Genomic DNA, 54,524 nt, shown 5'->3' with positions numbered 1-54,524 from the left:
GGCGGCTGGCGAGCGCATATGGCTCGCGCACGGTCGGCCATGCGGCGACGTGGACGCTCTCGCCGAGGTTGTGCATCGCCGCGCGGGCCAGCGGCATCCAGTGCTCCCAGCAGATGAGCGAGCCGACGCGGCCCCACTCCGCCTGGTGCGTGCCGAGCGTGGAGCCATCGCCGCGCATCCACACGAGCCGCTCGCCATGGGTGGGCACCAGCTTGCGATGGTCCAGCACGGGCAGGCCCGTCCGGAAGGTCATCTGGTTGTTGTAGAGGCTTTGCCGCACCCGCTCATGCGCACCGATGGAGATCACCGCGCCGCTTTCATCGCACAACTCCTGAAGCGGCAGCAGCCGCTCGTCATTCGCCACCACCGCCTGTTCCAGCAGGATGCGGTGCAGCGCCTTGCTGCCGGGATGGTCCCACAGCGCGGCGCCGGGCGCCTCGTCCAGCCAGAGCGGGTAGCCGCCGAGGAAGGTCTCTCCGAATGCGACAAGCTGCGCCCCGCCCTCGATGGCCTCGCGCGCGAGTTTCACCGCCTTCGCAATCCCATGATCGATGGCGAGCGGGATCGGCGCGGCCTGGCAGATGGCGACATTTAGCTTGGTCATGGCGTCCGGCTTAGGCGGCGCAGCAGGCGCGCACTAGTCCTTCTCGCGCGGCTTGGGCTCGAACAGGCGGACCATGGGATAGCCGAATACGAGAGCGAGAGCGCCGCCGAACAGCAGCACTTGCGCCACCGCGCCCGCTCCGGCCGGTATGGCATTGCTGAGTGCGGGGATCATGACCAGCAGAGCTGCCGCCATCGGCGCAGCAATCCGGCGAGCGCGCTGGGAAAGCCGGGGCGCGGCGTGGATCAGCACATAAGCAATCACCGAAGCGACCGCGCCTATCAGCACCCCGAGCACGAGCAGGGTGAGAAGCGTGCTCACCCTTCGGCGAATCCGGAATTAACGACCAGCCGCTCGCCATCCCATTCGGGCACGGCGGCGTCGATCAGAGGGACCATGAATTTCTTGCCGTCGGGCTTTTCGATCTCGACCACGTCGGACGCGCCGAAATTCTGCACGTCGACGACCTTGCCAACCGGCTCGCCCGCATCGGTGACGACGGCGAGGCCCAGCAGGTCGGCGTGGTAATATTCGCCCTCTTCCAGCGGCGGCAGCGCCTCGCGCGGGACGGTCAGGGTTGTGCCGCGCAGGGCCTCGGCCTCGTTGCGGCCGCTGCATTCGGCGAAGCGGGCGACGGCCCCGCCCTTGTTGTCGCTGCGGATCTCGGTGAGGGTCAGCGCGCCGTCATTGAAGCTCTTGTGAGCCTTCAGCGCGTCCAGCCCCTCGCCCAGCAGCTTAAGGCGCACCTCGCCCGCCACCCCGTGCGCGCCGGTGATGGCGGCCAGGGTGAGGGGCTTGGTACGTCCTGTCATGGGTCAAGCGAGAGGGCTCAGCCCTCTGCCTTGTCCTCGGAAGCTTCTTCCTTGGCTTCGTCTGCGGTTTCCGCAGCTTCGGCAGCAGCGCCTTCTTCGGCAGCAGCTTCTTCGGCCGGAGCTTCCTCAGCGGGAGCTTCTTCCTTGGGAGCTTCGCTTGCGGCCTTGGCTTCTTCGTCGGCAGCCTTCTTGGCTTCTTCGGCTTCAGCTTCCTTGGCGGCCTTTTCCTCAGCGCGCTCCTTGGCGGCTTCGCCCGGCTCACCCTTCTTGGGGTTGTTGCGAGCGGCGCGTTCCATGATGCCGGCGGCGTCGAGGAAGCGCAGCACGCGGTCGGACGGCTTCGCGCCGACGCCCAGCCAGTACTTGGCGCGGTCTTCGTTCAGGGTGACGCGCTTGTCGTCATCCTTGGCGAGCAGCGGGTTGTAGGTCCCGATCTGCTCCAGATACTTGCCGTCACGCGAAGCGCGGCTGTCTGCCACGACGATGCGATAATACGGACGCTTCTTCGCGCCACCACGGGCGAGACGGATTGCAACTGCCATAATACTTTACCTTTCGAATCGAACTATCTGAAATTACTTCTTTTTGAGAAAATCTTGCATCTCGGGCGGCAGCTGGCCACCCGGCAAACCGGCATCGGGGCCACCGGGCAGGCCGGGCATGCCTGCACCCATGCCACCACCGCCGCCGAACAGGGCGCCAAGGCCCTTCAGCCCGCCCATCTTCTTGATCTGCTTCATCGCGCGGCCCATTTCCTGGTGCATCTTCAGCAGCTTGTTCACTTCCTGAACGGATGTGCCGCTGCCTGCCGCGACGCGCTTCTTGCGCTTGGCATTCATCAGGGCGGGATTGGCGCGTTCCTTCGCGGTCATGGAGCCGATCACGGCGTCCATGTGCACCAGCACCTTGTCGTCCATATTGCTGGCGGCCATCGCGGCCTTCGCCTTCTTCATGCCCGGCAGCATTCCGGCGAGCATGCCCAGCCCGCCCATGTTCTGCATCTGCTTCAGCTGCATGCGCAGGTCGTTCATGTCGAACTTGCCCTGCATCATCCGCTTGGCAAGGCGGTCCGCGTCTTCCTTCTCGACGACGGCGGCGGCCTTTTCCACCAGGCTGACGACATCGCCCATGCCCAGGATCCGGTCGGCCACGCGGCCGGGGTGGAAGGCCTCGATGGCGTCCAGCTTCTCGCCCGTGCCGGCAAACTTGATCGGCTTGCCAGTGACCGCGCGCATGGAGAGCGCCGCACCGCCGCGCGCATCGCCGTCCATCCGGGTCAGCACCACGCCCGTCAGCGGAACCTCGTCGCTGAAGCTCTTGGCGACATTGACCGCGTCCTGGCCGGTCAGGCTGTCCACCACCAGCAGCACTTCGGTGGGGACGGAGACGCCGGCCACGGCCTTCATCTCGGCCATCAGCGCTTCGTCGACATGCAGGCGGCCGGCGGTGTCCAGCAGCAGCACGTCGGAATTCTGCAGGCGCGCGCTTTCCATGGCGCGGCGGGCGATATCGACCGGCTGCTGGCCCGCGACGATCGGCAGAGTGGCCACATCGACCTGCTCGCCCAGCACCTTGAGCTGTTCCTGCGCCGCCGGACGGTTGACGTCCAGCGAGGCCATCAGGGCCTTCTTGCCGTGCTTCTCGCGGATCAGGCGGCCAAGCTTGGCGGTCGTGGTGGTCTTACCGGAGCCCTGCAGGCCGACCATCATTATGACGACGGGCGGCTTGGCATCCAGCAGCAGCGGCGCGGCCTGCGCGCCATCTTCGCCCTCACCGCCCAGCATGGCGACCAGCTCGTCATTGACGATCTTGACGACCTGCTGGCCCGGCGTGACGGACTTCAGCACCTGCGAGCCGACAGCCTTTTCGGTGACCTTGTCGATGAAGGACCGCGCAACGGGCAGCGCCACGTCCGCTTCCAGCAGCGCGACGCGCACTTCGCGCATCGCGTCGCGCACGTCCTGTTCGTTCAGGCTACCACGCCCACGCAGGCGGTCGAAGACCCCGGTAAGGCGATCGGATAGCGTATCGAACATAGGCCCGTGTCACTCCAGTGCGGCGGACGATCCGCCATGAAATCTGGTCGCTTCCCGAACCGAAAAAGTGGTGCGCACTTTTTCTGGAAAACTCCCTGAAACGCGAAAAACGCCGGCGGACGAAACCTCGTCGGCCAGCGTGCGGACTTCCTGATGCGGAAAGCCGACTTTGTCTTGGTTCGATGGTGGAGCCTAGCGGGATCGAACCGCTGACCTCAACACTGCCAGTGTTGCGCTCTCCCAGCTGAGCTAAGGCCCCACGCCATCGATGTCTCGGCACCGCCGAAGCGGCACCACCCTTGCGGGAGGTGGCCCTTTATGTGCCACCGCCCGCCAAGGCAAGTATTTTTGTTTCATGAAGCCGCCTCCGCGGCTTCGTCCTCCCGGCTGTTCCCTTCGCTACGCTACGGGGCCGGTCCGGGCGGGCGGTCGCCCTTGCGGTCGATTGCATCGACCGAAGCCGGATCAGCCGAAATGGACAGCGCGAATCCGGTTCGCCATCAGCGAGCCGCAAGGCCGACTGGCCGCCCGCAGGTGCCCCGCAGTCCGGCAACGCCGGGCGGAGGGAACAGCACCGAGGATGAACCCGCGAAGGCGGGTTCTCAAGACAAATCAATTATCGTCGCTGTCGTCGTCGCCCTTGCCCTTGGACACGCCAAGGTCGTCGTCACCGGTGTCGAGATCCACATCGGCGTCGGGCGAGTTTTCCTCGTCGTCGTCGATATCTTCCAGATCGTCATCGGCCAGGTCGCTATCGGCCTCGCCGTCCTTCTTCTTCTTCTCTTCTTCGAAGGGGATCGGCTGCTTCGTCTTCAGCACCGGTTCCGGCGTCCATTCGTTGCCGCATTCGATGCAGGTGACCGGGTCTTCATTGCCCAGGTCGTAGAAACGCTCGCCGCACTTGGGGCAGGTGCGCTTGGAGCCCCATTCCGCCTTGACCATTGTAAAGTCCTTCATGCTGGCGCGCTTTGCCGCGCGCCTGTAAAAATTCGAGTTCTGTGATGGGAGCGGCCAGCAATCAAATCAAGGGCCACTACGTCAGCGGCGCGCGCCTTGCCACACGGCCATAGCGCTGTCAAAGCGCGCCCGACCTGAAGGAGCATACCGTTGTCCGCCGATCCTGCCAGCAAACCGCAACCGCGCCGCTTCCGGCCTGCCGGGCCGCTGACCGGGCGCGTGCGGGTGCCGGGCGACAAATCCATCAGCCATCGCAGCCTGATGTTCGGCGCGCTGGCCGTGGGCGAAACCCGCGTGACCGGCCTGCTGGAAGGCGAGGACGTGCTGGCCACCGCGGCCGCGCTGCGGGCAATGGGCGCGAGCATCGAGCGCCGCGATGATGGCGCCTGGCACATCAATGGCGTGGGCGTTGGCGGCCTGCTGCAGCCCGATGGCGCGCTGGCCATGGGCAATTCCGGCACCTCCACCCGCCTGCTGATGGGCCTTGTCGCGAGTCACGGGATTTGCGCCGTATTCACCGGCGATGCCAGCCTCTCCGGCCGCCCGATGGGCCGCGTGATAGAGCCGCTTTCGCAGATGGGCGCCGCTTTCGAGGCGAGTCCGGGCGGCACCCTGCCCCTGATGCTGCGCGGTGCGCATCCCGCCGTGCCGATCGAATATCGTCTGCCGGTCGCCAGCGCGCAGGTGAAGAGCGCCGTGCTTCTCGCGGGCCTCAACACCGCAGGCATCACCGGTGTGATCGAGCCCGTCCCGACCCGCGACCATACCGAGCGCATGCTGCGCGGCTTCGGCGCGAAGCTGGACGTGGAAGAGCGGGATGGCGCTGAGGGGATGGAGCGCGTCATCTCCATCCATGGCGAGGCGGACCTGCAGCCGCAGGACATCACCGTGCCGGGCGATCCCTCCTCCGCTGCGTTCTTCGCGGTCGCGGCCAGCGTGGTGCCCGGCAGCGACCTCATCATCGAGAATGTCGGCCTGAATCCAACCCGCGCAGGCCTGTTTGAAGTGCTGCGCCAGATGGGCGGGAGTGTGGAAGAGCTGGACCGGCGCGAAGTCGGCGGGGAGCCGGTGGCGGACCTGCGGGTGCGCCATGCCGCGCTGACCGGCGTGGAGGTCGATCCGGCAATCGCCCCTGCCATGATCGACGAATTTCCTGTCCTGTTCGTGGCCGCCGCGCTGGCACAGGGCACCACCGTCACGCGCGGGCTGGAAGAGCTGCGGGTCAAGGAATCGGATCGCCTCACCGCCATGGCCGACGCGCTGCGGCTGGCCGGTGCGCAGGTCGAGGAACGCGACGATGGCCTGGTGATCGAAGGGACCGGCGGGGATCCGCTACCCGGCACCAGCACCGCCGCCGGGCGCGAGGCCGAGATCACCACACATCTCGATCACCGCATCGCTATGAGCATGGCGGTGGCCGGCCTCGCCAGCCGCAAGGGCGTGCTGGTGGACGACACCCGTCCCATCGCGACGAGCTTCCCCAATTTCTCGGACCTAATGGCGCAGGCGGCGGGTGGATGATTGGGCAAGTTGCGTCATCCCAGCGCACGCTGGGATCTGCCCATGGTCTGGACCAGGCTGACAGAGATCCCAGCTTTCGCTGGGATGACGGTTTGGTCTAAGGCCCCGCCATGCCCCTCGATATCTTCTCGCTTATCGGCTTCGTCGGCACGGCGTGCATCATCGGTGCCTATGCCTACCTGACCATCAAGGACGAGCCGAACCCCTACATCCTGCACGCAACCAACCTGACCGGCGCGGCGCTTCTGACCATATCGCTGCTGGTCCACACCAACTGGCCCAGCCTGGTGCTGGAAGGCTTCTGGGCGGCTATCGCGATTTTCGGGCTGGTAAAGGCCATGCGGGCGAGGAGCGCAGCCAAATGATCATTGCCGTCGATGGACCCACCGCATCCGGCAAGGGTACGATTGCGCAGGCACTCGCCGCGCATTTCGGCCTGCCGCATCTCGATACCGGCCTGCTTTACCGCGCCGTGGGTCGGCAGGTGTTCCTGGATGGCGGCGATCCCGACAATGGCGGCGACGCGCTGGCAGCGACCAGCTTTCCCGACAGCCTGTTGCTGGACGATGCCTTGCGCAGCGAGGAAACGGGCGGGCTAGCCAGCCGTGTCTCCGTCCACTCCAGCGTGCGCCAGGCCCTGTTCGAACGGCAGCGCGCCTTTGCGACGCAGCCGGGCGGCGCGGTGCTGGACGGGCGCGATATCGGCACGGTGATCGCGCCCGATGCGGACGTAAAGCTGTTCGTCACCGCCAGCGTGCAGGCACGCGGGGAGCGGCGCTGGAAGGAAATGACAGGCCGCGGGCTGGACGTGGCTCAGGCCGATATCGAGGCGGATATCGCCCGCCGGGACGCGCGCGACATGAACCGCGAGGATGCGCCGCTGAAACCCGCCTCCGATGCGCTGATCCTGGACACCACGCAGCTGGGCAAGGACGCAGCCATCGCGATGGCAATCGAAGTGGTGGAAGAACGACGCGCGACCGGCGGCTGACCCCTTACGGGTGGGCCGCCTCGATCCGGCTCTGCAATTCCTTGCGCATGCCCAAAAGGAAGGCGAGTTCTGCCATCACGAACAGCGGGCCAACCAGCAGGCTCTTCATATCGTCGAGGAATGCTGGCTTACGGCCTTCATAACCGTGGCCGACGAACTGGATGATCCAGCCCACCACGAACAGGGCTATGCCGCTGCCCAGCCACACCGATGTCGGGGCGGCGGCGAGTGGGATGGCGATGGCCACGCACAGCGACAGGAAGACGAACATCGCGATGCCGAGGCGGAAGTCTACCGTCAGGTACCAGACCGCCGCAGCGGCAGCCAGGAAGACGGCGGGACACAAGGTGAAGCCGCCCAGCTCGAAAGTCGGGCGGGCCAGCAGGACCACCACTGCCAGCACGATCAGCGGAATGCCGATGAAGTGCGTCACGATATTGCGCCGGTCGCGGTGATAGGCGGCGTATTTTGTAAGAAGCGATTCCAGCTGTGTCATGCAGCTTGCCTACACCAGAAACCCGCGCGCATGGAACCCGGCATGTCTCGCACACGCACGCGCCCCGCCTTCGCGCCCGCCACGGTTTTCCGTACCAGTACACTGTCACACCTGTGACACTTGGCGCTCGGCATGGCGCAAACGCCTTGCCTTGCGCGCCCGTTTCGCCTAGGCGCGCGGCCGTTCAACCAATCGTACGGATTGATAGAACCCGCGCGGTGGCATCCGGCCCCTGCGTGGAACGCGGCCCTCTTGCCCCGTTCGCCCTGCAATCGTGCAGGAGACGGTTTAAGACCCCGGAAAAACCGGTGGCCGGTAGCAAAACGATCGAAGGACTTACCCTTATGGCCGATAGTGCCAACCCGACGCGCGACGATTTCGAAGCGCTTCTCAACGAACAGCTCGGCGGTGCCGAGGACGGCGGCTTCGAAGGCCGCGTGGTGCACGGAACCGTCACCGCAATCGAAAACGGCATGGCCGTTATCGATGTTGGCCTGAAGAGTGAAGGCCGCATCAATCTCAAGGAATTCATGCGTAACGACGACGAGCACGGCCTCGAAGTCGGCTCCGAGGTCGAAGTCTTCGTCGACCGCGTCGAGAACGCAGACGGCGAAGCCATGCTCAGCCGCGACCGCGCCCGCCGCGAAGCCGCCTGGGACAAGCTGGAAAGCGAGTTCGGCGAAGGCAAGCGCGTCGAAGGCCGCATCTTCGGCCGCGTGAAGGGTGGCTTCACGGTCGACCTCGACGGCGCCGTGGCCTTCCTGCCCGGCAGCCAGGTGGACATCCGCCCCGTGCGCGACGTCACCCCGTTGATGGACATGCCGCAGCCGTTCCAGATCCTGAAGATGGACCGCAAGCGCGGCAACATCGTCGTTTCCCGCCGTGCCGTGCTGGAAGAGACCCGCGCCGAGCAGCGCAGCGAACTGATCGACAAGCTGGCCGAAGGCCAGGTGATCGACGGTGTGGTCAAGAACATCACCGATTACGGCGCCTTCGTGGACCTGGGCGGCATCGACGGCCTGCTCCACGTCACGGACATGAGCTACAAGCGCGTCAACCACCCCAGCGAGATGATCGAAATCGGCCAGACCGTGACCGTGCAGATCGTGCGCATCAATGCCGAAACGCAGCGCATCAGCCTGGGCATGAAGCAGCTGGAAAGCGATCCGTGGGAAGGCGTTGGCGCCAAGTACCCGATCAGCGCCAAGGTCACCGGTACCGTCACGAACATCACCGAATACGGTGCCTTCGTGGAGCTGGAGCCGGGCATCGAAGGCCTGGTCCACGTGTCCGAAATGAGCTGGACCAAGAAGAACGTCCACCCCGGCAAGATCGTCTCCACCAGCCAGGAAGTTGAAGTCCTGGTTCTGGAGGTGGACGCCGAGAAGCGCCGCATCTCGCTCGGCCTCAAGCAGGCCCAGAGCAACCCGTGGGACGACTTCGCAGAGAAGTATCCGGTGGGCGCCAAGGTCGAAGGCGAAGTCAAGAACGCCACCGAATTCGGCCTGTTCATCGGCCTTCCGGGCGACGTCGACGGCATGGTTCACATGTCCGACATCGCATGGGGCATCTCGGGTGAAGACGCCCTGGCCCTGCACCGCAAGGGCGAAGAAGTCGAAGCCATCGTTCTCGACGTCGATGTCGAGAAGGAGCGCATCAGCCTCGGCATGAAGCAGCTCGAAAAGGGTGCGCCGAGTGCAGAAGGTGCCGCTGGCGCCGGTTCGCTGCGCCGCGGCGAAGTGGTTACGGTCAACGTGCTGGAAGTTCGCGACGGCGGCCTGGAAGTCCAGGTTGGCGAAGATGGTGCGACCGGCTTCATCAAGCGCAGCGACCTCGGCCGCGACCGCGACGAACAGCGTCCCGACCGTTTCCAGGTCGGCCAGAAGCTGGACGCCATGGTCACCGGTTTCGACCGTTCCAAGAAGCCCAACTTCTCCGTCAAGGCGCACCAGATCGCCGAAGAGAAGCAGGCCGTCGCACAGTTCGGTTCGTCCGACTCCGGCGCGTCGTTGGGCGACATCCTGGGCGAAGCGCTCAAGAAGTCCGACGACTAAGCAGGGTGCGGGGCCCTGCGCAGGCAGGGACCTCACGCCGCAAAAACGATCTCGAGTGAGACCCCGGCCTTCGCCGGGGATCACTTGAAGCGAAAGGCCCGCCCGCTCACCCGAGCAGGCGGGCCTTTCCTATGGCGCAGTGCTGGCTTACGCTGCGAGCCATGCTGCAAATCCACCAGTTCCCTTGCCTGTCCGACAATTACGGCTTCCTCGTCCATGACGACGCCAGCGGCGAGACCGCAGCAATCGACACGCCAGATGGTGCTGAGTACCTGCGACAGGCAGAGGCGAAGGGCTGGCGCATCACGCAGATCTGGAACACCCACTGGCATCCTGACCATGCCGGCGGTAACAAGGCTATCGTGGAGGCTACAGGCGCGAGGACCATTGCCCCGCAGGAAGTCGACCGCATCGCCCCCATCGACCGCGTCGTGGCAGATGGGGATAGCGTCAGCCTGGGTCAGCACATTGCGGATGTGATCGACGTCTCCGGCCATACGAACGGGCATGTGGCCTTCCACCTGCCCGGCGACGGCATCGCCTTTGTCGGCGATTCGCTTTTCGCGCTGGGCTGCGGCCGCATGTTCGAGGGCACCCCGCCGCAATTCTGGGCGAGCCTCCAGCGGCTGAAATCACTCCCGCCGGAGACCACGCTCTATTGCGCGCATGAGTACACGCAGGCCAACGCCGCCTTCGCGCTCCACGCAGACCCGGATAACGCGGCGCTTGCCGAATATGCTCAGGACATCGCCAATAGGCGCGAGCGGAACGAACCCACCGTGCCCTTTACGCTGGAACGCGAGCTGGCGACCAACCCGTTCCTGCGAGCGGACGCTGCGGAGATGCGTGAGAAATGGGGCGGCGAGCAGCCGCACGAGACCTTTGCTGCGCTCAGGGCCGCAAAGGACGCGTTTTAGCCTGCGCGCGGCGGCGGGCTGCTGGCGTTGATAATCATCTCGAAATAGAGCCCGTCCGGCTCCCATTCGAAAGTCCCGGCCTTGGGCTGGCCCATCGTCATGCGGCGGATCAGGTCGCTGCCCGTGCCCAGCTGCGATGGCTCACGGCAATCGGCCATGCCGGTTTCCTTCCAGCGCATGCGAACGCCGCCCGGCACAGGATCGAAATAGAGCACAAGGCTACCGCCCTCGTGCGACAGCGCGCCGTGCTTCAGCGCGTTCGAGTGCAGCTCGCCCAGCACCAGCGCCATGGTCCGGACATCGTTCTCGGTTAGGGAAAGGGGCGGTATAGCGCCGATCATCACGGGTCCGCTGCCGTCCCCATCGCCCAGCACTGCAGAGACGATATCTTCCAGCAGCCGGGCAGACTTGCCTTCCGTGCCGACCAGCGCGTTGATGGCTAACCCTAGGTGCGTAATCCGCTCGATCAGCCGCTTTGCCCCGTCTTCAAGCGCGGGATCGCCGCGCAGGGTCAGGCGCGTGAGGGCGGTGATGACCGCGATCTGGTTGCGGGCCTTATGCGCCAGCTCGCCCGCGACGATGCGGTCCTGCCTGGCGGAGATGTCGGCTTCGCGGCGAGTCTCGCTGTCACGCTCCGCAAGGTGCCTGTCGGTCACATCGCGCGAGGATATCAGGATACGGCTGACTTCGCCGTCATTGCGCACAGGCGACACAGACACGTCCCACCAGCGGTCATTGCCCTTGGCCGTGGGGCAGAAGGCTTCGAAGCGATCCTTGTCGCCCTTGCTGGCGCGTTCGATGGCGAGGGACAGGCGCTTTGCACTCGACGCCGGCCACAGGCTGGTCAGCGCCGTACCTGCAACACCCGAAAAGTCGTCGATCTCCATGGCCGCGCGGCCATTGGCGTTCATGTATTCGAGATAGCCATCCAGATTGACCAGCTTCACGCAGTCGGTGCTCTGGTCCAGCATTGCCCACAGCATTCCATCCGCATTTGCGGACAAGGTTCTGCTGAGTTCGGGTTCCCTGGTTACGGCCATCGAAGCCCCCTCCTCGGGAGCTGCGGCGCTGACTACAGGAAATTCAATGATTTAGCAAAAGCACGCCAGACTGCGGGCTGGAGCAAGGCCGATCAGAGCTGGGCGATCGTGGAATCGACCATTGCGCGGTCCGATTCGGCACCCATTTCCTCGGCGATCAGCTTGCGCGAGGCAGCAGTGGCCGCATCGGCGGCGCGCGCCTTCAGGTCCTGGATGGCATCGCGCTCCGCAGCGGCGATCTTGTCTTCCGCCATCTGCTTGCGCCGCGCGATGGTCGCCTTCGTGTCGGCTTCCGCCTTGGCCACGATGGCGTCCGCTTCCACGCGGGCGTTATCCAGCATCGCTTCGGCGTCTTTTTCCGCGTTGGCGATCTTGCTGGCGTATTCGTCGCGCAGGGCTTCGGCCTCGGCGCGGAGCGTCTTGGCTTCTTCCAGCTGGTCCCGAATGGCCGCGATCTTGTTGTCCAGGCCGCCCGCGATGGTCTTGTGAACCTTCGCGCCGAAGAACGCGATCAGCAGCAGCACCACCATGCTGAGCGAAACCCACTGGTAAGGCGCAAGGCCCAGCAGTTCGGGTTCGACATGCTTGCCGGCACCGACATCCACGGTGGTCGTGGCCGTCGTTTCCGCCGCATCGGTGGCGAACACTTCGGGCAGGTCGCTCTGCTCAGCCATGGTGCATTGCTTCCTTCACGGCCTTGCCGGCCTTGGCCTTGGCCACCTTGATACCGGCCAGGCGCTCGACGATGTCCTGCGCGGCCTCGGCGGCGACGGCTTCGATTTCGGACGCAGCGGCGGTGCGGGATTCGGAGATCCGTGCTTCCGCCTCGTCCAGCTTCTTGTCGATACGCTTCTGCGCAGCGGCCAGCTTCTTCTCGGTCGAGGCGTTGGCACCTGCCTTCGCCTCGGCCACGATGTCCTGCGCGCGGGCGCGGTTGGCATTCTCACGCTTGCGCCAGGCTTCCTCCTGCTCGTCCGCACCGTCGCGGGCAGCCTGCGCTGCTGCGAGGTCCGACGCGATCTGGCCGTCGCGCTGGGCAACGGTGTCCATGACCTTGGGAACCATCCCGCGGCCGATGACGAAGAAAACCAGGCCGAAGATGACCAGCAGCCAGAAAACCTGGCTGGAGTATGTCTCGGCGATCTGGGCTATCTGGGGCATTGTCTATGTCCCGTTTTCAAGCGGAAAAAAGGGTGGACCGGGCATTTGCGCCCGGCCCCAATTCGATCAGACGAACAGAATGATCATTGCAACGACGAACGCCAGCAGGCCGAGAAGCTCGGCAGCGGCGAAGCCGATGAACAGGCGGCCCTGCTGGCCGTCTGCAGCACCCGGGTTGCGCAGGGCGCTTTCCAGGAACGAACCGAAGACGTTACCCACGCCCAGTGCGGCCATGCCGGCACCGATTGCGGCCAGACCGGCACCGATCATCTTTGCAGCTTCGAGATCCATGACTAAACTCCTTGAAAATACGTGTGATTAAGTGACTTAGTGAAGGTTTTCAGCGTCGTTGATGTACAGCGAGCTGAGCAATGCGAAGACGTAGGCCTGGATGCCGGCAACCAGGATTTCCAGCGCGCAGATGGCAATCATCAGCAGGAAGCTGGGAAGGCCCACCAGCAGGCCGAAACCGGCGCCGGCATTCCAGCCGTCGATCACGAAGCTGGACAGCACTTCCAGCAGCACGTGGCCGGCCATCATTGCAACGAACAGTCGCAGCGCCAGGCTGAACGGGCGGAACAGGAAGGACACCAGCTCGATCGGGAAGATCACCAGCACCATCGGCAGCGGCGTGCCGCTGGGAATGAACAGGCTGAAGAACTTGATGCCGTGCTTGAAGAAGCCGACGACCAGGACGATCGCGAAGGACAGGATGGCCAGCACACCGGTGACGGTGAAGTGGCTGGTAAAGGTGAACGGGTGCACGCCGACGACGCCCAGCGGCATGAGGCCAAGCAGGTTGGCGAAGAGGATGAACATGAACAGGCTGAAGATATAAGGCACATATTTGCGCCCGGCCTTGCCGATGTTGGCTTCCAGCATGTCGTCGATGAAGCCGGTGAAGGTTTCCACCATCATCTGCCAGCGGCCCGGCACCAGCTGGCGCTTCATGCCGCCAAGCATGAATACCCACAGCACGACCAGCGTGATCGTCATCCACAACGCGCTGTTGGTGAATGCAATGTTGAAACCCGCCAGTTCCCAGCCCTGCGAACCGAAAAGCGGTTCGATGGTGAACTGGTACATCGGATCGACCTTAGCCGTCTCGCCTGCCACTTGTCTCTCGCGCCCCTTGGCTCGCTTACACGTATCGCCCGATCAGGGGCGCGTGCCTGAAATCCGTATGATGTTCCTGAAGGCGACGACGATCCCTAGGCCGAGCATCACCAACAGACCCCAGGGCGACGTACCGGCGAACTGGTCGATGACCCAGCCGATGAGCGCGCCCCCGAGAGGCCCCCCGAGCAAATGGCCAAGCACCTGGTTGCCGAGCTTTTCATTGGCATCGGCGCCCTTAACACTTGGCCGGTTGCGCTCCTCTTCACGCTCGCGTGCGGACTTGAGCCGCTCCTCGAGCGCGTCGATCCGCGCATCCTCGACGATGGGGTCCCGGGCGGGTTTTTCTTTACTCATGCCGAACCCCTTAGAGAGATAATGCGGCACGGGCAAAGAGCTGCCCGCCAAAGGCGCGGTCCCCTTAGGCGGGGGCTATGGGGGAGTCAACCGATGTGGTGGCGTTTTGCAACCATTGTGCAGCGCGAAATGGTGCCTGCACGTCGCCGCATTACGGGCAGCGCGAATCGCGCATTGGAGGCGCGGACGTGCGGGTCTGCCAGCTGCCATCGGGCGCCTGGTACTTCTCGCCCGGCACGGTGCGGGAAATCAGCAGGCAGCCGGAGGTGAACGCGTATTCCTCCAGCGTGGCATTCGCAGCCTTAGCCTTCTCGGCATAAACCGCGCGGCGCTTGATATTGATGTCATCCACCATGGCGCGCAGCGCGGCATTGCCGCTGCCCACGACGCCGAGGTAGCCATCCATCTTCTCGCCCACCTGGCCGCTCTGGCGGGCCTGCTCGTAAGCGGCATCGCGCTGCGCGAATGCGGGAGAGACCGCGCCGCCCACGGCCATGGCGATGGCTGCACCGGCCAGTGCGGCTTGCGAAAATTTGGACATCGTCTTCATCATCATGCTCCTGCCGGGTCAGAAAATGCCCGGCTGCTCTTCAATCGTGTTGCCGGCATCCTGTGCCAGGCGATAAATCACTTCCTGGGTGATGTTGACGTTCAGCTCGATCACGATCGGCTCGTCCGGTGCGTTTACCGTCACGCAACCGGCGGCCGACGCGCCAAGGGCCAGCGCCATCGCCACCCTGACCGTACTTCCGCGGGTTCGCCCGCCTGTGCTGCCTTGCCGCCTCATGGCTGGCATGTGCGCGCAAATGGCAGCTCCGGTCAATGTTGCATCCTTCATTCCACATCCTCGCTTTCGGGCCGCTGAATGACGGCTTCATCGGGTATATCCATGGGATCGGGTTCGGGCGGGGCTTCCTGCCCGGAAATGCTGGCCCGGATCACGCGGCCATCGGCATCCACCAGCCCCAGGTCGCGTGGGTCGCGAATGGCCGAGGGATCGTAGAGCGAGCGCACGGAGCTGAGCAATTGCTGGAACGGCGCGCGGATATTGACGTCGAAGCGCAGCGGCAACTTGGCGAACTGGCGGGTGATAAGGTTGTTCTCCGCGCCCTCCCCTTGCGAGACGCCGTCAAAGCGTACGCGGGTGACCAGTTCACCGGCCAGCGCGCCGTCCAGCGCAATCCGCATCCGCTTGAAATCGAGTGAGCGCAGCGCCTGGAAGGCGAACTCCGCCATCATCGGCATGTCCTCGTAGAGCAGGTCGCCCTGGTAGGAGACATTGCCCCCGGGTGGGCGAGAGACGAGCATGCCGCCTTCGATCCGCCCGTTGCCCTGAGGATCGAAGACCAGCGGGATCGTACCGTCGAAGGTACCCGTGGCGCTGAAATTGTTGAGCTCCATCCGGGCGACGAACATGCTTGCTTCCATGCCCTCCACATCTAGCTGGTAAGTGCGGAATTCCTCCACGCCCAGGTTCAAGGTGACAGGCCGCATGCTCAAGAAGCCGCCGAGGAACGGCCAGCGCGCGCTGGTCACGGCCAGCCGCTCGCCATCAGTCATCTGGAAGCGAATTTCGCCGTCATAGACCTCGATACCCGGATTGATTGTTCCAACCTCGATCAGCTGGTCCGGCGCGGTGGTGAGCCCCAGCAGGTCCGTGAAGACGATCGTGCCGCGTGCCTTCTCGACAGGCCCGAACGCCGCAGCCAGGTCGAGCGCATCCGTTGTGAACTGTCCGGTGCTGCGCACGCCGGCATCGTCCCAGTCTATACGGCCCTGCCCCGTCACCGTCCCATCGACCAGTGCGACCACGCCGAGAGCGAGCGGGGTCAGGTCGGTGGGCTGGAACCCGCCCGATGCCACCTGGTCGATCTGGGGCACGGACACGGCCCGCGTCCCGCTGACGAAGGTGATGCCGGGCACATCCAGATCCGCGCTGCCGATACTGGTGGAGAGGTCATGCCGGATGGCGGTCCGCGCCACCAGCCGGTCGCCCAGCGGGTGCCGCAGGTCCGCATTCGCGGTCACAAGATTGTCGAACAGGGTCAGCGCCGCACCGCGCGCGAACAGCGGGTTGAAACGATCAGGCTCGGCCCGGTCCTCCACCCGCAGTTCCGCATCGGTGATTTCCAGCCGCCCGCCGCTATACCTCCACGCCCCCGACGCATCGCGCATGTCGAGTGGCACGGCGTCGAGCAGGATGTCCGTCCCTTCGAATGTCCCCGCCAGCGGCCCACCGAGCTGCGCGGTCAGGCCCGCAAGCTGGAAACGCGTGGCATTGCCTGCAGGGCCAAGCGCCACGTCCAAATTGCGCGCCGACAGCGTGCCGGGCCAGGCCATGCCGACGGGCCCGCTAGCCACGCGGACGGGCGTGGAGCCAAGCCGTCCGGACAGGTCCAGCGAGGGCGCGCCTGCCGCCAGCCTCAAGCCACCGGGGCCATAGCGCAGGATCGGCTGCCCGCGTGCCGGGCACAGGGTGAGCGCGCGGCCATCCAGCGAAAGGTCGGCCAGTGCCAGCCTGTCGAACCGCACATCGGTGCAGCCCTGCCACATGGCCAGCTGGCCATTCGTCCAGGTCCCCGCCAGTGGCAATTGCAGCCCCTGCGCCGCGCCGCCGGGAATGTCCCCGCTGGCCAGCGCATCGCCGCTGAAACGAAAGCCGCCCGGAATGCTGTTGATCGATAGCGATGGCAGCGCGAGGCTGCTGTTTCCGGCAGTATATCGCGCCATCGACAGCCGCGCATCGAAGCCGCCCGATCCGCGCCGCTCTATCCGTCCATCGATCCGCGGCAGGTCGCGCCCGCCGGTGACGAAACGACCGGACAGGCGCATGGGACCGTTTCCGCCCGCAGCATATTGCAGGTCCGAAAGCTGGAGCAGCCGCCCAGTACGCCCGCTGACATCGGCGCGCGGCACGATGACCGAGGTAACGGAGCCGGTACGCCGCAGCGTCACCTTACCCGACAGGGCGCTGCCCGGCAGCTCCGCTTCGACTGCGGCACCGAACTTGCGCAGCAGGTCGCTGGCCAGCGTGCCCTCGGCAGCAGCGGCGGCGGAGGCCAGCGATCCGGTGAGGCCGGTGCCCGGTTGCAGGCCCGTACCCTCGAACCCGGCCTCCGCGCGCAGGCTGGAGAAGCCGTCCAGCGCGCGGATCGTGCCGTCCAGCGACAGCGCTGCCAGATTGGCCTGCGATGTACGCACATCGCTGCCGACAAGGTCGTAACGTGCGTTGAATTCCGCATCGCGGTAACTGACGCGCCCCTCGCCGCGCAGGCTGGCCATGCGCGCATCGCCGATGGCGCCGCGCCCGGCGGCAAGCTCGTACGTCGCGTCGACACCCTTCAGGCCGGCATCGACCAGCGCGTCCAGCGTGACAGCCACGTCCGCCAGCTCCACGCCCGCATCGGCGCAGCGCGCATCTGCTATCCTCAGCGGCCCCTGGAACAGCGGTCGCTGTGCCTCGATGGCGAAGTCGCCATACAGGGTCGCCCCGTCCAGCGTGCAGCCTCCGAAAGCGGCATCGCGCGACGCAACAGCCAGCACGCCCTCGAAGCCGCCGCTGAGATTGCCCGCGCCGGAAAGCTTCACGCCGAAATCGCCGAAATCTGTCTGCATCAGCACGCGGCCGTCGCGGATGGTCATGTCGAGATCGGGCAGCTCCGGCTCGCCGCCGTCGCCTGCCAGCAGGATCGGGTCCAGCGCGCCGAAGCTCAGCTCGCCATCGCGGAACGTCCCGTAAAGCCGTGCGCCCTCCAGCTTCACGCGCCGGACCGTGGGCAGGCCAAGCTTCGGGATGATGGAGACGATGATGCGCTTCACCGTCAGGTCCGGGCTTGCCGGATCGCCCAGGACGACATTCTCGATCACCTGCTTGCGCGGGCTGATGCGGGTGATGTCGTAGCGCGCTTCGACGCCGTGCCCTTCGAAATAGTCCTCGATCGCACTGCGGGCGAGCTCCTGCCGCTGCAGCCATGCGGCCGCCACCGCCAGCCCCACAATCAGCAGCACGGGCATCAGGAACCAGCGCCACACAAGCCTGCGCTTGCCCGCCTTCGGCTCCGGCTCTCGCCCGGTTTCGCTTGTGTTTTGAGCGGACTGAGCCATCGTGTCGCTTCACTTGCGCGACCGCTGCGACAAAGGCAATGCGGCAGACGCAACCGTGTGTGAGGAAAAGTTCCATGTCGGCCAGGCGCGCTGAACCGCAGGCGAACGGCAAGTCCGCCCCAGCTGCGGGCCATACCGGCCATCGCGCGCGGCTGCGCGAGCGGCTGCTGTCCGGCGGCGCTGAGGCGCTGGCGGATTACGAGGTGCTGGAATATCTCCTGTTCGCCGGCAACCCGCGCGGCGACACCAAGCCGGCGGCCAACGCCCTGCTGGAACGCTTCGGCTCGCTCGCCGGCGTGCTGAATGCGGATGCCGGCGCCCTGCAGGATGTGTCCGGCGTGGGAGAGGCCGCAGCAGGCGCTCTGAAGGCCACCGCCCTTGCCGCCCGGCGCATGGCCCGCAGCCAGGTGCAGCAGAAACCCGTGCTGGGCAGCTGGCAGGCGCTGCTCGATTACCTGGCGATAGACATGGCGCACCTGACCGTGGAGCGCGTGCGCGTGCTGTATCTCGACACGCGCAACCGCCTGATCCGCGATCACCACCTTGGCGATGGAAGCATTGACGAGGCGGCAATCCATCCGCGCGAAGTGGTCAAGACCGCGTTGGAGGTGGGTGCGACGGCCATGATCCTTGTCCACAACCACCCCAGCGGCAATCCCGAACCCAGCCGCGCCGATATCCAGGTCACGCAGCGGATCGCCGATGCCGGGCGATTGCTGGGCATAAGTGTGCACGACCATGTCATTGTCGGGCGCGAGGGCCATGTCAGCCTGAAAGCCAAGGGCTTGATTTGACCCTGCGCGCAGCCTAGCCGCGCCCCCGTAAGCAGCCCCGCACATCCACTGCCAGTCCGGAGTCCTTCAGATGGTCCCCCGTTATTCCCGCCCCGCCATGACCGCCCTGTGGGAGCCGGAGGCGAAATTCCGCATCTGGTTCGAGATCGAGGCGCATGCGACGGAAAAGCTGGGCGAGCTGGGCGTCGTGCCGGAAAGTGCGGGCAAGGCGCTGTGGGCTTGGTGGGCCACCGATCCAAAGATCGACGTGGAAGCCATCGACGCGATCGAGGCGGTGACAAAGCACGATGTCATCGCCTTCCTGACATGGGTGGCGGACAATGTGGGCGACCAGGCCCGCTTCATGCACCAGGGCATGACCAGTTCGGACGTGCTGGACACCACGCTGGCGGTGCAGCTTGCCCGCTCCGCCGATATCCTGCTGGAAGACCTCGACCGCCTGCTGGCCGCGCTGAAGACCCGCGCACAGGAGCACAAGTTCACTCCCACCATCGGCCGTAGCCATGGCATCCACGCAGAACCCGTCACCTTCGGCCTGAAGCTGGCCGAGGCCTATGCCGAATTCAGCCGTTGCCGCGAGCGGCTGGTCTTCGCCCGGCGCGAAATCGCGACCTGCGCAGTCAGCGGCGCAGTGGGCACCTTTGCCAATATCGACCCGGCCGTGGAAGCCCATGTGGCGGAACGGCTGGGCCTGGCCGTCGAACCGGTAAGCACGCAGGTGATCCCGCGCGACCGGCACGCCATGTTCTTTGCCGTGCTGGCCGTCATCGCCAGTTCCATCGAGCGGCTGGCGGTGGAAGTGCGCCACTTGCAGCGCACCGAAGTTCTGGAAGCGGAGGAGTATTTCTCCCCCGGCCAGAAGGGGTCGAGCGCCATGCCGCACAAGCGCAACCCGATCCTGACGGAAAACCTCACCGGCCTCGCCCGCGTGGTCCGCGGCGCGGTGGTCCCGGCGATGGAAAACGTGGCGCTGTGGCACGAGCGGGACATCTCCCACTCCTCCGTGGAACGCTTCATCGGCCCGGACGCCTGCATCACGCTGGACTTTGCCCTCGCCCGCCTGACCGGCGTGGTGGAGAAGCTGCTCGTCTATCCCGAGCGCATGCAGAAAAACATGGACCGCATGGGCGGCCTTATCCATTCGCAGCGCGTGCTTCTGGCCCTCACCCAGAACGGGGTGAGCCGCGAGGATGCCTACCGCCTCGTCCAGCGCAACGCGATGAAGGTGTGGGAATCGGACGGCGCGCTTTCGCTGCTCGACCTGTTGAAGGCCGACGATGAAGTCACCGCCGCCCTCACGCATGAGCAGTTGGAAGAGCGTTTCGACCTCGATTACCATTTCAAGCACGTCGACACGATCTTCGACCGGGTTTTCGGATAAGGGTGCACCCCTTCCCTTAACCGGCTTTCCTGCCTAAGCCGGTGGAAAGGTTCTGGAGGATCACATGGCTGTTTTTCGCACGATAGTCTGGGCGCTGCTGCTGGCCGCGCTGCTGCTGTTTTCGGTCTATAACTGGACCGATGTGGAAGTCCGCATCTGGGAAGGCCTGCTGCTGCAGACCAAGATCCCGGCGCTGGTCATCGTCTCATTCCTGGCGGGCCTGCTGCCGATGTGGCTGCTGCATCGGGGCAAGAGCTGGCACTACAATCGCAAGATCCGCACGCTGGAAAGCCAGACGCGCAATGCCTCCGTCGGCACGGCAACCGGTTCCACCGATGCGATCACGCCCAGCTCCGTGACCGCGCGCGAAGCCACGCCGCCCTCGCCGTCCAGCAGCGACAAGCCGACCACGGTCACCACCAGCGCGCCGCAGCCGGAAAGCGACAAGCTGCGCCCGGATGAAACCACGCCGTGAGCAACCCGGTCTACCTCGCGCTCGACCTTCCGCAGCTCGATGCTGCCAAGGCGCTGGCGCAGAAGGTGAAGGGCCATGTCGGCGGGGTGAAGCTGGGCCTCGAATTTTTCTGCGCGCATGGCCACCATGGCGTGCACGAGATTGCGCATCTGGGCCTGCCGATCTTCCTCGACCTGAAGCTGCATGACATTCCCAATACGGTCGCAGGCGCAATGCAGGCGATCCACGTGCTGGAACCCGCCATCGTCACCGTCCACGCCAGCGGCGGGCGCGCGATGATGGAAGACGCCAAGGCTGCGGCGGGCGAGCATTGCAAGGTCGTGGCCGTCACCATGCTCACCAGCCTGGACGAGCGCGACATGGCGCGCACGGGCATCACCGGCACGCCGCACGAACACGTCCTGCGCCTGGCCGAACTGGCAGAGGCGAGCGGGCTGGACGGTATCGTGTGCTCCGGCCACGAGGTGAAATCGGTCCATGACCAGTGGAAGGATGGCTATTTCGTCGTTCCCGGCCTGCGCCCTGCGGGTGCATCCGTGGGCGACCAGAAACGCGTCGTCACCCCCCGCCATGCCCGCGACGACGGCGCCAGCGTCCTCGTCATCGGCCGCCCCATCAGCCGCGCGGACGATCCCGCACAGGCGGCGAGGGATATAGAGGCGACGCTTTGACGACTGTCGTTGCGGCTCGCCCCGACGATGCCCCCGAGGTCGAAGAACTGATAGAATGCGGCTATCGCGGAGACAGCGCGCGGCGCGGCTGGACCCACGAAGCCGATATCCTTTACGACAAGAGATGCGCGCCCGGACAGATTGCGGGCATGCTCGCCGACCCGGCCGTGACCATCCTGCTCGCACGATCCGGGAAAGAATTGCTTGGCTGTGTCGCGCTCACCCGGCGGCCCGGCGGCGTCTTATATCTGGGCATGCTCTGCGTGATGCCGGACCTGCAATCGGCAGGTCTGGGCCGAACCTTGCTCGACGCAGCGGAAGACCTGGCCCGCGAAGAGGGGACATTGACGATCACGATGCAGGTCATCGACACACGCCATTCCCTGATCGCGTGGTATGAGCGGCGCGGCTACGCGCAAACCGGCGAGACTGCGCCCTTTCCGGTGTCGCTCGATCCGCCCCTCACCTTCACGATACTGGAAAAGCGGCTGGAGACGGCCTGAAGGCCCCATCCGGTCTTTCAAGCGCGCAGCGATTGTCCTAGTCCCGCCCCCATGCAGACCGGAATCAAGATTTGCGGGCTTTCCACGCCCGAAACCGTCGATGCAGCCGTGGCCGCAGGGGCGACGCATGTGGGCTTCGTCCATTTCGAGAAGAGCCCGCGGCATGTCTCGGTGGAGCAGGCAGCCGCCCTACGCGCCCGCGTCCCGCGCGAGGTGAAGAGCGTGCTGCTGACGGTGAACATGGACGCCGTCTCCCACATCCGCGCGCTGGATGCGGTGAAGCCGGACATCGCCCAGGCGCATGGGAACGAGCGCGCCGAATACCTCGGCCTGCTGCGCAAGAACGCACCGGTGGAAGTATGGAAGGCTTGCGGCATCAAGAACGCGCAATCGCTGGAAGACGTGAAGCGCTACCACGGCGCGCTTGACCTGATCCTGTACGATGCCGCGCCGGGCGTGCTGCCGGGCGGCAATGGCCTGGCGCTCGACTGGGACCTGCTCGCCGGATACCAGCATCCCGTTCCCTGGGGTCTGGCTGGCGGGCTGACGCCGGACAATGTCGGCGATGCCATCCGCACAACACGCCCGCCGCTGGTGGACGTATCCAGCGGCGTTGAAAGCGCGCCGGGCGTAAAGGACGTGGACTTGATCCGCGCCTTCTGCGAGGCGGTTCGCGCAGCGTAAGTTTCCGTTCGCCCTGAGCTTGTCGAAGGGCCGTCTTTCCTTATAGCGCTGGGCAAGAAGCAAGAACGGGGCTTCGACAGGCTCAGCCCGAACGGAATTTTTTGTGGGTAATCAGGCAAACAGCTTCCGCAACCAGCCCGATGATCGCGGGCATTTCGGCCAGTTCGGCGGGCGCTATGTCGCCGAAACGCTGATGCCGCTGATCCTGGACCTGGAAAAGCATTACCGCGCCGCGCAGGCGGACCCGGATTTCAAGGCCGAGTTCGATCACCTGCTGGAACATTACGTCGGCCGTCCCAGCCCGCTCTATCACGCTGAACGCTTGACCGAGGAACTGCGCAAGGACGCGCCGGAAGGCATGGGCGCGGAAGTCTGGTTCAAGCGGGACGAGCTGAACCACACCGGCGCGCACAAGATCAACAATTGCATCGGGCAGATCCTGCTCGCCATCCGCATGGGCAAGACACGCATCATCGCGGAAACCGGGGCGGGCCAGCACGGCGTCGCCACCGCGACGGTCTGCGCGCGCTTCGGCCTGCCCTGCACGGTTTACATGGGCGCCGAAGACGTGCGGCGGCAATCGCCCAACGTCTTCCGCATGAAGCTGCTGGGCGCGACCATCAACCCGGTCGAAAGTGGGCGAGGCACGCTAAAGGATGCGATGAACGAGGCGCTGCGCGACTGGGTCGCCAACGTCCACGACACCTTCTACATCATCGGCACGGCCGCCGGCCCGCACCCCTATCCGGAGCTGGTGCGCGATTTCCAGAGCGTGATCGGCAAGGAAGCCCGCGTCCAGATGCAGGAGCGCACGGGCAAGCTGCCGGACATGGCAGTGGCCTGCATCGGCGGCGGCAGCAATGCCATCGGCCTGTTCCATCCCTTCCTCGACGATCCCGATGTCCGCCTGCTGGGCGTGGAGGCCGCGGGCCACGGGCTGGACGGAGACGAACACGCCGCCAGCCTGGCGGGCGGCTTCCCCGGCGTGCTGCACGGCAACAAGACCTATTTGCTGCAGGACGAGGATGGCCAGATCACCGAGGGCCACTCGATAAGCGCAGGCCTCGATTACCCCGGCATCGGCCCGGAACACGCGTGGCTGAAGGAAACCGGCCGCGTCGAATACACCAGCGCGACGGACAAGGAGGCACTCGACGCCTTCCAGCTGCTCTGCCGCACCGAAGGTATCATCCCCGCGCTGGAGCCAAGCCACGCCATCGCCGCCGTGGCGAAACTCGCCCCGACCATGCGCCGCGACCAGACCATCCTGATGAATCTGTGCGGCCGCGGGGACAAGGACATCTTCACCGTGGCGGAAGCGCTGGGAGTGGAGATCTAATAGCCCTCTCCCCTTGAGGGGAGAGGGTTGGGAGAGGGGCCATGCGCGACGCAGATCTCACGAGGCACGCCAAAGCCATGCGGCGGGAAATGACCGAGCCGGAAACGCGTTTGTGGCTCGAACTGCGCGCTTCGCGGTTTCAGAGCGTTAAATTCCGGCGGCAGAAGGTCATTGGGCGGTATATTGTAGACTTCGCGGCCAACGATCCCAAGCTGGTTGTGGAGGTAGATGGCGACACGCACGCCGGCCAACATAATTATGACGGACGCCGCACTGAAAGTTTGGAAGCTCAAGGATACACGGTGATCAGGTTCACAAACTCTGACGTAATGGGAAACATGCACGGCGTTCTGACACGACTTGCCGACGTGATCGCAAGCTTGCGTGCGCAGCCCCCTCTCCCAACCCTCTCCCCTGAAGGGGAGAGGGCTATTTCCGGCGCCACGAACTCCCTCTCCCCTTCAGGGGAGAGGGTCGGGGAGAGGGGAAAGCCATGACCCGCCTTTCCACCACCTTCTCAGCCCCGCGTCCTGCGCTCGTCTGCTTCGTCACCGCTGGCGATGGCGACACGGCGGCCAATCTCGATGCGCTCGTAGCGGGCGGCGCGGATGTGATCGAGCTGGGCATGCCCTTCACCGATCCGATGGCCGATGGTCCGGCGATCCAGGCGGCGAATATCCGCAGCCTCGGCGCGGGGACGCGCACCGCAGATGTCATGCAGATCGCCGCCGATTTCCGCGCGCGGCATCCGGATGTGCCGCTGGTGCTGATGGGCTATGCCAACCCGATGGTGCGGCGCGGGCCGGAATGGTTCGCGGACGAAGCCGCCAAGGCGGGCGTCGACGGGGTGATCTGCGTGGACCTCGCGCCGGAGGAGGACCGCGACCTCGGGCCTGCCCTGCGCGCGAAGGACATCGCCCTCATCCGCCTCGCCACGCCGACCACAGACGATGCGCGCCTGCCCGCCGTGCTCAATGGCTCGGGCGGGTTCCTTTATTACGTCAGCGTTGCGGGCATCACCGGCAAGCAGCAGGCGGCGCTGGACAGCATCGAGGAAGCGGTCGCGCGGCTCAAGAGGCACACCGACCTGCCCGTCGCCGTCGGCTTCGGCGTGCGCACGCCGGACCAGGCCCGCGCCTTTGCCCGCGTGGCGGACGGCGTCGTGGTCGGCAGCGCGCTGGTCGAAATCGTGGGCGAGCATGGCAAGGATGCCCCGGCGAAGCTGCGCGAGCTCGTCTCGGCCCTTGCCGAAGCCGTGCATTCTGCGCGAAACAGCTGAGATTACGTCATTGCGAGGAGCCGCAGGCGACGTGGCAATCCATCTCCCCGGGCACGTGCCGGAGAACTCAGATGATGGATTGCCGCGCGACTTCGTCGCTCGCAAAGACGGAAAAACTGGATTAGAGCACCCACCATGAACTGGCTTTCCCGCGTCCGCAATTCGCTGCCCTTCGTCCAGAAGCGCGACACGCCCGATAACCTCTGGGTGAAATGCCCGCGCTGCAGCGAAATGATCTTCGCCAAGGAATATGCGGAGAACCTGTCTGTCTGCCCGCGCTGCGACCATCACGGCCGCATCGGCGCGGACGAGCGGCTGATGCAGCTGCTGGACCAGGGTTACGAAGTGCTCCCCGAACCGGAGGTCCGCGAAGACCCGCTGAAGTTCAAGGATTCCAAGCGCTATTCTGACCGGCTGAAGGCCGCGCGCGCCAACAACCCGCATCGCGATGCCTTCCAGTCCGCCTATGGGACGATTGGCGGCAATCCGGCGGTCGTGGGCGTGCAGGACTTCACCTTCATGGGCGGCAGCATGGGCATGGCCGTGGGCACGGCCTTCTGCGAGGCGGCTGAGCGCGCGCTGGATGAACAATGCGGCTTCGTGGTCGTCACCGCAGCCGGGGGCGCGCGCATGCAGGAAGGCATCCTGTCGCTAATGCAGATGCCCCGCGCCACGGTGATGACGCGCCGCCTGAAAGAGGCAGGCCTGCCCTATATCGTGGTTCTTGCGGATCCGACCACCGGCGGCGTCACTGCCAGCTATGCCATGCTGGGCGATGTCCAGATTGCCGAGCCCGATGCATTGATCGGTTTTGCCGGGCAACGCGTGATCCAGGAGACGATCCGCGAGCAGCTGCCCGCAGGCTTCCAGCGCGCCGAATACCTTTACGAGCACGGCATGGTGGACATGGTAGTCCACCGCAGCGAGCTGAAGGAAACGCTGGCCCGAACGCTGGCTTACCTCAATCCGGAAGCCGCCGCCGCTTAAAGCGCGCGACAAACCGCGATGAAGGATTTCGCCACGCATGACGATCCGGCGGTGCAGGCGCAGCTGAACCGCCTGCAGGCGCTCAGCCTGCCCCATGGGCGCATCGGGCTGGAAACCATCCGCACGCTGCTGGACCGGCTCGGCAATCCGCAAGACAGCCTGCCGCCCACATTCCATGTCGCTGGCACCAATGGCAAGGGCAGCACCTGCGCCTTCCTGCTCGCCATGCTGGAGGCGGACGGGAAGACGGTCCACTCCGCCACCAAGCCGCACCTCGTACGCTATAACGAACGCATCCGCATCGCGGGCGAGCTGGTGTCCGACGCAATGCTGGCCGCGCTGCTGAAGGAGGTGCTGGACGCCAGCGAGGACCTTGACCCCAGCTTCTTCGAGGTCACGACGGCTGCCACTTTCCTCGCCTTCTCGCGCGAGCCTGCGGATGCCTGCATCATCGAGGTCGGGCTGGGCGGACGCTTCGATGCGACCAATGTGATGCAGCGCCCCGCCGCCTGCGGGATCGCCAGCCTTGGCATCGATCACGAGCATTTCCTGCTGGTGCCGGAGGAAGGCGTGCCGGAAACGCCCATCGTGCGCATCGCCTTCGAGAAATCCGGCATCGCCCGCCCGGGCTCGCCGCTATGCGTGCAGGAATATCTGCGCGAGGACGTACGGCTGGAGATCGAGCGCCGCGCGGGGCTGGCCGAGGCGCCGCTGCACATGCGCGGGCGCGAATGGTGGGCCGATGTGGGTGACGCCATCAATTACCGCGACAAGCATGGCGAGCTCGCCCTACCCCTGCCGACTCTGCCCGGCAGGCACCAGGCCGACAATGCCGCACTGGCCGTCGCCATGTTGCGGCACCAGGACTTCGTTACCGTCTCCCCCGCCGCCATGGCAGAGGGTATCCGCAGTGCCAGCTGGCCTGCGCGTATCCAGACGTTGGGCGAAGGCCCGCTCACCCGCATCCTGCCCGGCCGCACCGTGCTGCTGGACGGCGGGCACAATGCCGATGCGGCAGACGCGCTGGCGGCGCATGTCGCCGGGCTGCCGCAGCCCGTGCATGCGGTGGTGGGGATGATGGCGGCGAAGGATGCGCGCACCTTCCTCGCCATCCTCGGCCCGTTCTTCGAAAGCCTGCAGGCCGTGCCCATCGTCGGCTCCGCCCACATCGATACGCAGGAACTGGTGGAGATCGCGCGCGAGACCCTGCCCGCCAGCCAGCCAGCTACCAGCGTAAAGGCAGCCCTTCAGGCGATTGCCGACAACACGCCTGCACAGGGGACGGTCCTCATCTGCGGCTCGCTATACCTCGCGGGACAGGTCCTGGAAGCGAACGGCGAAATCCCGGGCTAGGCGCCGCGCGCCACCACCGGGTCCGGCTGCACCACGCCCGCATCCTTGCCGCCGCGCGCCTCGCGGATCCATTCCATGATGCACAGCACCACAGCGACCACACCGATCAGCGCGGTGAAGATGAAGACGAAGTAATAGCCGCGATCCTCGATCATCTGCCCCAGCGCACCGCGGCCCAGCGTGCCGACCAGCAGCGTGAGCGAGGCCAGCAGGGCATATTGCACGGCGGCATATTCCTTTGCCACGATGCTGGAAAGCCAGGCGATATAGGCTGCGCCCGCGATGCCGATGGCGAGGTTTTCCCAGAAGATCGTGAAGGTTAGGCGCGGCAGGCCTTCGCTACCAAATGGCGCCATCCAGGCGATCAGCTTGGTGAAGCCGATGAAATCGCTCGCCGCCTGCATGGTCGCCCCGCCCGCGGCCAGGTCCGCATAAAGCAGGTTGGTTGCAGCGGCCAGGATCGCGCCCAGCGTCAGCGTGAACATGCGGCCGAACTTGGTGATGATCCACCCGCCCAGCGCGAGGCCCAGGATGATGGCAAAGACACCGAAGAACTTGGAGGCAAAGGCCACTTCGTCCCCGGTGTAACCCAGCTCACCCAGGTAGAACGGATACGCGAACACGCCCCAGATGGAATCGCAGATGCGATAAGTCAGTACCAGCGCCAGGATCAGCACCAGCGACCAGCCGATGCGGCCGACGAATTCGACCAGTGGCAGCACGAGCGCGCGGTACAGGTGGTCCGCAAAGGTCACCTTGTGCCCTGCCCCCACGCCCGGCGCGGCGGTGATAACATTGGTACCGTTGCGCTTCTGGCGGGCGACCCAGGCGGCGATGAAGGCCGGCAGCACCACCGTGGCAAGCACGATCAGCGGGCCATAGGTGGCCGTGAACAGCGTCACATCCGGCCGGTCCTCCGGCATGGCAGTCATGCTGCGCACCATGAAGACAACGACCGTCCCGATGGCCCAGGCCCACAAGATGCCCACCGCCAGCAGCGCGCGATTACGGACCTGCGGGGTGACTTCGCCAGCGTTGTACAGCTCGGCGACCTCGGCATCGGCGGCGGCATCCGTGGCGGCGCTGCGCTTCGCCACATCCGCATCGGGCGCGAACAGGCTGGCGATACCGATGGCCAGCATGATGCCGCCCATGATCAGGTAAGTCTGCGGCCAGCCGATCCGCTCGGCGATGATCAGGCCCAGCGCGCCGCCGACCAGCGCCGCCATGCGGAAGCCCATCTGCGTGATGGTGGAAAGGATATCCAGCGTCGCGACCTCGTCCGCCACGTCGATACGCCAGGCGTTGATGGCAATGTCCTGCGTGGCGCTGGCGAAGGCGCCGATGGCGGCCAGCAGGCTGAACCAGCCGAGCGCGCTACCGGGGTCGAGGAAGCTCATCACCAGCAGCGCGATGCCCACCGTCAGCTGCATGGGCGCAATCCACTGCTTGCGCTTGCCCAGCCGCCTAAGGCCCGGGATGTCGACCTTGTCGAGCAGCGGCGACCACAGGAACTGGAAGGCGTAGGCCAGGCCGACGAGGCTGAAGACTCCCATCGTCTCCAGATCCACTTCCGCCTCGCTCAGCCAGGCATACAGCGTGCCGAGGAACAGCGCGGGCGGCAGGCCCTGCGCGAAGCCAAACAGCGCCATGAACCCGCTCTTGGGGTTCTTCAGCGACCGGGCGAGCGTGCCCCATCCCGGCTTCGTCTTCGCTGCTGCCTCTGCCATGCCTTCTCCCTCGTGGCCGGTTACCGTTTCGCTCTAGCGGCAATTGCCAGCATGGGAAGGCTGGATGAATGCAGCCTCAACAGCTAAGCGCCGATGCCATGTCCGATTACGATCCCCTCAAGAACTCAGCCAGCCCCGCGAAAACGCCCGAGGCCGCCGGCTCCGATCCCTCGGGCCGCCCGGAAGGCGAACGTATCGCAAAGCTGCTGGCCCGCGCCGGTGTCGCCAGCCGGCGCGAGGTGGAGCGCATGATCGGCGATGGCCGCATCGCCATCGATGGGAAGGTGCTGGACACGCCCGCCACCATCATCCCGCACCTGCGCGGCGTGACGGTGGACGGCAAGCCGGTGGGCAAGCCCGACCGCACGCGGCTTTACCGCTTCCACAAACCCGAAGGCCTGCTGACGGCGGAGCGCGACTTCTCAGGCCGGCCCACGATTTACACCGCGCTGCGCAATGCCCTGCCCGCCGATACGCCGCGGCTGATGCCGGTCGGGCGGCTGGACCTCAATACCGAGGGCCTGTTGCTGATGACCAACGATGGCGAGCTGAAACGCGCCATGGAACTGCCCAGCAGCGGAATCCCGCGCACGTACCGCGCCCGCACCTTCGGCGACATCAGCCAAGCCCAGCTGGAAGATTTGATGGACGGTATCGAGGTCGAGGGCGTGCGTTACGGCCCGATCGACGCGAATCTGGAGCGGCGCACGGGCCGCAACCAGTGGATCGAACTGACGCTGGCGGAAGGCAAGAACCGCGAGGTTCGCCGCGTTCTGGAACACCTCGGCCTGAAGGTCAGCCGCCTGATCCGCACCGCCTACGGCCCCTTCCCGCTGGCCGACCTGCCGCGCGGGCAGGCGGACGAGCTGAAGAAGCAGGACGTGGACCGGTTCCGCAGCGGCCTGAAGAAGGTCTGACGCCGCTTAACCGGCGGCGGCCATGGCCTTCTTCGTGCCGGGGTCCATCTCCACCCGGTGGCGTGCGATCTTCCATTCTCCGTCGACCAGGCGGACCTCGTCTTCGATCTGCGCCGTGGCAACGACGCTGGGCGCATCGTCGCCCTCCAGCACGGTCAGGAGTGATTCGACCAGCACGCTCTCGTCATGGTCCGTGAAGATATGACCGGAGCCTACGTGCCGTTTCAGGCCCGGCTCGTTATCGTAGATCTGCTGCAGGTCCTGCTCGAAGCTGTCCTGCGCCGCCTGCATGTCGCCTTCGATGAAGCCATCGTCGGTGTAGCAGCGGGCCGCACCTTGGACGTCTTTCTCATCCGAAGCGCGATTGGCCCGCGCGAGCGTTTCCAGGATTTCAAGTTTGGCTGAGACGTCGGGCACGTCATTCTCCTCTGTTGTTTTTCCGGGACGGTCGCAGATAAAAATGGACCATAGCACCGCAGGTTCCGTAGGAGCGACGTGATGAGGATTATCGCAGGTGAATGGAAACGGCGGCAGCTGAAGGCTCCGCCCGGTGACGGCACGCGGCCGACGGCGGATCGCACGCGGGAGACGCTGTTCTCCATGCTGGCGAGCCGCATCGGCAGCTTCGAGGAGCTGAGCGTGGCGGATTTGTTTGCCGGCTCCGGCGCGCTGGGGCTGGAGGCGCTTAGCCGGGGCGCGGCGCATTGCCTTTTCGTGGAGCAGGACGCCGCCGCCGTGCGCGCCATTCGCGACAACATTGCCGCCCTTCGCGCGCAGCAGCGGTGCGATGTGAAGGCAGGCAGCGTGCTCTCGCTCGGCCCGGCGAAGGCGCCGACCGACCTGGTCCTGCTGGACCCGCCCTATCACACCGGCGCTGGCGCAGTGGCGCTGGACAGGCTGGCACGTCTTGGCTGGATCGGCCCGGCGACGTGGGTGGCACTGGAAACCGCGGCGGACGAGGAAGTGCGGCTGAAATCGCTGACCGTCGACAGCGAACGCAAGGTCGGCAAGGCGAAGCTGACGCTGGCGCGGCTGACGGGCTGACCGGCTGACCGGCTGACCGGCTGACGCCCCCTAGTCGTGCGGCGGGAACCGCTCGAAAGCTGCCAGATCATGCTGCGTGGCCATCCAGCCGATCCGCTCGGCCACCTGGATATGGCAGTCGGGCGGCAGCGCCTCGGGATCGTCGAGCGTGGCGGTGGTCACGTCGGCAACGCCGGGCAGCAGCGCCGCATTGCTGTAGAACAGGGACGTGCCGCACTGGATGCAGAAATGCCGCCGGGCATCCTCGCCGCTGGCGTAAATTGCAGGCTCCCCACTGACGGCAAGCTGGTCCATCGCGACCATCGCCCAGCCAACCATGGGCGCGCCCGTCGCGCGGCGGCAATCGGCGCAGTGGCACAGCGTGTGGTTCATCGGCGCGCCGCTGATTTCATAGCGGATGGCGCCGCAATGGCAGCTGCCGGAAAAGGTCTCTGTCTCGCTCATGGCGCGGACCCTGCCCCTGCATAGCGCAAAAGGAAAGGGCGGCGGCACATCCGCTGCGCAGCCGCCCTCTCTTTTATGCCTGTCGGCTCAGCGACCATCCGGTTCGGCTGGCTGGTCCGGCGATGTTTCGGGCTCTGCCTCGGGAGGCGCACTCTTCACCCGCTGTTCCAGCCGGGTCCAGGCCATCTCCCGCTGCTCCGGCTGCATGGCCAGCAGGGCGATCCGGTCGTCGGGCACGAGCAGCCAGAACCACTCCTTGCGCTGTTCGCTCAGCGTCCAGAAGTAATCCTGCGCGGCCTCGGACCAGAGCGTGTATTCGCCCTGCCGTTCGGGCGACCAGCTGTCATAGGCCGCCTGCCTTTCGGCATCACCGGGCGGAGCCATCGGGTCACCGGTATCCGGAACAACGGGCGGAGAGGTATCCGGCACGCCGTGTTCCGATTGCATCGGATCGGGCGGCACGTCCTGCGCAAAGGCAATGCCGGGTGCTGCCAACCCCATGGCAGCAATGATTAGGGAAATACGCATGTCATTCTCCTTTAGTGGATAGATCATGCGCAACGAACGACCGCCGCCCTGATGCGGGCGTTCGCTTTGACAAGCAATGCTGCGACGCACCGGCTGCCGCGCACCTGCCAACCTTCACCGAAACCGGTGCCGCGAACGGGCCGGGGCGAAATTTGCAACCGTCCTTGGCCGGATAAGAGAAAGGGCGACCGCGTCTCTCCAACGCGGCCGCCCGTCCAGCCACGCCCTCAGGCGCGGCAAATTGCTGCCGTCAGCTTACATCGAGCTGGCAGGCTGGCCCGGCCAGTAGGCCAGCGGGCGGTTGCCCCACTTCAGGCCCGCTTCGCGCGGGTTGATACAATTGTCCGTCTTGCCCTTCATGCACACGGCAATCGTGGTGTCGCCATTGCGCACCATGGTGGCCTGTCCGCGGGAATTGGTCTCGACCACTTCCCACTTGTCGGACTTCGCCTTCTTCTCACCTTCCATGTGGTGATCGGCCATTGCGGGGGTGGCGATGGCGGCAAATGCACCTGCGGCAATGATGGCTGTCAGCTTTTTCATAAGGTTACGTCCTCTTGTCTTCGTCCGCCCTTCCAACGGAAGGCCGCAACCGAGGTTCCGAAGCCCTTGCGCAGCTGGCCGGTGTTCCCTAGCTGTTCACCTGTGAACACCCCCGCAAACCTGCCTGTCGAAGCCGCGCCCGAGTGGCTGTCGCACCTGAACCCGCCGCAGCGGGAGGCGGTGATGACGACACAGGGGCCGGTGCTGATGCTGGCAGGTGCGGGAACAGGCAAGACGGCCGCCCTCACCCACCGCCTGGCCCATATCGTGCGAGAGCGGCTGGCATGGCCCAGCGAGATCCTGTGCGTCACCTTCACCAACAAGGCGGCGCGCGAAATGCGCGAGCGTGTGGGCAAGCTGACGGGCGGCGCGCTGGAGGGCATGCCCTGGCTCGGCACCTTCCATTCCATCGGCGCAAAGATGCTGCGCCGCCATGCGGAGCTGGTGGGACTGCAGAGCAATTTCACCATCATCGACACGGACGACCAGCTGCGGCTGCTGAAACAGCTGATCCGCGATGCGGAGCTGGACGAGAAGCGCTGGCCCCCGCGTCAGCTGGCCGGCCTGCTTGACCGCTGGAAGAACCGCGGGCTCAATCCCGAAGACCTCGATGCGGTGGAGAACGAGGCTTATGCCAATGGGCGCGGGCAGGAATTCTATCGCAAGTACCAGGACCGGCTGAAGGCGCTGAACGCCTGCGATTTCGGCGACCTGTTGTTGCATGTTCTCAACATCTTGCGGCGCGAACCGGACATCCTGAAGCAATACCAGCAGCGCTTCAAATACGTTCTGGTGGACGAATACCAGGATACCAATGCCGTGCAGTATCTGTGGCTGCGGCTCATCGCGCAGGAGCGCAAGAATATCTGCGTCGTGGGGGATGACGACCAGTCTATCTATTCCTGGCGCGGCGCGGAAGTGGCCAATATCCTGCGCTTCGAGAAAGATTTTCCCGGCGCGGCCGTGATCAAGCTGGAACAGAATTACCGCTCCACCCCGCAGATCCTGGCCGCCGCATCGGGGCTGATCGCGGCCAACAGTGAACGGCTTGGCAAGACGCTGTGGACCGAGATGCCCGAAGGCACGAAGGTTCGCGTGATCGGCGTGTGGGACGCCCCGGAAGAAGCGCGCCGCGTGGGCGAGGAGATCGAACGGCTGGAGCGCGAAGGCGCGCCGCTGGAACAGGTCGCCATCCTTGTGCGCGCGCAATACCAGACGCGCGAATTTGAGGACCGCTTCATCCAGATCGGCCTGAATTACCGCATCGTGGGCGGCTTCCGCTTTTACGAACGCGCCGAAATCCGCGATGCACTCGCTTACTTGCGCGTGGTGGCCCAGCCGGCGGACGACCTTGCGTTCGAGCGGATCTACAACACGCCCAAGCGCGGCCTTGGCGCAAAGACGCTGGAAAAGATGCACCAGCACGCGCGCCGCACGGACCAGCCGCTGGCCGCCGCCGCCCTGGAGCTGGCCGATAGCGACGAACTGCCTGCCCGAGCCCGCAACACCATTGCCGGCCTGATGCAGGGCTTCCTCCACTGGCGCGAGCAGGCCGAGAAGGTCACCCCGTCCGAACTGCTGCGCATCGTGCTGGAGGAAAGCGGCTACAACGCCATGCTCTCCGCCGACCGCTCTGCCGAGAGCGCCGGCCGCGCCGACAACTTGGTCGAGCTCGCCCGCGCGATGGAGGAATACGAGACGCTGGGCGACTTCCTGGAGCATGTGAGCCTGGTGATGGATAACGACCGCGACGGCGGCGGCGAGAAGGTCACCATCATGACCATGCACGCGGCTAAGGGGCTGGAATTCGACCATGTGTTCCTGCCTGGCTGGGAGGAAGGCGTGTTCCCCAGCCAGCGCGCGCTGGACGAAGGCGGGCTCGCCAGCCTGGAGGAGGAACGCCGCCTGGCCTATGTGGCCATCACACGCGCTCGACGCCGCTGCACAATCCTGCACGCCGCGAATCGGCGCATTTACGGCCAGTGGACCAGCTCCATCCCCAGTCGCTTCGTGGAAGAACTTCCCGACGAGCATGTGGAGAGCGAGACGACGATGACCGGCGGCCGCTCGCTGTGGCAGGCGAACTGGTCGGAAAGCGAAGACCCCTTCGCGCATGTCGTGCAGAATCGCCCTGAACGCTCACAGGCGCGCGGCCCCGGCTGGCAGCGCGCATTGGCCACAGGATATGACACCAAGCAGGTCCGCGTGCGGGAGAACACCCGCAGCGCCGCCAGCTTCGCCGCCAAGCCGCGCAGCGACCTGCCGCTGGGCTCGCGCGTGTTCCATGACAAGTTCGGTTATGGCACCGTGATGGGCCAGGAAGGCAACAAGCTGGAAATCGAATTCGAAAAGGCGGGCACGAAGCGCGTGATCGACAGCTTCGTGAAGGCGGCGGATTAGGCCTCGGCCTGGGCCTGCCCCGATGCGGGCGGCTTTGCGGGTTTGCCGAACCACGCCGCGAAGGGCCGCAGAAGTTCACCGCCGAGGTGCTTGCTGCCACCGGCGATACCCGTGCGGCAGCCGACATGCTCTGCGGCATCGTCCCATGTGCCGAAGACGCGGTCCCACAGCGTGAAGAACCCGCCGTAATTGCGGCCCATCAGCTCCTCGTCATCGATGTGGTGCATGCGGTGCGCGGCGGGGCTGAGCAGCACTCGGCCGAGCGGGCCCAGCGTCCATGGCAGGTCCGCATGGATGAAGTATCCCCACCACGTGCGGATGAAGGCCGATGCGGCGATGACCCAGAGCGGGAAGCCGAGGATGATCAGCGGTGCTGCGTCCACCAGCAGGCCAAGCAGCTTGCCAAGCGGATGCTTGCGCTGCAGCGTCAGCCAGGTGATCGCCTCGTCCGAATGGTGCACGGCATGAACTGGCCACCACAGCGGCATATGTTCGAACCGGTGCCGCCAATAGACGATGAAATCGTCGATCAGCAGGGCCAGCACCAACAGCCAGACCTGCGGCAACGCGTCCCATGTCGCGGCGAGCTGCGGGAACAGTGCGAGATGCGCGCTGGCGTTCTGTTCGACGAAGTGAAACGCGGCGCCCAGCACGATGGAACTGAGCGCAATCAGGCCAAGGTTCGTCAGCGTCTCGCGCCACGAATTGCGCAGGGCGGACAGGATGCGGCGGCGCTTCAGCACCAGCGCCAGCAAGGCGAACACGGCCGCTGCCGGGGCAAGCCCCAGCACCAACGCCTCCACATCTGCGAGCAGGTTTTCCATCGCGCCGCGCAGGATAGCCGCGCGATGGGTAACAAGGCGTTAAACCGCGTTCCTAGTCGAAGCCGACGCCAAGGAAGCCGGGCTGCGGTCCGTTCCACTCGCCGGGCGGCACGGGATCTTCCTTCGGCTCGCTGCGGCGCCGCGGCTTGTCTTCGCGCTTGGCCGTGTCGTCGCGCTTCGGCCTGTCTTCGCGCGGCGCGCGGGGAGCTTTCGCCCGTTCCCGGGGTGCATCCTCGTCGCGGTCCTGGCGCGGTTTGCGTGCGCGCTTCGGCTTTTCGTCAGCCTTCGCCTCATCCGCCTGCGGACGCTCTTCGCGCTCTTCGCGCTGCTCGCTGCGGTCATCGGAGCGGGGCTTGCGCCCCTTGGGCTTGTCCGAAGAAGCCCCCGGCTCCTTCAGCTCGACGCGCACGTCTTCCTTGCCGAAGACCTTGATCACATTCTTGGTCAGCTTCTCGACATTGTCGATCGCCTCGGCGTCTTCCGGCGTCACGAAGGTGAATGCGCGGCCCTTGGCCCCTGCGCGGCCCGTACGGCCGATGCGGTGGACGTAGTCGTCCGGATGCCACGGCGTGTCGAAGTTGAAGACATGGGACACGCCCTTGATGTCCAGCCCGCGCGCTGCGACGTCGCTGGCGACCAGGATGTTGATGTCGCCGGACTTGAACCGCTCCAGTTCCTTCTGGCGGGAAGCCTGGTCGATATCGCCATGGATCTCGCCGCTGGAGAAGCCATTGCGCTGCAAATATTTGTTCAGCTCGCGCACAGTGGTCTTGCGGTTGGAAAACACGATGGCGGTTTCTACCTGGTCGTGCCGCAGCAGCCATTCCAGCGTCTCGCGCTTCTTGTTGGACTTCACCGGCACCTTGAAGGCGGTGATGTCCTTGTTGGTGGTGGCCGCGCGGCTCACCTCGATGCGCTTGGGATTGTCGAGGAACTTCTTGGCCAGGTTCTCGATCGGCTTCGGCATGGTGGCCGAAAACAGCATGGTCTGGCGCGTGTCGGGCAGCTTGTCGCAGATGAACTCGATGTCCGGGATGAAGCCCATGTCGAGCATGCGGTCCGCTTCGTCGATCACCAGCAGCTCGCAGCCGTTCAGCAGGATCTTGCCGCGTTCGAACAGGTCCATCAGGCGGCCCGGCGTGGCGATCAGGATGTCCACGCCTTCGTTCAGCGCCTTCAGCTGGTCGCCCATCTGCACGCCGCCAATCAGCAGCGCCATCTTCAGGTCGTGGTTCTTGCCGTACTTCTCGAAGTTCTCGGCAACCTGCGCGGCCAGTTCGCGCGTGGGTTCAAGGATCAGGCTGCGCGGCATCAGGGCGCGGCGGCGGCCGCTGGCCATGATGTCGATCATCGGCAGGACGAAGCTGGCTGTCTTGCCCGTCCCGGTCTGCGCGATACCGATGATGTCCTTCATCATCAGCACGGGCGGGATGGCTTCGGCCTGGATCGGTGTGGGCGTGGTGTAGCCCGCGTCATCGACCGCCTTGAGCAGTTCGGGGGAAAGGCCGAGATCGGCGAAGTTCATAGGTTTGGACATTCCATAAATGCCCGGTCCGCCCGAGCGCTTGCAAATTTGCGGGATAACGGTGCCAGCGTCGTCTGGCGAAGACCGCCCGCGCGCTATGCACCGCAAGGCGAAAAAGTCAAGAAAAGCACGCCGCCACTGGCCAGCGCCCGCTCAGTCGCGAATGGCCACCAGCCGGCCCAGGCCGCCCACTTCGCATTCCATCCCGTTGCGCGAGCGCAGCTTGTCACGCCCCGGGCACAGCATCCCATCGCCATTCCGCTCGACATAGAAGCCGGAATAGAAGCTCTGCGCGCTGCACACCCGGTCGAGCGAGATCGTCAGGATGCCGCGGTCGCGCATGAACAGGAGGAGGCGATTGTTCGCCAGCGGCTTGCTGCCCGCAATCGATTCTATCCGCACGCAGCCATCTACGCGCTCTTCCTGGTAGCGGGCATTCATCTTGCGCCGCGGCACTTCCGCCAGCGCACGGTCACTTTCAGCAGGTGCCGGGGGCGAGATGCGGATGACGACGCTCTGGCGCACGCGAACCTGTCCCTGAATGGCCGGCTGCGCGTTTTCGAGCACCGCTTCCGGCGCAATTTTCACCGCCGGCGCACCGCCAGCGGATTGCAGCAGCAGCAGGGTGCTGGCCAGGAAGGTCGAAAGCAGGGTCATCCGTGAAGTATCGGTCCTTTGCCGGAAAACCCGGCCTGGCCCCTCCTTAACCGGCGCGATTGAATACCCGCTTAATCGCCCATGATTGCTTTGCAACCCCGCAGCGCCGCTGGCACAAGAGTGGCCATGAACGACACAGCCTTCCCGGCCGAAGCGCGTGCCCTGCTTGGCCCGCGCGGTTTCACGCAGGATGCCGAGCTGATGGAGCCGTGGCTGACCGACTGGCGCGGACGCTACTCGGGCAAGGCCATCGGCCTCGCCTCCCCCGCCTCCACGCAGGAAGTCGCTGCTTTCGTGAAGCTGTGCGCTGCGCACGGCGTGCCCATCGTGCCCCAAGGCGGCAACAGCGGGATGAGCGGCGGGGCCACACCGGATGGCCAGGGCCGGTCCGTGCTGCTGTCCCTGCGGCGCATGAACGCGATCCGTTCCCTCGATGCCGATGGCATGCAGGCGACTTGCGAGGCGGGCGTGATCCTGCAGACATTGCACGAGGCCGCTGACGAGGCCGGCCTGCGTTTCCCGCTGACGCTGGGCGGCAAGGGTTCGGCGACCATCGGCGGCCTCGTTTCCACCAATGCCGGGGGCACGCAGGTGCTGCGTCATGGGACGATGCGCGCGCAGGTTCTGGGGATAGAGGCCGTGCTGGCCGATGGCGAAATCTTCGATGCGCTCGCCCCGCTGAAGAAGGACAACCGCGGCTTCGACCTGAAGCAGCTCCTGATCGGGTCCGAAGGCACGCTGGGCATTGTCACCGCCGCGACGCTGCGCCTGCTGCCAGCGCTTGGCGGGCGGGTGGTGATGTGGGCCGGCATGAATGATGTGCGCGACGCGCGCCGGTTGCTGGTGCGCGCGCAGAGGCAGTGCGCGCAGGTTCTGGAAGGCTTCGAAGTGATGCCGCGTCACGCGCTCGAGGCCGTGCTCGCCCATTCGGACGGGGCCCGTGCGCCGCTTTCGCAGCCGCATGAGTGGAACGCGCTGATTGAGTTCGCCGCCGATGCGCCCGGCGCAAACCAGCTGATGTCCATGGCCGAGGACCTGCTTTCGCAGGCGCTGGACGCAGGCGAGATCGCGGACGCGACGATTGCCGCCAGCGAAGGGCAGGCCGATGGCTTCTGGGCGCTGCGCGACGAAATCGCACCGGCAGAGCGGGCCATCGGCCCGGCGATGCAGCACGACATCTCCGTTCCGGTGGATCGCATGGCCGATTTCGTGGCCGAGACGCTGCCGCTGGTGGAAGAACGCTTCCCCGGCATGCGGGCGGTCGCCTTCGGCCATCTTGGCGATGGCAATGTCCATTATCACGTGTTGGCCCCGAAAGGCGCAGTGCGCGGCGAGTGGGAAGCGAGCGAGGGCAAGGCCGTGAGCCGCTTCGTGCATGACTTGGTCGCGCGCTGGGGCGGCTCCATCAGCGCAGAGCATGGAATTGGCCAGATGAAGGTGGACGAACTGGCGCGCCTGGACGATCCGGCCCGCCGCAGCATGATGCGCGCCGTGAAGCGGGCGCTGGACCCGCAGGGCCTGCTTAACCCGGGCAAGCTGCTGCCGGACGAGCAGGCGCTTGCACCGGAGGGCGCGAACGCCTAAAGCCCCCGCGCATCACCCGCGAGTGGCTGCACGGCCTGCGCGAGAGACCAGTTTCAGACCTTTTCGGAGAAATCTCATGGCCAGCGCGCCGCAAGCGAACCTGCCCCTGTTCTACAACGACCTCACCCCGCTCAACAGCCGCGACCATGCCGAATGGCGCTCGCGCACGACGGACCGCGCCAAGTGGGTCGTGAACCAGCACGCCCTTCCGCTGACCGTGGAAGAGTTCCCGCTGGCCCAGCGCAACTTCCCGATCGTGTTCAGCAATTCCGACAAGCCCGTGCCGCTGGCACTGATGGGCCTGAACGAAGGCGTGAACGTGTTCTTCGACGATGAAGGCAAGGCGCTGGAAGAGATCTACGTCCCGGCCTACATGCGCCGCTATCCTTTCCTGCTCGCCAAGCTGCAGCCGGATACGGACCAGATGTCGCTCTGCGTCGATCCCTCCAGCGGCCTGGTCGGCGAATTCGACGATGGCGAGAAGCTGTTCGACGGTGACGAAGCCAGCGATCACACCAAGAACCTGCTGCAGTTCTGCCAGCAGTTCGAAGAAGCCGGCATGCGCACGCAGCAGTTCATCGACGAACTGCAGAAGCACGACCTGCTGATGGACGGCGAAGTCTCCATCTCGCGCGGTGCGGACGAGCAGCCCTTCACCTATCGCGGCTTCAAGATGGTCAACCAGGAAAAGCTGCGTGAGCTGACCGGCGACCAGCTGCGCAAGTGGAACCAGAACGGCCTGCTGCCGCTGATCCAGGCGCACCTGTTCTCGCTCGACCTGATGCGCACGGTCTTCGCCCGCCAGGTCGAAGCCGGCAAGGGCCCGGTGAAGGCCGCCGCAGACAGCGCAGCGCTGGGCGCTGACGCCACCAAGGACGCCTGATTCGGCGTAATTGCATGACTTGATCCGGCCCGTCCGAAACACAGCGCTTTTCGCGTGATTTCGGGCGGCCTGGTCACCTTCCGTTCAGGGTATAAGTCCTAAAAGGAAATCGTTCGGTCGGCGCTCCCCTCATGGCCTGATCGAACAGTGTGCTTCGGCACACTCCTCCCTGAACCTTGGCCACCTCGGGCATCATGCACGAGGTGGCTTTTTCTTTGCCTGTCCTCGGTGCGCCGCAGTGCCGTGCTACTCCGCAGCGATGGCCCCGGCGGTCCCGCGTGCAGCCACTTCGGCGGCCAGGGTGCGGACGAGCTGCGTCACCGCATTTGCGGTTTCCTCCAGACCCGGCCCCGGCCCGTCCAGCGCCTCGTCCAGGTAGAGGCTGCGGCAGATTTCCAGCTGCATGGCATGCACCTCGCGAGAGGGCGCGGCGTGACGGTCCAGCACGTATCCTCCGGCATAGGGCCGGTTATGCCCGGCGGTGTACCCCGCCCTCGATAGCGTGCTGAGCGCGAGTGCCGGTACGAAGCTGCCGCAGGACGATCCGAACCGGTCACCGACAACGAATTGCGCTCCGCCCGGCCCCAGTGGCGGCATGGAATGCAGATCCAGCAGCAGCGCCGCGCCCCAGCGCCGCCGGATCGCGGCGAGCTGCGCGGCGAGCGCATCGTGATAGGGGCGGTGCACGCCTTCGATCCGCGCCTCGTATTCCTCCACCGGCAATTGCCCGCGCCAAATCTCGCCGGAAGACGGCAGGCGGCGCGGGATGATGCCAAGGCCGGACCTTGCCCGCGGACCTTCGCGCCTGTGGGCCAGCCGCTTGTCATGCGCGCCCGAAAGCATCGACCAATCCATGTCATCGGGCGCACGGTTCAGGTCCAGCAGCGCGCGCGGGGCATGCGCCACCAGCAGCGGCGCGCCGGTATTGGCCGCGACGATTTGCGCGATGCGATCCACCAGCCGGTCTTCCAGCTTCAGGCGGGCGAGGTCCGGCTGCCGCATCCGGGCCAGCAAATCCGCGCCGTATGCCCTACCGGCATGCGGCACTGCGATCAGGATCGGCACCTGCGAAACGCCGGATTGGCTGAGGGTGAATGGCGGCGCGGGGATGTTGCCGGAAAACTGGAACGCGTGCTCGCTCATCACGCTCCTGCTGCCCTGTCCACAGCCCGCTGTCAAAGCAGGGTTCGCGGCCCGGGATGTCTCATATGTGGGCAATGCCGGTTTGGAACGAGAATTTTAACGGCTGGCGCGCTATGGCCGTGCCCGTCGCAAGGGAGCAGACCGACCATGATCCGAATTTTGCTGGCAGAAGATGACCAGTCCATGCGCACCTATATCGCGCGGGCCCTGGAGAACGCCGGCTACAGCGTCGATTCGGTGGACCGCGGCACCGCCGCTCTGCCCCTGCTGGAAGACCAGGATTACGACCTGCTGCTGTCCGACATCGTGATGCCGGAGATGGACGGGATCGAACTGGCGCAGCGCTGCGCCGAGGTGAGCCCGCGCACGAAGGTGATGTTCATCACCGGTTTTGCCGCCGTCAGCCTGAAGGCCAGCCGCGAGGCGCCGGAGGCGAAAATCCTGTCCAAGCCCTTCCACCTGCGCGACCTCGTGCTGGAGGTTGAGCGGGTTTTCGAGGATGCGGCGACCGCCTCGCTCTAAAAGGCTTGAAAGCCAACCGGCCCGCCGCTAGATGGCGCGCCTGCCGTTCATCCGGCAATTCGATGGTGCGGGCGTATAGCTCAGTGGTAGAGCACTATGTTGACATCGTAGGGGTCCCAAGTTCGAACCTTGGTACGCCCACCATCGAAGCCGGATAGCGGCGCGAATTCCACCAGAAATACCCGGAAAATCAGCGTTCCAGCTTGGTGAGGTGCTCCTGCGCCTCGTCCTCGATCTTCTTCAGCTCGGCAATCGTCTCGTCGATTGCCTCGCGCTGGTGACTGAGGTCGGCCAGCCGCTGGCGCACGCGGTCCAGCAGGGTGCGGGTCTGGCGCGCATGGTTGCGATCGCCATCATACAGTTCGAGGAACTCGCCGATCTCGCGGATGGAAAAGCCCAGCTGCTTGCCGCGCAGGATCAGCTGCATCCGGCCCATCTCGCGGCGCGAATAGACGCGCATGGAGCCCACGCGCGTCGGCTGGATGAGGCCCTTGTCCTCATAGAAGCGCAGCGTGCGCTGGGTGATGCCCAGAGCTTCTGCGACCTCGGCGATGCTCTTCAGGTCGCCATCGGCGGATTGCTCGCTGCTCTGCTGCGCGGTCATGCGGCATCCTTTGCAGCGGCGCGCTTCGCCTTCTCTTCCTCGACCAGGTCCTTCTTGGACAGCTTGCCGATCAGCGTCTTGGGCAACTCGTCGCGGAACTCGTATTCGCGCGGTATCTCGATCTTGTTTAGCCGCTCGGTCAGGAAGGCGTTCAGCTCTTCCTCGGTCAGTTCCTCGCCTTCCTTCAGCGCCACGAAAAGCTTGGGGCTTTCGCCGCGATAGCTGTCCGGCACGCCGATCGCGACCGCCTCTGCAACCGCGGGATGCTCATAGGTCGCATCCTCGATGGCGCGGGGATAGACGTTGTAACCGCTGCACAGGATCAGGTCCTTCATGCGGTCGACCAGGAACAGGTAACCGTCCTCGTCCAGATAGCCGATGTCGCCTGTTTTCAGCGCGCCATCCACGAAGGTCTTTTCCGTCGCGCCCGGGCGGTTCCAGTAACCCAGCATGACCTGCGGGCCGCGGGCGCACACTTCGCCTTTCTCGCCCTGCTTCACGTTCAGCTCGCCCGTCTCCGGATCGCGCAGCTCGATCTGAGTATGCGGGAAGGCCGGGCCGCAGCTGTCTTCCTTGACCGGGCCCTGGCCCAGCAGCGGGTTGCACACGATGATGGGGCTCGCTTCGGTCAGGCCGTAGCCTTCGACCACCGGCGAGCCGGTCTTTTCCTCGAACAGCTTGCGCACTTCCAGCGGCAGCGGCGCACCGCCGGAGATGCTGGCCCGCACGCCGGTGAGGTCCGGCACCTTGTTGTCCGGCAAATTGCCCATCGCGGTGTAGATGGTGGGCACGCCGAAGAATTGCGTGGGCGGCTTGCGTTTGATGGTCTTCAGCACCTGGTCCATCTCGAACCGCGGCAGCAGCACCAGCTCGGCCGCGATCTCGATCCCGAAATTCATCACGCAGGTCAGCGCAAAGACATGGAACAGCGGCAGGACGCCAAGCGTTCTTTCCTGGACGTCCCGTTCATCCCCCAGATGGAGGAGCATTTGCGCAGAGTTTGCGGCCAGGTTCGCGTGCGACAGCATCGCGCCTTTCGGGCGTCCGGTCGTGCCGCCGGTATATTGCAGCACGGCAATGTCGTCCGGCACCAGTCCGTGGTCGACCGCATCGCCCTTCGCCGCCTTCAATTCGCCGTAATTGATGTAGGGTACGCCCGGCACGGGCTTGGCCAGTTCCTTGCGCTTCAGCAGGCGCAGGCCCCAGCTCTGGATCGTGGGCAGCACATCCGCCATCGGGCACAGCACGATCTTTTCCAGCGCGCTCTTGCCGAAACCGTCGGCGACCTTGCCGTGGATCATCTCCAGGTCCGGCACGGCCACCATCTTGGCGCCGCTGTCCTGGATAAGGTGGTCCAGCTCCGCACTGGAATAGAGCGGGTTCAAATTCACCACCACGCCGCCAGCCGCCAGCACGGCCTGGTACAGGATCACCGAATAGGGCGTGTTGGGAAGGCACAGGCCGAATCGGTCGCCCTTGCCAAGTCCGGCGTCCTGCAATCCGCGCGCCACGCGGGCCACTTCCTCGCCCATCTGGGCATAGGTGTATTCCAGCCCGAGGAAGTCGATCCCCACCCTGTCAGGGTAAAGGTCCACCGCCCGTCGGAACGGTTCCGTCAGCAGGCGCGGACGCAGCGAACCGTCTTCCGCAAGGACGCGGTTCACATCAGGCTTAGAGGCGGCGCTGGCCGCGACCATGGCAATTCCTTTCCCGGGCGGCCCACGGACACGCCGAAAATTGCGCGCCGCAGCCCCTTGTCATAACGAACAGCTTAACCTATACGTCAAGCCACGAACCCTATGGTAATCAATCAGCGCAAAAGGTCAAACGCGCATTTCGATTCGAAAGGCCAAATAAATCATGAGTGAAGTCGTCATTGCCGGTTATGTCCGCTCCCCGTTCCACCCCGCTTACCGCGGGGCGCTTGCCAAGGTCCGTCCGGACGATCTGGCAGCCAACACCATCAAGGGCCTGATCGAACGAACCGGCGTGAAGGCCGACGATATCGAGGATCTGGTCCTGGGCTGCGCCTTCCCTGAAGGTGAGCAGGGCTTCAACCTCGCCCGTCTGATCGTGCTGCTGGGCGACCTGCCGCAGAGCATCGGTGGCATCACCATGAACCGCTTCTGCGGATCGAGCATGAGCGCGGTGCATTATGCCGCTGGCCAGATCGCCCTGGGCGCTGGCGAAGTGTTTATCTGCGCAGGCGTCGAATCGATGAGCCGCGTGCCGATGACCGGCTTCAACCCGATGCCGAACCCCAAGCTCGCCGAGAAGAGCGCCGCTTATGTCGGCATGGGCGACACGGCGGAAAACGTCGCGAAGAAGTACGAAATCAACCGCGAGGCGCAGGAAGCCTTCGCCGTGAAGAGCCAGCAGAAGGCCGGTGCGGCCGTCGAAAAGGGCAGCTTCAAGGAAGAGATCGTTCCGATCCAGACCGATGGCGGCCTGGTTGAAGTGGACGGTACGCCCCGCCCCGGCACCACGGCGGAAGACCTTGCCGGCCTGAAGCTTGCCTTCGATGAAAGCGGCACGGTCACCGCAGGCACCGCCAGCCCGCTGACCGATGGCTGCGCCGCCGTGCTGGTCTGCAGCGCGGACTACGCCGCCAAGAACGGCCTTACCGTCTATGCCAAGGTGAAGAGCATGGCCATCAGCGGCTGTGCCCCGGAAATCATGGGCATCGGCCCGGTGGAGGCGTCCAAGAAGGCGCTGTCCCGCGCAGGCCTGACCATCGACGATATCGACATCGTGGAACTGAACGAAGCCTTCTCCAGCCAGTCGCTGGCTTGCATCGGCGACCTCGGCATCCCGGAACAGAAGATCAATCTCGATGGCGGCGCCATCGCCGTCGGCCACCCGCTGGGTGCAACCGGCGCGCGCATCGTCGGCAAGGCGGCAAGCCTGCTGAAGCGTGAAGGCAAGAAATACGCCCTCGTCACCCAGTGCATCGGTGGCGGACAGGGCATCGCGACGATCCTGGAGGCCGCGTAATGGCTGACAAGCAGATCAATAAGGTATGCGTGATCGGCGCCGGCACCATGGGTGCCGGTATCGCCGCCCAGGTCGCCAATGCCGGCGTGCCCGTGCTGCTGCTGGATATCGTCCCCAAGGATGGCGATAACCGCAATGCCGTGGCCGAAGGTGCCGTTGCCAAGATGCTGAAGACGCAGCCTGCCCCCTTCATGGGCAAGCGCGCGGCCAAGCTGGTGGAAACCGGCAATATCGAAGATCACCTCGACAAGGTCGCCGAGTGCGACTGGGTCGTGGAAGCCATCATCGAGCGGCTCGACATCAAGCAGGACCTCTACGCAAAGCTGGAAAAGGTGCGCAAGGAAGGCACGGCCGTGTCCTCCAACACCTCCACCATCCCGCTGGCGCAGCTGACCGACGGTCGCAGCGATGCGTTCAAGCGCGATTTCCTGGTCACGCACTTCTTCAATCCGCCGCGCTACATGCGCCTGATCGAGATCGTGGCCGGCCCGCACAGCGATGCCGGCACCGTCGACATGGTCCGCGACTTCGTGGACCGCAGGCTGGGCAAGACGCCCGTCGATGCCGAGGATTCGCCCGGCTTCATCGCAAACCGCATCGGTACCTTCTGGCTGCAGCAGGCGGTCAACGCCGCCGTGGACCAGGGCCTGACCGTGGAAGAAGCGGATGAGATCGGTGGCCGCCCGATGGGTGTGCCCAAGACCGGCGTGTTCGGCCTGATCGACCTCGTCGGCCTCGACCTGATGCCTTACCTGCAGCAGAGCCTCACCAGCACGCTGCCCAAGGACGATCCTTACCAGAAGATCGCCCGCAGCGAGCCTGTGATCGAGAAGCTGATCAAGGAAGGCTACACCGGCCGCAAGGGCAAGGGTGGTTTCTACCGCCTCAACCGCGTGGGCGATAAGAAGGAAAAGCAGGCTGTCGACTTCAAGTCCGGCGAGTTTCGTGCTGCTGCCCGTCCGGGCATCGTGCGCGGCCCGGCTGCGAAGGGCGACCTGAAGGCGCTCATCTCCGCAGACGGCAAGGTCGGCGATTACGCCTGGGCCGTGCTTGGCCCGACCCTGTCCTATGCCGCCAGCATCGTGCCGGAAGCGACCGCCACGATCCTGGGTGTGGATGAGGCCATGCGCCTTGGCTACAACTGGAAGTTCGGCCCGTTCGAGATGATCGACAAGATCGGCGCTGCGCACCTGCGCGAGCGCCTGGCGGCAGACGGCATTGCCGTGCCCGCCATCCTCGAGAAGGTCGGCGACGGCACTTTCTACCGCGAGCAGGACGGCAAGCGTCAGTATTTCGGTACGGACGGCGAATATCACGACGTCCAGCGTGCCGAAGGCGTGCTGCTGCTGTCCGACATCAAGCGCGATTCCGAACCGGTCCTGAAGAACGGCTCCGCCGCGCTGTGGGATATCGGCGACGGCGTCCTGTGCCTCGAGTTTACAGGCAAGATGAATGCGCTCGATAACGAGGTGATGAAGCTGATCGGCAAGGCCGTTCCGCTGGTGCAGAAGGAATACAAGGCCCTCGTCGTCTACAACGAAGGCTCCAACTTCTCTGCCGGTGCCAACCTCGGCCTCGCGCTGTTCGCGCTGAACATCGCGGCGTGGAGCGAAGTCGAAAAGCTCGTGAAGGGTGGCCAGGATGCCTACAAGGCGCTGAAATACGCCCCCTTCCCCGTGGTCGGCGCTCCGTCCGGCATGGCGCTGGGCGGCGGGTGCGAAATCCTGCTGCACTGCGACAGTGTGCAGGCGCATGCGGAAAGCTACATCGGCCTGGTCGAATGCGGCGTGGGCCTGATCCCCGGCTGGGGCGGCTGCAGCGAAATGCTGGATCGCTGGCGCCAGAACAAGCGCCAGCCGCGCGGTCCGATGCCGGCCGTCAGCAAGGTGTTCGAAATCATCTCCACCGCCACGGTCGCCAAGTCGGCTGCCGAAGCGAAGGAGCTTGGCTTCCTGCGCCCGGCGGACGAGGTCACCATGAACCGCGATCGCCTGCTGTTCGATGCCAAGCAGAAGGCACTGGCGATGGTCGATGGCTATACCGCGCCCGAGAAGCCGGAATTCAACCTGCCGGGCCCCAGCGGTGCAGCAGCGTTGCAGCTGGCGGTCGACAGTTTCCACAAGCAGGGCAAGGCCACCAGCCACGATGTGACCGTGTCCAAGGAACTGGCCTGGATCCTGACCGGCGGCGACACCGACGTGACGGAGACGGTTACCGAAGACCAGATGCTGAAGCTGGAACGCGCGGCATTTATGCGCTTAACTAAGGATCCGAAGTCGCAGGCACGGGTCGAGCACATGCTCGAAACCGGCAAGCCGCTTCGCAACTGATTGAAAGGGTACGCACATGCAAGTCTATGAAGCTCCCATCCGCGACATGCTGTTCAACATCAACGAACTGCATGAAGACGACGGCTTCGGCGAACTCGAAGGGTTCGAGGATTTCGACGACGACCTGACCGCCGCCATCCTTGAAGAGGCGAACAAGTTCTGCCGCGACGTGCTGCTGCCGATCAACTGGTCCGGCGACCAGGAAGGGTGCCGCATCGAGAACGGCGTTGTCCGCACACCCAAAGGTTTCCAGGAAGCCTACAACCAGTTCCGCGATGGCGGCTGGACCTCGCTGGTTTCCAACCCGAAATACGGTGGCCAGGGCGCGCCCCATTCGCTCGCCAAGATGGTCGAGGAAATGACCTGTTCCGCCAACCTGTCCTTCGGCCTCTATCCGGGCCTGACGACGGGTGCCAGCATTGCGCTGGAAGGCTATGGCAGCGAAGACCTGAAGGACTTCTACATGCCCCGCCTCGTCAGCGGCGAATGGTCCGGCACCATGTGCCTGACCGAACCGCATTGCGGCACGGACCTGGGCATGCTGCGCACGAAGGCAGAGCCGCAGGACGACGGCAGCTACCGCGTCACCGGCAACAAGATCTTCATCAGTGCCGGCGACCATGACCTGACCGAAAACGTCATCCACCTGGTGCTGGCCCGCCTCCCCGATGCCCCTCCGGGCGTGAAGGGCATCAGCCTGATCCTGGTGCCCAAGTACCTGCCGAACGACGATGGATCGCTGGGCGATTACAACAACGTCAAGGCGACGGCGATCGAGCACAAGATGGGCCTCAAGGCCTCCGCCACCTGCCAGATGAGCTTCGACGAATCGAAGGGCTGGCTCGTGGGCGAGAAGCATCGCGGCCTCGAAGCCATGTTCCTGATGATGAACACCGAGCGTGTGGCCGTGGGCATCCAGGGCCTGGGCGTGGGCGAGATCGCTTACCAGTCCGCCGTATATTACGCGAAGGACCGCGTGCAGGGCCGTTCCCTGTCAGGCGTGAAGAACCCGGACGGCCCCGCCGATCCGATCATCGTGCACCCCGACGTGCGCCGCATGCTGATGACCATGCGCGCTTACAACGAAGGCAGCCGTGCGGTGTCCGCATGGGTCAGTCGCGCTCTCGACGCCGAACACGCAGCGAAGGAACCGGAAGCCCGGCAGCGCGCTGCGGACTTCGTCGCCCTGATGACGCCGGTGGTGAAGGCCCTGTTCACGGACCTCGGCCATGACAGCGCGCATCTGGCGGTGCAGGTCTATGGCGGCCACGGCTACATCCAGGAAACGGGTGTGGAACAGTTCGCCCGCGATGCCCGCATCGCGCAGATCTACGAAGGCACGAACGGCATCCAGGCCCTCGACCTCGTCGGGCGCAAGCTGCCGCACAAGATGGGCCGCAATCTGCGCGCCTTCTTCCACCCGGTGTCCAATTTCATCGAGGACAACACCTCCGATGCGGATATCGGCCCGATGGTCATCGCCCTGCAGCAGAGCTTCGGCGCCCTGCAGCTGAGCACCGGCCACATCGCGCAGAAGGGCATGAAGGATCCGGAAGAGGCTGGCGCAGCCGCGACCGATTACCTGAAGCTGCTGGGCTTCGTGGCCATGGGTTACACCTTTGCCAAGGCAGCCCAGGTTGCCCATCGCAAGCTGAAGGAAGGCACTGATGAGGAGTCGTTCTACAAGAGCAAGATCATCACCGCGCAGTACTTCTTTGACCGTCTGCTGCCGCCCGCCACGGCTGCCTTCATGGCAATCAAGGCTGGCAAGAAGAGCATGATGGAACTGCCGGCAGAAGCGTTTTGACGGTTGGTATGACTCCGGCTGAATTTCGCGAGCGGCTGGCCATCCCGGCCATCGTCGCGCCGATGTTCCTGGTTTCCGGGCCGGACCTTGTGGTGGAATGCTGCAAGGCCGGCCTGGCCGGGACTTTTCCTGCACTTAACCAGCGTACTTCGGAAGGCTTCGAGGAATGGCTGGAGGAAATCCAGGAGCGGCTCGGCCCTGACGACGCGCCCTATGGCGTGAACCTGATCGTTCACAAGTCCAACCCGCGCGTGCAGGCGGACCTGGAATTGTGCGTGAAGCACAAGGTCCCCTTCATCATCACCTCGCTCGGCGCGGTGTCGGAACTGGTGGAAGCGGTGCATTCCTACGGCGGCATGGTGTTCCATGACGTGACCACCGTGCGCCATGCGCAGAAGGCCGCTGAAGCCGGCGTGGATGGCCTTATCGCCGTCGCTGCCGGTGCAGGCGGACATGCGGGCAAGATGAGCCCCTTCGCCCTCACATCCGAAATCCGCGAATTCTTCGACGGGATCCTGATCCTGTCCGGCGCCATGAGCCACGGGCGGCAAATCGCCGCTGCAGAGGTGATGGGGGCCGACTACGGCTATCTTGGCAGTCATTTCATCCCCGCGCATGAGAGCATGGCGGTGGACGAACAGAAGCAGATGATGACCGAGTTGACGATGAAGGACATCACCTACACCGACAAGGTGACGGGTGTTGGCGCCAATTTCATGACGCCCAGCCTCAACGCCGCATCGCTGGAACACGCGCCGGGCGAAATGTCGCTGAACGAGGAAGCCAAGGCATGGAAGACCATCTGGTCCGCCGGCCACGGCGTCGGTGCGACCAAGTCCAGCCGTTCCGCGAAGGAGCTGTCCGAAGAGCTGATCGCCCAATATCGCGAAGCCAAGGAAAAGTTCTGCGCCGGATAATCGCTGGAACACGGCACGCTCTTCCCTGCCAGCCGTTAAGCTGCTGAATGGGACGCATGACCAACCAGCATCAGCCGCGCATCAATGCCATCGCCACGGCGGTGCCGCAGGCCCAGGTCCACGCGAATTACGCGGACTGGGCTGCGGCGCAGCTGGGTGAGGAGCGCCAGCGCAAGCTGCTGCGCCGCATGGTGGAACGCGGCGGCATCGCCCATCGCCATTCTGTGCTTTCGCCCGAAGAGGCGCGGCTGGAGCCCGGCACGTTCTACAATTCGGGTCATTCCCCCTCCACATCGGACCGCATGCGCCGCTACGCCGATGCCGCGCCGGGCCTTGCGCTGGAGGCAATCGGCAGGCTGCCGGAGCTGGGCGATGTCACTCACATGGTCGTGGCAAGCTGCACGGGCTTCATTGCGCCGGGTATCGACCAGGTCATCGCCCGCAAGCTGGGCCTCGCGCACCATGTGGAGCGCACGCTGATCGGTTTCATGGGCTGCTATGCCGGGGTCACCGCGCTGCGCAGTGCCGCGCATATCGTCCGCTCCGACCCTTCGGCACGCGTACTTGTCGTGGCCGTGGAGCTGTGCACCCTTCACATGCAGCAGACAGGCGATCTGGAGCGGCTGCTGGCCATGGCGCAATTCGCCGACGGTGCTGCCGCCGCGATCATCTCCGCCACGGGCGAAGGGCTCGGCCTTGGCGATGGTTTGTCCGCCACGCTGGAGGAATCGAGCGAGCTCATCACCTGGACCATCGGTGATACCGGCTTTGCCATGCATCTTTCGGGCGAAGTGCCCGCGCGGCTGGCGGATGCCCTGTCGGACAGCGATCTGCAGCAGGACCTGCTGGAGCATGGGCGCGGCAAGGCATGGGCGGTGCATCCCGGCGGCCGCTCCGTACTAGATGCGGTGGAGCGCGGACTGGACCTGGCCCCCAATGCGCTGGACCACTCGCGCGGCGTACTGGCGGACAATGGCAACATGTCCTCCGCCACCGTGCTGTTCGTGCTGGAGCGCATGATGGCGGACCGCCCGCCCCACGGCATTGCCCTCGCCTTCGGACCCGGCCTGGCGATGGAAGGGCTGCGCTTCGGGTGGACCGATGCTGACTGAGCGCCTCCACTCAGACGAGTTGATGGACGATCCGTCGCTCGATCCGGACACATATCGCGCGCTTCTGGCGGACCTTGCGTGGGTGAACCGCATGACGATGGCCTATCGCCCGACACTCGCTTTCCTGGACCGCGTGAAGGACACTTCGCGCACGCTGAAGATCCTCGATGTCGGCTTCGGCGATGGCGACATGCTGCGCCGCATCGCCCGCTGGGCACAGGATCGCGGCCAGAAGGTGGAGCTAGTCGGAGTAGACCTGAATCCGCGAAGCAAACCCGCGGCAGAGGCGCATGGCGGCGACATCACCTACGTCACCGGCGATTACGCGGACTTTGCCGGACAGGGCTTCGATTGCGTCATCTCCAGCCTGGTCGCCCATCACATGACGCACGGCCAGTTGGTGGCCTTCCTTCGCTTCATGGAAGCGGAAAGCGCGCGCGGCTGGTTCGTCAACGACCTGCACCGCCATGCCCTCGCCTGGCTCGGCTATCCGCTGCTGGCCAGACTGGCGCGCTGGCACCCGATCGTTCGCAGCGACGGACATACCTCCATCGCCCGGTCCTATCGCCCGGCCGAATGGCAGCCGCTGCTGCAACAGGCTGGCATCACACAGGCGCGCGTGGAGCGCCGCTTCCCCTTCAGGCTATGCGTATCGCGGATCCGCTAGCCCTGCCGATTGTCGGTGCCGGCCCGGCCGGCTGCGCGGCGGCGATTTGCCTTGCGCGCATGGATGCGCATCCGCTGCTGATCGACCGGGACGAGACGGTCGGCGACCCGCTGTGCGGCGGCTTCCTGAGCTGGCGCACGGCCGAGCAGTTGAGCTCCCTCGGCATCGATCCCGCCGCGCTGGGCGCGCACCGCGTAACGACGCTGCGCCTGTTCGACGGCAAGCGCGAAGCGGAGCTGGACCTCCCCCACGCCGCATGGGGCCTCTCGCGCCACGCGATGGACACGGCGCTGCGAGCCAGGGCGCTGGAGGAAGGCGCGCGCATCGCTTTCGACACGGTGCGCGAAGTGCGGCCAGGCCATGTCACCGGCAAGACGCAGGAATGGACCGCACGGGATATCTTCCTAGCCAGTGGCAAGCATGACATCCGCGGCCGCTCCCGGCCCCGCGAACACAAGGACACGGCGCTGGGCCTGCGCCTGCGCCTTCCGCCCTCGCCCGCGAGGGAGGCCCTGCTGGAGGCCGCCATCGAACTGCACCTGTTCCCGGGCGGATACGCCGGTATCGTCCTGCAGGAAGGCGGCTCCGCCAATATCTGCCTGGCCCTGCGCAAGAGCGCGCTGCGGGACGCGGACAGCTCGCCCGAAACGCTGTTTGCGCAGGTGGCGGACGGCAATCCCGCCTTTGCCGCGCGGCTGGGCGATGGCTGGCGCGAAGGGCGTTTCGATACGATCGGCGCCGTGCCCTATGGCTATGTCGCGCAGGAAACGGAGGCCAGAATCTGGCGCCTGGGGGACCAGGCCGCAGTCATCCCCTCCCTCGCCGGCGAAGGCATCTCCATTGCGCTGGCGAGCGGCATCATGGCGGCCCAGTATTGGCATGACAGCGGCGATGCCCGCGCTTTCCAGCACGATTTTGCCGCCCGCGCCCGCAAGCCCATACGCCTCGCCTCGCTGGCATGGCACGCGGCGGAGACGCGGCTAGGCGCGCGGGCGGGCATCGCGCTTGCCCGCATGTTCCCCTCCCTCGTCGCCGGATATGCGGACCGGGCGCGCATTGCCGCCCCTTCATCCGATCTGGCTGACTTGCGCGCTGCCTAGGCTCTGCTAGGACGCGGCCAAACCTTCCATCCAGACGAAAGACAGGCACGCATCATGGCGAAAATCCAGGTCAAGAACCCCATCGTGGAAATCGACGGCGACGAGATGACGAAGATCATCTGGCAGTGGATCCGCGAAAGGCTGATCCTGCCCTATCTCGACGTGGACCTGAAATATTACGACCTCTCCATCGAGAAGCGTGACGAGACGGATGACCAGATCACCGTCGATGCGGCCAACGCCATCAAGGAACACGGCGTCGGCGTGAAATGCGCCACCATCACGCCGGACGAGGCGCGCGTGGAGGAATTCAACCTCAAGAGCATGTGGCGCAGCCCCAACGGCACGATCCGCAACATCCTGGGCGGCGTGGTCTTCCGCGAGCCCATCGTGATCGACAACGTGCCGCGGCTGGTGCCGGGCTGGACCGATCCCATCGTCGTGGGCCGCCACGCATTCGGCGACCAATACCGCGCCACCGACACGCTGATCCCCGGCGCGGGCAAGCTGCGCCTGGTGTTCGAGGGCGAGGACGGCAAGAACATCGACCTCGACGTATTCGAATTCCAGGAACCCGGCGTCGCCATGGCGATGTACAATCTGGACGACAGCATCCG

General features: G+C 65.3%; 57 protein-coding genes and 2 tRNA genes (2 of these 59 running past the window's edge). 31 read left to right on the top strand and 28 right to left on the bottom strand.

Annotated elements, in window-relative coordinates:
- The 7 genes from A6F65_RS07150 to A6F65_RS07120 form a co-directional block, all read right to left on the bottom strand.
- A protein-coding gene (locus A6F65_RS07150) for a carbon-nitrogen hydrolase family protein (protein WP_067787233.1) crosses the window boundary here: on the bottom strand, positions 1-604 show its 5' portion. It extends 353 nt beyond the left edge of the window; only the first 604 of its 957 coding nucleotides appear in the window; the start codon lies at positions 602-604; its stop codon lies beyond the left edge, outside the window.
- 33 nt (positions 605-637) lie between these two features.
- Positions 638-925 (bottom strand): hypothetical protein, encoded by a 288-nt coding sequence (locus A6F65_RS07145; protein WP_067787231.1) that lies wholly within the window; start codon positions 923-925, stop codon positions 638-640.
- Entirely contained in the window at positions 922-1,416 is a 495-nt protein-coding gene (rimM, locus tag A6F65_RS07140) for a ribosome maturation factor RimM (protein ID WP_067787228.1), read from the bottom strand. Before rimM ends, A6F65_RS07145 begins: the two co-directional genes overlap by 4 nt.
- 17 nt (positions 1,417-1,433) lie before the next feature.
- Entirely contained in the window at positions 1,434-1,958 is a 525-nt protein-coding gene (gene rpsP / locus A6F65_RS07135) for a 30S ribosomal protein S16 (protein ID WP_067787226.1), read from the bottom strand.
- Positions 1,959-1,991: 33 nt separating this feature from the next.
- The gene (gene ffh / locus A6F65_RS07130) at positions 1,992-3,452 is read right to left on the bottom strand and encodes a signal recognition particle protein (RefSeq protein WP_067787224.1); all 1,461 of its coding nucleotides are present in this window, start codon (positions 3,450-3,452) and stop codon (positions 1,992-1,994) included.
- A 183-nt stretch (positions 3,453-3,635) separates the two neighbouring features.
- A tRNA-Ala gene (locus A6F65_RS07125) sits at positions 3,636-3,711 on the bottom strand.
- A gap of 353 nt (positions 3,712-4,064) precedes the next feature.
- The gene (locus A6F65_RS07120; RefSeq protein WP_067790266.1) at positions 4,065-4,394 is read right to left on the bottom strand and encodes a TIGR02300 family protein; all 330 of its coding nucleotides are present in this window, start codon (positions 4,392-4,394) and stop codon (positions 4,065-4,067) included.
- 165 nt (positions 4,395-4,559) lie between these two features.
- Here A6F65_RS07120 and aroA point away from each other — a divergent pair, with 165 nt between their 5' ends.
- The 3 genes from aroA to A6F65_RS07105 all read left to right on the top strand — a co-directional run bounded on the left by aroA (position 4,560) and on the right by A6F65_RS07105 (position 6,921).
- A complete protein-coding gene (gene aroA, locus A6F65_RS07115; protein WP_067787222.1) occupies positions 4,560-5,930 on the top strand; it encodes a 3-phosphoshikimate 1-carboxyvinyltransferase in 1,371 nt (456 codons plus the stop codon).
- A 110-nt stretch (positions 5,931-6,040) separates the two neighbouring features.
- A complete protein-coding gene (locus A6F65_RS07110) occupies positions 6,041-6,295 on the top strand; it encodes a CBU_0592 family membrane protein (protein ID WP_067787220.1) in 255 nt (84 codons plus the stop codon).
- Positions 6,292-6,921, top strand: a complete 630-nt coding sequence (locus tag A6F65_RS07105; protein ID WP_067787218.1) for a (d)CMP kinase — start codon at positions 6,292-6,294, stop codon at positions 6,919-6,921. Before A6F65_RS07110 ends, A6F65_RS07105 begins: the two co-directional genes overlap by 4 nt.
- A gap of 4 nt (positions 6,922-6,925) precedes the next feature.
- Here A6F65_RS07105 and A6F65_RS07100 read toward each other — a convergent pair whose 3' ends face one another.
- Positions 6,926-7,417, bottom strand: coding sequence for an Mpo1 family 2-hydroxy fatty acid dioxygenase (locus tag A6F65_RS07100; protein ID WP_067787216.1), 492 nt, complete (start codon positions 7,415-7,417; stop codon positions 6,926-6,928).
- Between the two features lie 344 nt (positions 7,418-7,761).
- Between A6F65_RS07100 and rpsA the strand changes: the two genes are divergently transcribed.
- Entirely contained in the window at positions 7,762-9,471 is a 1,710-nt protein-coding gene (rpsA, locus tag A6F65_RS07095) for a 30S ribosomal protein S1 (RefSeq protein ID WP_067787215.1), read from the top strand.
- Between the two features lie 161 nt (positions 9,472-9,632).
- Positions 9,633-10,388: a hydroxyacylglutathione hydrolase gene (gene gloB / locus A6F65_RS07090; protein ID WP_067790263.1), complete on the top strand. Its 756-nt coding sequence runs from the start codon at positions 9,633-9,635 to the stop codon at positions 10,386-10,388.
- Here gloB and A6F65_RS07085 read toward each other — a convergent pair.
- The 9 genes from A6F65_RS07085 to A6F65_RS07045 all read right to left on the bottom strand — a co-directional run bounded on the left by A6F65_RS07085 (position 10,385) and on the right by A6F65_RS07045 (position 18,166).
- Positions 10,385-11,359 (bottom strand): PAS domain-containing protein, encoded by a 975-nt coding sequence (locus A6F65_RS07085; protein WP_169817013.1) that lies wholly within the window; start codon positions 11,357-11,359, stop codon positions 10,385-10,387. The two genes, gloB and A6F65_RS07085, sit on opposite strands and share 4 nt — an antisense overlap.
- A 161-nt stretch (positions 11,360-11,520) precedes the next feature.
- Entirely contained in the window at positions 11,521-12,102 is a 582-nt protein-coding gene (locus tag A6F65_RS07080; protein ID WP_067787210.1) for a F0F1 ATP synthase subunit B family protein, read from the bottom strand.
- Positions 12,095-12,589 carry a F0F1 ATP synthase subunit B family protein gene (locus tag A6F65_RS07075; RefSeq protein WP_067787208.1) on the bottom strand — a complete coding sequence of 165 codons (495 nt, stop codon included), beginning with the start codon at positions 12,587-12,589 and terminating at the stop codon, positions 12,095-12,097. Before A6F65_RS07075 ends, A6F65_RS07080 begins: the two co-directional genes overlap by 8 nt.
- A gap of 66 nt (positions 12,590-12,655) precedes the next feature.
- Entirely contained in the window at positions 12,656-12,880 is a 225-nt protein-coding gene (locus A6F65_RS07070) for a F0F1 ATP synthase subunit C (RefSeq protein ID WP_067787206.1), read from the bottom strand.
- A 36-nt stretch (positions 12,881-12,916) separates the two neighbouring features.
- Complete coding sequence (locus tag A6F65_RS07065) at positions 12,917-13,705, bottom strand: F0F1 ATP synthase subunit A (RefSeq protein ID WP_257784257.1); 789 nt, start codon at positions 13,703-13,705, stop codon at positions 12,917-12,919.
- A gap of 42 nt (positions 13,706-13,747) precedes the next feature.
- Positions 13,748-14,062: an AtpZ/AtpI family protein gene (locus A6F65_RS07060; RefSeq protein ID WP_067787202.1), complete on the bottom strand. Its 315-nt coding sequence runs from the start codon at positions 14,060-14,062 to the stop codon at positions 13,748-13,750.
- 151 nt (positions 14,063-14,213) lie between these two features.
- On the bottom strand, positions 14,214-14,612 hold the full coding sequence (locus A6F65_RS07055) for a YdbL family probable chaperone protein (RefSeq protein WP_205631918.1): 399 nt from the start codon (positions 14,610-14,612) through the stop codon (positions 14,214-14,216).
- An 18-nt stretch (positions 14,613-14,630) separates the two neighbouring features.
- Positions 14,631-14,900 carry a YnbE family lipoprotein gene (locus A6F65_RS07050; RefSeq protein WP_237164786.1) on the bottom strand — a complete coding sequence of 90 codons (270 nt, stop codon included), beginning with the start codon at positions 14,898-14,900 and terminating at the stop codon, positions 14,631-14,633.
- Positions 14,897-18,166: an intermembrane phospholipid transport protein YdbH family protein gene (locus A6F65_RS07045; RefSeq protein ID WP_067787198.1), complete on the bottom strand. Its 3,270-nt coding sequence runs from the start codon at positions 18,164-18,166 to the stop codon at positions 14,897-14,899. The genes A6F65_RS07050 and A6F65_RS07045 overlap by 4 nt, the downstream gene beginning before the upstream one ends.
- 74 nt (positions 18,167-18,240) lie before the next feature.
- Here A6F65_RS07045 and radC point away from each other — a divergent pair, with 74 nt between their 5' ends.
- The 11 genes from radC (at position 18,241) to A6F65_RS06990 (ending at position 27,632) form a co-directional block, all read left to right on the top strand.
- Positions 18,241-18,960, top strand: coding sequence for a RadC family protein (radC, locus tag A6F65_RS07040; protein WP_067787196.1), 720 nt, complete (start codon positions 18,241-18,243; stop codon positions 18,958-18,960).
- Between the two features lie 70 nt (positions 18,961-19,030).
- A complete protein-coding gene (purB, locus tag A6F65_RS07035; protein ID WP_067787194.1) occupies positions 19,031-20,341 on the top strand; it encodes an adenylosuccinate lyase in 1,311 nt (436 codons plus the stop codon).
- A gap of 64 nt (positions 20,342-20,405) precedes the next feature.
- Positions 20,406-20,816 carry a hypothetical protein gene (locus A6F65_RS07030; RefSeq protein WP_067787192.1) on the top strand — a complete coding sequence of 137 codons (411 nt, stop codon included), beginning with the start codon at positions 20,406-20,408 and terminating at the stop codon, positions 20,814-20,816.
- Entirely contained in the window at positions 20,813-21,487 is a 675-nt protein-coding gene (gene pyrF, locus A6F65_RS07025) for an orotidine-5'-phosphate decarboxylase (protein WP_067787190.1), read from the top strand. Before A6F65_RS07030 ends, pyrF begins: the two co-directional genes overlap by 4 nt.
- Positions 21,484-21,990, top strand: coding sequence for a GNAT family N-acetyltransferase (locus A6F65_RS07020; RefSeq protein WP_067787188.1), 507 nt, complete (start codon positions 21,484-21,486; stop codon positions 21,988-21,990). The genes pyrF and A6F65_RS07020 overlap by 4 nt, the downstream gene beginning before the upstream one ends.
- A 51-nt stretch (positions 21,991-22,041) precedes the next feature.
- Complete coding sequence (locus A6F65_RS07015) at positions 22,042-22,674, top strand: phosphoribosylanthranilate isomerase (RefSeq protein WP_067787186.1); 633 nt, start codon at positions 22,042-22,044, stop codon at positions 22,672-22,674.
- 103 nt (positions 22,675-22,777) lie between these two features.
- Positions 22,778-24,013: a tryptophan synthase subunit beta gene (gene trpB / locus A6F65_RS07010; RefSeq protein WP_067787184.1), complete on the top strand. Its 1,236-nt coding sequence runs from the start codon at positions 22,778-22,780 to the stop codon at positions 24,011-24,013.
- A 41-nt stretch (positions 24,014-24,054) separates the two neighbouring features.
- A complete protein-coding gene (locus A6F65_RS07005) occupies positions 24,055-24,510 on the top strand; it encodes an endonuclease domain-containing protein (RefSeq protein ID WP_067787182.1) in 456 nt (151 codons plus the stop codon).
- The gene (gene trpA / locus A6F65_RS07000; RefSeq protein ID WP_067787180.1) at positions 24,507-25,292 is read left to right on the top strand and encodes a tryptophan synthase subunit alpha; all 786 of its coding nucleotides are present in this window, start codon (positions 24,507-24,509) and stop codon (positions 25,290-25,292) included. Before A6F65_RS07005 ends, trpA begins: the two co-directional genes overlap by 4 nt.
- Positions 25,293-25,427: 135 nt before the next feature.
- The gene (gene accD, locus A6F65_RS06995) at positions 25,428-26,279 is read left to right on the top strand and encodes an acetyl-CoA carboxylase, carboxyltransferase subunit beta (RefSeq protein WP_067787177.1); all 852 of its coding nucleotides are present in this window, start codon (positions 25,428-25,430) and stop codon (positions 26,277-26,279) included.
- Between the two features lie 18 nt (positions 26,280-26,297).
- Positions 26,298-27,632 carry a bifunctional folylpolyglutamate synthase/dihydrofolate synthase gene (locus tag A6F65_RS06990; protein WP_067787175.1) on the top strand — a complete coding sequence of 445 codons (1,335 nt, stop codon included), beginning with the start codon at positions 26,298-26,300 and terminating at the stop codon, positions 27,630-27,632.
- Here A6F65_RS06990 and A6F65_RS06985 read toward each other — a convergent pair.
- Complete coding sequence (locus A6F65_RS06985; protein ID WP_067787173.1) at positions 27,629-29,362, bottom strand: AmpG family muropeptide MFS transporter; 1,734 nt, start codon at positions 29,360-29,362, stop codon at positions 27,629-27,631. The genes A6F65_RS06990 and A6F65_RS06985 overlap by 4 nt on opposite strands.
- Positions 29,363-29,430: 68 nt before the next feature.
- Here A6F65_RS06985 and A6F65_RS06980 point away from each other — a divergent pair, with 68 nt between their 5' ends.
- A complete protein-coding gene (locus A6F65_RS06980) occupies positions 29,431-30,279 on the top strand; it encodes a pseudouridine synthase (protein WP_083989305.1) in 849 nt (282 codons plus the stop codon).
- Positions 30,280-30,285: 6 nt separating this feature from the next.
- On the opposite strand, the gene A6F65_RS13045 is transcribed toward A6F65_RS06980, so the two are convergent.
- The gene (locus A6F65_RS13045) at positions 30,286-30,696 is read right to left on the bottom strand and encodes a nuclear transport factor 2 family protein (protein WP_067787171.1); all 411 of its coding nucleotides are present in this window, start codon (positions 30,694-30,696) and stop codon (positions 30,286-30,288) included.
- 81 nt (positions 30,697-30,777) lie between these two features.
- Between A6F65_RS13045 and rsmD the strand changes: the two genes are divergently transcribed.
- Positions 30,778-31,323: a 16S rRNA (guanine(966)-N(2))-methyltransferase RsmD gene (gene rsmD / locus A6F65_RS06970; RefSeq protein ID WP_067787168.1), complete on the top strand. Its 546-nt coding sequence runs from the start codon at positions 30,778-30,780 to the stop codon at positions 31,321-31,323.
- Positions 31,324-31,353: 30 nt separating this feature from the next.
- On the opposite strand, the gene A6F65_RS06965 is transcribed toward rsmD, so the two are convergent.
- The 3 genes from A6F65_RS06965 to A6F65_RS06955 form a co-directional block, all read right to left on the bottom strand.
- On the bottom strand, positions 31,354-31,767 hold the full coding sequence (locus A6F65_RS06965) for a GFA family protein (protein ID WP_067787166.1): 414 nt from the start codon (positions 31,765-31,767) through the stop codon (positions 31,354-31,356).
- 87 nt (positions 31,768-31,854) lie between these two features.
- Entirely contained in the window at positions 31,855-32,295 is a 441-nt protein-coding gene (locus tag A6F65_RS06960) for a hypothetical protein (protein ID WP_157093083.1), read from the bottom strand.
- A 255-nt stretch (positions 32,296-32,550) separates the two neighbouring features.
- Positions 32,551-32,838: a hypothetical protein gene (locus A6F65_RS06955; RefSeq protein WP_067787161.1), complete on the bottom strand. Its 288-nt coding sequence runs from the start codon at positions 32,836-32,838 to the stop codon at positions 32,551-32,553.
- A 102-nt stretch (positions 32,839-32,940) separates the two neighbouring features.
- Between A6F65_RS06955 and A6F65_RS06950 the strand changes: the two genes are divergently transcribed.
- Positions 32,941-35,238, top strand: coding sequence for an ATP-dependent helicase (locus A6F65_RS06950; RefSeq protein ID WP_067787159.1), 2,298 nt, complete (start codon positions 32,941-32,943; stop codon positions 35,236-35,238).
- Here the strand turns inward: A6F65_RS06950 and A6F65_RS06945 are convergent.
- The 3 genes from A6F65_RS06945 to A6F65_RS06935 all read right to left on the bottom strand — a co-directional run bounded on the left by A6F65_RS06945 (position 35,235) and on the right by A6F65_RS06935 (position 38,244).
- Positions 35,235-36,062, bottom strand: a complete 828-nt coding sequence (locus tag A6F65_RS06945) for a sterol desaturase family protein (protein ID WP_067787156.1) — start codon at positions 36,060-36,062, stop codon at positions 35,235-35,237. The genes A6F65_RS06950 and A6F65_RS06945 overlap by 4 nt on opposite strands.
- 52 nt (positions 36,063-36,114) lie before the next feature.
- Positions 36,115-37,587: a DEAD/DEAH box helicase gene (locus A6F65_RS06940; protein ID WP_067787154.1), complete on the bottom strand. Its 1,473-nt coding sequence runs from the start codon at positions 37,585-37,587 to the stop codon at positions 36,115-36,117.
- Between the two features lie 153 nt (positions 37,588-37,740).
- Positions 37,741-38,244, bottom strand: coding sequence for a hypothetical protein (locus A6F65_RS06935; protein ID WP_067787152.1), 504 nt, complete (start codon positions 38,242-38,244; stop codon positions 37,741-37,743).
- 126 nt (positions 38,245-38,370) lie between these two features.
- Between A6F65_RS06935 and A6F65_RS06930 the strand changes: the two genes are divergently transcribed.
- On the top strand, positions 38,371-39,828 hold the full coding sequence (locus tag A6F65_RS06930) for an FAD-binding oxidoreductase (protein WP_067787150.1): 1,458 nt from the start codon (positions 38,371-38,373) through the stop codon (positions 39,826-39,828).
- Between the two features lie 76 nt (positions 39,829-39,904).
- A complete protein-coding gene (locus A6F65_RS06925; protein ID WP_067787148.1) occupies positions 39,905-40,711 on the top strand; it encodes a SapC family protein in 807 nt (268 codons plus the stop codon).
- A 246-nt stretch (positions 40,712-40,957) separates the two neighbouring features.
- Here A6F65_RS06925 and A6F65_RS06920 read toward each other — a convergent pair whose 3' ends face one another.
- Positions 40,958-41,854, bottom strand: a complete 897-nt coding sequence (locus tag A6F65_RS06920; RefSeq protein ID WP_067787147.1) for an N-formylglutamate amidohydrolase — start codon at positions 41,852-41,854, stop codon at positions 40,958-40,960.
- A 147-nt stretch (positions 41,855-42,001) separates the two neighbouring features.
- Here A6F65_RS06920 and cpdR point away from each other — a divergent pair, with 147 nt between their 5' ends.
- On the top strand, positions 42,002-42,376 hold the full coding sequence (cpdR, locus tag A6F65_RS06915) for a cell cycle two-component system response regulator CpdR (RefSeq protein WP_067787145.1): 375 nt from the start codon (positions 42,002-42,004) through the stop codon (positions 42,374-42,376).
- A gap of 69 nt (positions 42,377-42,445) precedes the next feature.
- Positions 42,446-42,520: transfer RNA gene (locus A6F65_RS06910), tRNA-Val, on the top strand.
- A 46-nt stretch (positions 42,521-42,566) separates the two neighbouring features.
- On the opposite strand, the gene A6F65_RS06905 is transcribed toward A6F65_RS06910, so the two are convergent.
- Both A6F65_RS06905 and A6F65_RS06900 read right to left on the bottom strand, forming a co-directional pair.
- Positions 42,567-42,980, bottom strand: a complete 414-nt coding sequence (locus A6F65_RS06905) for a MerR family transcriptional regulator (protein ID WP_067787143.1) — start codon at positions 42,978-42,980, stop codon at positions 42,567-42,569.
- Complete coding sequence (locus A6F65_RS06900; protein WP_083989302.1) at positions 42,977-44,677, bottom strand: long-chain-fatty-acid--CoA ligase; 1,701 nt, start codon at positions 44,675-44,677, stop codon at positions 42,977-42,979. The genes A6F65_RS06905 and A6F65_RS06900 overlap by 4 nt, the downstream gene beginning before the upstream one ends.
- A gap of 163 nt (positions 44,678-44,840) precedes the next feature.
- Here A6F65_RS06900 and A6F65_RS06895 point away from each other — a divergent pair, with 163 nt between their 5' ends.
- The 8 genes in view from A6F65_RS06895 to A6F65_RS06860 are tightly spaced (at most 56 nt apart) and all read left to right on the top strand, a layout consistent with a single transcriptional unit that may run on beyond the window.
- Complete coding sequence (locus tag A6F65_RS06895) at positions 44,841-45,974, top strand: thiolase family protein (protein ID WP_067787141.1); 1,134 nt, start codon at positions 44,841-44,843, stop codon at positions 45,972-45,974.
- On the top strand, positions 45,974-48,304 hold the full coding sequence (locus A6F65_RS06890; protein ID WP_067787138.1) for a 3-hydroxyacyl-CoA dehydrogenase/enoyl-CoA hydratase family protein: 2,331 nt from the start codon (positions 45,974-45,976) through the stop codon (positions 48,302-48,304). The genes A6F65_RS06895 and A6F65_RS06890 overlap by 1 nt, the downstream gene beginning before the upstream one ends.
- Before the next feature lie 16 nt (positions 48,305-48,320).
- Complete coding sequence (locus A6F65_RS06885) at positions 48,321-50,111, top strand: acyl-CoA dehydrogenase C-terminal domain-containing protein (RefSeq protein ID WP_067787137.1); 1,791 nt, start codon at positions 48,321-48,323, stop codon at positions 50,109-50,111.
- An 8-nt stretch (positions 50,112-50,119) separates the two neighbouring features.
- Positions 50,120-51,028, top strand: coding sequence for an NAD(P)H-dependent flavin oxidoreductase (locus tag A6F65_RS06880; RefSeq protein ID WP_067787135.1), 909 nt, complete (start codon positions 50,120-50,122; stop codon positions 51,026-51,028).
- A 56-nt stretch (positions 51,029-51,084) separates the two neighbouring features.
- Complete coding sequence (locus A6F65_RS06875) at positions 51,085-52,140, top strand: type III polyketide synthase (protein ID WP_067787133.1); 1,056 nt, start codon at positions 51,085-51,087, stop codon at positions 52,138-52,140.
- A complete protein-coding gene (locus A6F65_RS06870) occupies positions 52,130-52,807 on the top strand; it encodes a methyltransferase domain-containing protein (RefSeq protein ID WP_067787131.1) in 678 nt (225 codons plus the stop codon). The genes A6F65_RS06875 and A6F65_RS06870 overlap by 11 nt, the downstream gene beginning before the upstream one ends.
- On the top strand, positions 52,786-53,907 hold the full coding sequence (locus A6F65_RS06865) for an NAD(P)/FAD-dependent oxidoreductase (RefSeq protein ID WP_067787130.1): 1,122 nt from the start codon (positions 52,786-52,788) through the stop codon (positions 53,905-53,907). Before A6F65_RS06870 ends, A6F65_RS06865 begins: the two co-directional genes overlap by 22 nt.
- 54 nt (positions 53,908-53,961) lie before the next feature.
- Positions 53,962-54,524, top strand: the 5' end (the start) of a protein-coding gene (locus A6F65_RS06860; protein WP_067787127.1) for an NADP-dependent isocitrate dehydrogenase. 664 nt of this gene lie beyond the right edge of the window; the window shows 563 of its 1,227 coding nt (coding positions 1-563); it begins with the start codon at positions 53,962-53,964; its stop codon lies beyond the right edge, outside the window.

Origin of the sequence: Paraurantiacibacter namhicola, from assembly GCF_001687545.1 — a bacterium.
Lineage (GTDB): Bacteria > Pseudomonadota > Alphaproteobacteria > Sphingomonadales > Sphingomonadaceae > Paraurantiacibacter > Paraurantiacibacter namhicola.
The sequence above is the reverse complement of the archived record's forward strand: the minus strand, read 5'-3'. Positions and strand labels throughout refer to the sequence as shown.

Bases quoted from the DNA above. Each gene is read 5' to 3' on its own strand.
- A6F65_RS06940 (WP_067787154.1), bottom strand. From the start codon at position 37,587: ATGAACTTCGCCGATCTCGGCCTTTCCCCCGAACTGCTCAAGGCGGTC.
- A6F65_RS06930 (WP_067787150.1), top strand. From the start codon at position 38,371: ATGAACGACACAGCCTTCCCGGCCGAAGCGCGTGCCCTGCTTGGCCCG.
- A6F65_RS06980 (WP_083989305.1), top strand. From the start codon at position 29,431: ATGCAGCCTCAACAGCTAAGCGCCGATGCCATGTCCGATTACGATCCC.
- A6F65_RS07080 (WP_067787210.1), bottom strand. From the start codon at position 12,102: ATGGCTGAGCAGAGCGACCTGCCCGAAGTGTTCGCCACCGATGCGGCG.
- A6F65_RS06885 (WP_067787137.1), top strand. From the start codon at position 48,321: ATGCAAGTCTATGAAGCTCCCATCCGCGACATGCTGTTCAACATCAAC.
- A6F65_RS07060 (WP_067787202.1), bottom strand. From the start codon at position 14,062: ATGAGTAAAGAAAAACCCGCCCGGGACCCCATCGTCGAGGATGCGCGG.
- A6F65_RS06945 (WP_067787156.1), bottom strand. From the start codon at position 36,062: ATGGAAAACCTGCTCGCAGATGTGGAGGCGTTGGTGCTGGGGCTTGCC.
- rimM (WP_067787228.1), bottom strand. From the start codon at position 1,416: ATGACAGGACGTACCAAGCCCCTCACCCTGGCCGCCATCACCGGCGCG.
- purB (WP_067787194.1), top strand. From the start codon at position 19,031: ATGGTCCCCCGTTATTCCCGCCCCGCCATGACCGCCCTGTGGGAGCCG.
- A6F65_RS07075 (WP_067787208.1), bottom strand. From the start codon at position 12,589: ATGCCCCAGATAGCCCAGATCGCCGAGACATACTCCAGCCAGGTTTTC.
- A6F65_RS06920 (WP_067787147.1), bottom strand. From the start codon at position 41,854: ATGAGCGAGCACGCGTTCCAGTTTTCCGGCAACATCCCCGCGCCGCCA.
- A6F65_RS06955 (WP_067787161.1), bottom strand. From the start codon at position 32,838: ATGAAAAAGCTGACAGCCATCATTGCCGCAGGTGCATTTGCCGCCATC.
- A6F65_RS07120 (WP_067790266.1), bottom strand. From the start codon at position 4,394: ATGGTCAAGGCGGAATGGGGCTCCAAGCGCACCTGCCCCAAGTGCGGC.
- trpA (WP_067787180.1), top strand. From the start codon at position 24,507: ATGACCCGCCTTTCCACCACCTTCTCAGCCCCGCGTCCTGCGCTCGTC.
- cpdR (WP_067787145.1), top strand. From the start codon at position 42,002: ATGATCCGAATTTTGCTGGCAGAAGATGACCAGTCCATGCGCACCTAT.
- A6F65_RS07070 (WP_067787206.1), bottom strand. From the start codon at position 12,880: ATGGATCTCGAAGCTGCAAAGATGATCGGTGCCGGTCTGGCCGCAATC.
- accD (WP_067787177.1), top strand. From the start codon at position 25,428: ATGAACTGGCTTTCCCGCGTCCGCAATTCGCTGCCCTTCGTCCAGAAG.
- A6F65_RS06890 (WP_067787138.1), top strand. From the start codon at position 45,974: ATGGCTGACAAGCAGATCAATAAGGTATGCGTGATCGGCGCCGGCACC.
- A6F65_RS06875 (WP_067787133.1), top strand. From the start codon at position 51,085: ATGACCAACCAGCATCAGCCGCGCATCAATGCCATCGCCACGGCGGTG.
- A6F65_RS06965 (WP_067787166.1), bottom strand. From the start codon at position 31,767: ATGAGCGAGACAGAGACCTTTTCCGGCAGCTGCCATTGCGGCGCCATC.
- A6F65_RS07005 (WP_067787182.1), top strand. From the start codon at position 24,055: ATGCGCGACGCAGATCTCACGAGGCACGCCAAAGCCATGCGGCGGGAA.
- A6F65_RS07085 (WP_169817013.1), bottom strand. From the start codon at position 11,359: ATGCTGGACCAGAGCACCGACTGCGTGAAGCTGGTCAATCTGGATGGC.
- A6F65_RS06865 (WP_067787130.1), top strand. From the start codon at position 52,786: ATGCGTATCGCGGATCCGCTAGCCCTGCCGATTGTCGGTGCCGGCCCG.
- A6F65_RS06870 (WP_067787131.1), top strand. From the start codon at position 52,130: ATGCTGACTGAGCGCCTCCACTCAGACGAGTTGATGGACGATCCGTCG.
- A6F65_RS07110 (WP_067787220.1), top strand. From the start codon at position 6,041: ATGCCCCTCGATATCTTCTCGCTTATCGGCTTCGTCGGCACGGCGTGC.
- A6F65_RS07055 (WP_205631918.1), bottom strand. From the start codon at position 14,612: ATGAAGACGATGTCCAAATTTTCGCAAGCCGCACTGGCCGGTGCAGCC.
- A6F65_RS06880 (WP_067787135.1), top strand. From the start codon at position 50,120: ATGACTCCGGCTGAATTTCGCGAGCGGCTGGCCATCCCGGCCATCGTC.
- A6F65_RS07050 (WP_237164786.1), bottom strand. From the start codon at position 14,900: ATGAAGGATGCAACATTGACCGGAGCTGCCATTTGCGCGCACATGCCA.
- A6F65_RS07100 (WP_067787216.1), bottom strand. From the start codon at position 7,417: ATGACACAGCTGGAATCGCTTCTTACAAAATACGCCGCCTATCACCGC.
- rsmD (WP_067787168.1), top strand. From the start codon at position 30,778: ATGAGGATTATCGCAGGTGAATGGAAACGGCGGCAGCTGAAGGCTCCG.
- A6F65_RS06960 (WP_157093083.1), bottom strand. From the start codon at position 32,295: ATGCGTATTTCCCTAATCATTGCTGCCATGGGGTTGGCAGCACCCGGC.
- gloB (WP_067790263.1), top strand. From the start codon at position 9,633: ATGCTGCAAATCCACCAGTTCCCTTGCCTGTCCGACAATTACGGCTTC.
- ffh (WP_067787224.1), bottom strand. From the start codon at position 3,452: ATGTTCGATACGCTATCCGATCGCCTTACCGGGGTCTTCGACCGCCTG.
- A6F65_RS07030 (WP_067787192.1), top strand. From the start codon at position 20,406: ATGGCTGTTTTTCGCACGATAGTCTGGGCGCTGCTGCTGGCCGCGCTG.
- A6F65_RS06900 (WP_083989302.1), bottom strand. From the start codon at position 44,677: ATGGTCGCGGCCAGCGCCGCCTCTAAGCCTGATGTGAACCGCGTCCTT.
- A6F65_RS06990 (WP_067787175.1), top strand. From the start codon at position 26,298: ATGAAGGATTTCGCCACGCATGACGATCCGGCGGTGCAGGCGCAGCTG.
- A6F65_RS06895 (WP_067787141.1), top strand. From the start codon at position 44,841: ATGAGTGAAGTCGTCATTGCCGGTTATGTCCGCTCCCCGTTCCACCCC.
- A6F65_RS06985 (WP_067787173.1), bottom strand. From the start codon at position 29,362: ATGGCAGAGGCAGCAGCGAAGACGAAGCCGGGATGGGGCACGCTCGCC.
- A6F65_RS06925 (WP_067787148.1), top strand. From the start codon at position 39,905: ATGGCCAGCGCGCCGCAAGCGAACCTGCCCCTGTTCTACAACGACCTC.
- rpsA (WP_067787215.1), top strand. From the start codon at position 7,762: ATGGCCGATAGTGCCAACCCGACGCGCGACGATTTCGAAGCGCTTCTC.
- A6F65_RS06905 (WP_067787143.1), bottom strand. From the start codon at position 42,980: ATGACCGCGCAGCAGAGCAGCGAGCAATCCGCCGATGGCGACCTGAAG.
- A6F65_RS07105 (WP_067787218.1), top strand. From the start codon at position 6,292: ATGATCATTGCCGTCGATGGACCCACCGCATCCGGCAAGGGTACGATT.
- radC (WP_067787196.1), top strand. From the start codon at position 18,241: ATGTCGGCCAGGCGCGCTGAACCGCAGGCGAACGGCAAGTCCGCCCCA.
- A6F65_RS06935 (WP_067787152.1), bottom strand. From the start codon at position 38,244: ATGACCCTGCTTTCGACCTTCCTGGCCAGCACCCTGCTGCTGCTGCAA.
- A6F65_RS07015 (WP_067787186.1), top strand. From the start codon at position 22,042: ATGCAGACCGGAATCAAGATTTGCGGGCTTTCCACGCCCGAAACCGTC.
- A6F65_RS07045 (WP_067787198.1), bottom strand. From the start codon at position 18,166: ATGGCTCAGTCCGCTCAAAACACAAGCGAAACCGGGCGAGAGCCGGAG.
- rpsP (WP_067787226.1), bottom strand. From the start codon at position 1,958: ATGGCAGTTGCAATCCGTCTCGCCCGTGGTGGCGCGAAGAAGCGTCCG.